The organism is Pseudomonas sp. TWR3-1-1 (genome assembly GCF_049896545.1).
Taxonomy (GTDB): Bacteria; Pseudomonadota; Gammaproteobacteria; order Pseudomonadales; family Pseudomonadaceae; genus Aquipseudomonas; species Aquipseudomonas weihenstephanensis.
Map to the genome: position 1 here is coordinate 171,508 of NZ_JAFCUO010000003.1, position 56,959 is coordinate 228,466.

General features: G+C 56.6%; 51 protein-coding genes, 5 tRNA genes and 1 riboswitch (2 of these 57 running past the window's edge). Of the genes, 16 read left to right on the plus strand and 40 right to left on the minus strand.

Annotation, left to right across the window (positions count from 1 at the left end):
• The 7 genes from ACP7A4_RS09415 to ACP7A4_RS09445 all read right to left on the minus strand — a co-directional run.
• Positions 1–131 carry the 5' end (the start) of a hypothetical protein gene (locus ACP7A4_RS09415; protein WP_426246529.1) on the minus strand. 172 nt of this gene lie to the left of the window's left edge, so only the first 131 of its 303 coding nucleotides appear in the window; its start codon is at positions 129–131; the stop codon falls past the left edge of the window.
• A 68-nt stretch (positions 132–199) separates the two neighbouring features.
• A complete protein-coding gene (locus ACP7A4_RS09420) occupies positions 200–478 on the minus strand; it encodes a hypothetical protein (RefSeq protein ID WP_426246531.1) in 279 nt (92 codons plus the stop codon).
• Positions 459–1,010, minus strand: coding sequence for a hypothetical protein (locus tag ACP7A4_RS09425; protein WP_426246533.1), 552 nt, complete (start codon positions 1,008–1,010; stop codon positions 459–461). Before ACP7A4_RS09425 ends, ACP7A4_RS09420 begins: the two co-directional genes overlap by 20 nt.
• Positions 1,011–1,066: 56 nt before the next feature.
• Positions 1,067–1,288, minus strand: coding sequence for a LuxR C-terminal-related transcriptional regulator (locus tag ACP7A4_RS09430; protein ID WP_082706786.1), 222 nt, complete (start codon positions 1,286–1,288; stop codon positions 1,067–1,069).
• 254 nt (positions 1,289–1,542) lie between these two features.
• Positions 1,543–2,157: a TPM domain-containing protein gene (locus tag ACP7A4_RS09435; RefSeq protein ID WP_426246535.1), complete on the minus strand. Its 615-nt coding sequence runs from the start codon at positions 2,155–2,157 to the stop codon at positions 1,543–1,545.
• 28 nt (positions 2,158–2,185) lie between these two features.
• On the minus strand, positions 2,186–2,929 hold the full coding sequence (locus tag ACP7A4_RS09440) for a TPM domain-containing protein (protein WP_426246537.1): 744 nt from the start codon (positions 2,927–2,929) through the stop codon (positions 2,186–2,188).
• A 107-nt stretch (positions 2,930–3,036) separates the two neighbouring features.
• Positions 3,037–3,645: a LemA family protein gene (locus tag ACP7A4_RS09445; RefSeq protein ID WP_059763184.1), complete on the minus strand. Its 609-nt coding sequence runs from the start codon at positions 3,643–3,645 to the stop codon at positions 3,037–3,039.
• Positions 3,646–3,908: 263 nt separating this feature from the next.
• Here ACP7A4_RS09445 and bglX point away from each other — a divergent pair, with 263 nt between their 5' ends.
• Together bglX and ACP7A4_RS09455 are read left to right on the plus strand one after the other, a co-directional pair.
• Positions 3,909–6,200, plus strand: coding sequence for a beta-glucosidase BglX (gene bglX / locus ACP7A4_RS09450; protein WP_426246539.1), 2,292 nt, complete (start codon positions 3,909–3,911; stop codon positions 6,198–6,200).
• A gap of 693 nt (positions 6,201–6,893) precedes the next feature.
• Complete coding sequence (locus ACP7A4_RS09455) at positions 6,894–9,767, plus strand: ribonucleoside-diphosphate reductase subunit alpha (RefSeq protein WP_059763186.1); 2,874 nt, start codon at positions 6,894–6,896, stop codon at positions 9,765–9,767.
• Between the two features lie 94 nt (positions 9,768–9,861).
• On the opposite strand, the gene ACP7A4_RS09460 is transcribed toward ACP7A4_RS09455, so the two are convergent.
• The 7 genes from ACP7A4_RS09460 to ACP7A4_RS09490 form a co-directional block, all read right to left on the minus strand.
• The gene (locus ACP7A4_RS09460; protein ID WP_426246541.1) at positions 9,862–11,004 is read right to left on the minus strand and encodes a hypothetical protein; all 1,143 of its coding nucleotides are present in this window, start codon (positions 11,002–11,004) and stop codon (positions 9,862–9,864) included.
• Between the two features lie 180 nt (positions 11,005–11,184).
• The gene (gene flgE, locus ACP7A4_RS09465) at positions 11,185–12,513 is read right to left on the minus strand and encodes a flagellar hook protein FlgE (protein ID WP_059763187.1); all 1,329 of its coding nucleotides are present in this window, start codon (positions 12,511–12,513) and stop codon (positions 11,185–11,187) included.
• A 29-nt stretch (positions 12,514–12,542) separates the two neighbouring features.
• A complete protein-coding gene (gene flgD / locus ACP7A4_RS09470; RefSeq protein ID WP_059763188.1) occupies positions 12,543–13,271 on the minus strand; it encodes a flagellar hook assembly protein FlgD in 729 nt (242 codons plus the stop codon).
• 15 nt (positions 13,272–13,286) lie between these two features.
• A complete protein-coding gene (gene flgC, locus ACP7A4_RS09475; protein ID WP_048363519.1) occupies positions 13,287–13,730 on the minus strand; it encodes a flagellar basal body rod protein FlgC in 444 nt (147 codons plus the stop codon).
• Between the two features lie 3 nt (positions 13,731–13,733).
• A complete protein-coding gene (flgB, locus tag ACP7A4_RS09480; RefSeq protein WP_059763189.1) occupies positions 13,734–14,141 on the minus strand; it encodes a flagellar basal body rod protein FlgB in 408 nt (135 codons plus the stop codon).
• A 413-nt stretch (positions 14,142–14,554) separates the two neighbouring features.
• Positions 14,555–15,382 (minus strand): protein-glutamate O-methyltransferase CheR, encoded by an 828-nt coding sequence (gene cheR, locus ACP7A4_RS09485; RefSeq protein ID WP_048363517.1) that lies wholly within the window; start codon positions 15,380–15,382, stop codon positions 14,555–14,557.
• Between the two features lie 46 nt (positions 15,383–15,428).
• On the minus strand, positions 15,429–16,361 hold the full coding sequence (locus tag ACP7A4_RS09490) for a chemotaxis protein CheV (protein ID WP_048363516.1): 933 nt from the start codon (positions 16,359–16,361) through the stop codon (positions 15,429–15,431).
• A gap of 77 nt (positions 16,362–16,438) precedes the next feature.
• Here ACP7A4_RS09490 and flgA point away from each other — a divergent pair, with 77 nt between their 5' ends.
• The 4 genes from flgA to ACP7A4_RS09510 all read left to right on the plus strand — a co-directional run bounded on the left by flgA (position 16,439) and on the right by ACP7A4_RS09510 (position 19,035).
• Entirely contained in the window at positions 16,439–17,209 is a 771-nt protein-coding gene (flgA, locus tag ACP7A4_RS09495) for a flagellar basal body P-ring formation chaperone FlgA (protein WP_048363515.1), read from the plus strand.
• A 151-nt stretch (positions 17,210–17,360) separates the two neighbouring features.
• On the plus strand, positions 17,361–17,684 hold the full coding sequence (flgM, locus tag ACP7A4_RS09500; RefSeq protein ID WP_059763191.1) for a flagellar biosynthesis anti-sigma factor FlgM: 324 nt from the start codon (positions 17,361–17,363) through the stop codon (positions 17,682–17,684).
• Positions 17,685–17,734: 50 nt separating this feature from the next.
• Entirely contained in the window at positions 17,735–18,202 is a 468-nt protein-coding gene (locus tag ACP7A4_RS09505) for a flagella synthesis protein FlgN (protein WP_059763192.1), read from the plus strand.
• Between the two features lie 92 nt (positions 18,203–18,294).
• Entirely contained in the window at positions 18,295–19,035 is a 741-nt protein-coding gene (locus tag ACP7A4_RS09510) for a flagellar brake protein (RefSeq protein WP_203303279.1), read from the plus strand.
• Between the two features lie 47 nt (positions 19,036–19,082).
• Here the strand turns inward: ACP7A4_RS09510 and ACP7A4_RS09515 are convergent, their stop codons facing one another.
• Together ACP7A4_RS09515 and ACP7A4_RS09520 are read right to left on the minus strand one after the other, a co-directional pair.
• Positions 19,083–20,426 (minus strand): MFS transporter, encoded by a 1,344-nt coding sequence (locus ACP7A4_RS09515; protein WP_059763194.1) that lies wholly within the window; start codon positions 20,424–20,426, stop codon positions 19,083–19,085.
• A gap of 103 nt (positions 20,427–20,529) precedes the next feature.
• Positions 20,530–21,771 carry a glutamine synthetase family protein gene (locus tag ACP7A4_RS09520; RefSeq protein ID WP_203303343.1) on the minus strand — a complete coding sequence of 414 codons (1,242 nt, stop codon included), beginning with the start codon at positions 21,769–21,771 and terminating at the stop codon, positions 20,530–20,532.
• A gap of 335 nt (positions 21,772–22,106) precedes the next feature.
• Between ACP7A4_RS09520 and ACP7A4_RS09525 the strand changes: the two genes are divergently transcribed.
• Complete coding sequence (locus ACP7A4_RS09525; RefSeq protein WP_426246547.1) at positions 22,107–23,426, plus strand: histidine-type phosphatase; 1,320 nt, start codon at positions 22,107–22,109, stop codon at positions 23,424–23,426.
• A gap of 133 nt (positions 23,427–23,559) precedes the next feature.
• Positions 23,560–23,811, plus strand: coding sequence for a hypothetical protein (locus ACP7A4_RS09530; protein WP_059763197.1), 252 nt, complete (start codon positions 23,560–23,562; stop codon positions 23,809–23,811).
• Between the two features lie 40 nt (positions 23,812–23,851).
• Here the strand turns inward: ACP7A4_RS09530 and ACP7A4_RS09535 are convergent.
• Positions 23,852–23,928 (minus strand) — tRNA-Arg (locus tag ACP7A4_RS09535).
• Between the two features lie 390 nt (positions 23,929–24,318).
• Between ACP7A4_RS09535 and ACP7A4_RS09540 the strand changes: the two genes are divergently transcribed.
• The gene (locus ACP7A4_RS09540; RefSeq protein WP_059763218.1) at positions 24,319–24,555 is read left to right on the plus strand and encodes a hypothetical protein; all 237 of its coding nucleotides are present in this window, start codon (positions 24,319–24,321) and stop codon (positions 24,553–24,555) included.
• An 18-nt stretch (positions 24,556–24,573) separates the two neighbouring features.
• Entirely contained in the window at positions 24,574–24,753 is a 180-nt protein-coding gene (locus tag ACP7A4_RS09545; protein WP_059763198.1) for a PA3371 family protein, read from the plus strand.
• Here ACP7A4_RS09545 and phnN read toward each other — a convergent pair.
• Positions 24,745–25,323 (minus strand): phosphonate metabolism protein/1,5-bisphosphokinase (PRPP-forming) PhnN, encoded by a 579-nt coding sequence (gene phnN, locus ACP7A4_RS09550; RefSeq protein ID WP_059763199.1) that lies wholly within the window; start codon positions 25,321–25,323, stop codon positions 24,745–24,747. The genes ACP7A4_RS09545 and phnN overlap by 9 nt on opposite strands.
• A 365-nt stretch (positions 25,324–25,688) precedes the next feature.
• Here phnN and ACP7A4_RS09555 point away from each other — a divergent pair, with 365 nt between their 5' ends.
• The gene (locus ACP7A4_RS09555) at positions 25,689–26,015 is read left to right on the plus strand and encodes an Arc family DNA-binding protein (protein WP_047276944.1); all 327 of its coding nucleotides are present in this window, start codon (positions 25,689–25,691) and stop codon (positions 26,013–26,015) included.
• A gap of 124 nt (positions 26,016–26,139) precedes the next feature.
• Here the strand turns inward: ACP7A4_RS09555 and mgtE are convergent, their stop codons facing one another.
• The 9 genes from mgtE to ltaE form a co-directional block, all read right to left on the minus strand.
• Positions 26,140–27,582: a magnesium transporter gene (gene mgtE / locus ACP7A4_RS09560; protein WP_059763200.1), complete on the minus strand. Its 1,443-nt coding sequence runs from the start codon at positions 27,580–27,582 to the stop codon at positions 26,140–26,142.
• Positions 27,583–28,112: 530 nt separating this feature from the next.
• Positions 28,113–28,189: transfer RNA gene (locus ACP7A4_RS09565), tRNA-Arg, on the minus strand.
• Between the two features lie 70 nt (positions 28,190–28,259).
• Positions 28,260–28,336 (minus strand) — tRNA-Arg (locus tag ACP7A4_RS09570).
• A gap of 69 nt (positions 28,337–28,405) precedes the next feature.
• Positions 28,406–28,482 (minus strand) — tRNA-Arg (locus ACP7A4_RS09575).
• Between the two features lie 107 nt (positions 28,483–28,589).
• Positions 28,590–28,680: transfer RNA gene (locus tag ACP7A4_RS09580), tRNA-Ser, on the minus strand.
• 61 nt (positions 28,681–28,741) lie between these two features.
• The gene (gene csrA / locus ACP7A4_RS09585) at positions 28,742–28,930 is read right to left on the minus strand and encodes a carbon storage regulator CsrA (RefSeq protein ID WP_003175645.1); all 189 of its coding nucleotides are present in this window, start codon (positions 28,928–28,930) and stop codon (positions 28,742–28,744) included.
• A gap of 187 nt (positions 28,931–29,117) precedes the next feature.
• On the minus strand, positions 29,118–30,353 hold the full coding sequence (locus ACP7A4_RS09590; protein ID WP_048399856.1) for an aspartate kinase: 1,236 nt from the start codon (positions 30,351–30,353) through the stop codon (positions 29,118–29,120).
• Between the two features lie 83 nt (positions 30,354–30,436).
• Complete coding sequence (gene alaS, locus ACP7A4_RS09595) at positions 30,437–33,055, minus strand: alanine--tRNA ligase (RefSeq protein WP_426246552.1); 2,619 nt, start codon at positions 33,053–33,055, stop codon at positions 30,437–30,439.
• 146 nt (positions 33,056–33,201) lie between these two features.
• Positions 33,202–34,206, minus strand: a complete 1,005-nt coding sequence (gene ltaE, locus ACP7A4_RS09600; protein ID WP_426246554.1) for a low-specificity L-threonine aldolase — start codon at positions 34,204–34,206, stop codon at positions 33,202–33,204.
• Positions 34,207–34,420: 214 nt separating this feature from the next.
• Positions 34,421–34,591, plus strand: a riboswitch (FMN riboswitch).
• 129 nt (positions 34,592–34,720) lie between these two features.
• On the opposite strand from ltaE, the gene ACP7A4_RS09605 reads away from it, so the two are divergent.
• Both ACP7A4_RS09605 and ACP7A4_RS09610 read left to right on the plus strand, forming a co-directional pair.
• Positions 34,721–35,233, plus strand: coding sequence for a 6,7-dimethyl-8-ribityllumazine synthase (locus ACP7A4_RS09605; RefSeq protein ID WP_048363484.1), 513 nt, complete (start codon positions 34,721–34,723; stop codon positions 35,231–35,233).
• A gap of 152 nt (positions 35,234–35,385) precedes the next feature.
• Positions 35,386–36,891: a M91 family zinc metallopeptidase gene (locus ACP7A4_RS09610; protein ID WP_426246556.1), complete on the plus strand. Its 1,506-nt coding sequence runs from the start codon at positions 35,386–35,388 to the stop codon at positions 36,889–36,891.
• Here the strand turns inward: ACP7A4_RS09610 and astE are convergent.
• The 7 genes from astE to ACP7A4_RS09645 all read right to left on the minus strand — a co-directional run bounded on the left by astE (position 36,876) and on the right by ACP7A4_RS09645 (position 44,673).
• On the minus strand, positions 36,876–37,898 hold the full coding sequence (gene astE, locus ACP7A4_RS09615; protein WP_426246558.1) for a succinylglutamate desuccinylase: 1,023 nt from the start codon (positions 37,896–37,898) through the stop codon (positions 36,876–36,878). The genes ACP7A4_RS09610 and astE overlap by 16 nt on opposite strands.
• 13 nt (positions 37,899–37,911) lie before the next feature.
• Positions 37,912–38,199, minus strand: coding sequence for a hypothetical protein (locus tag ACP7A4_RS09620; protein ID WP_059763205.1), 288 nt, complete (start codon positions 38,197–38,199; stop codon positions 37,912–37,914).
• Positions 38,200–38,262: 63 nt separating this feature from the next.
• Positions 38,263–39,609: an N-succinylarginine dihydrolase gene (gene astB / locus ACP7A4_RS09625; protein ID WP_203303273.1), complete on the minus strand. Its 1,347-nt coding sequence runs from the start codon at positions 39,607–39,609 to the stop codon at positions 38,263–38,265.
• 127 nt (positions 39,610–39,736) lie between these two features.
• The gene (astD, locus tag ACP7A4_RS09630) at positions 39,737–41,203 is read right to left on the minus strand and encodes a succinylglutamate-semialdehyde dehydrogenase (protein ID WP_177332378.1); all 1,467 of its coding nucleotides are present in this window, start codon (positions 41,201–41,203) and stop codon (positions 39,737–39,739) included.
• Positions 41,200–42,237: an arginine N-succinyltransferase gene (gene astA, locus ACP7A4_RS09635; protein ID WP_059763208.1), complete on the minus strand. Its 1,038-nt coding sequence runs from the start codon at positions 42,235–42,237 to the stop codon at positions 41,200–41,202. The genes astD and astA overlap by 4 nt, the downstream gene beginning before the upstream one ends.
• Before the next feature lie 54 nt (positions 42,238–42,291).
• The gene (gene aruF / locus ACP7A4_RS09640; RefSeq protein WP_059763209.1) at positions 42,292–43,311 is read right to left on the minus strand and encodes an arginine/ornithine succinyltransferase subunit alpha; all 1,020 of its coding nucleotides are present in this window, start codon (positions 43,309–43,311) and stop codon (positions 42,292–42,294) included.
• 141 nt (positions 43,312–43,452) lie between these two features.
• A complete protein-coding gene (locus ACP7A4_RS09645) occupies positions 43,453–44,673 on the minus strand; it encodes an aspartate aminotransferase family protein (RefSeq protein ID WP_426246561.1) in 1,221 nt (406 codons plus the stop codon).
• Between the two features lie 409 nt (positions 44,674–45,082).
• Between ACP7A4_RS09645 and ACP7A4_RS09650 the strand changes: the two genes are divergently transcribed.
• A complete protein-coding gene (locus ACP7A4_RS09650) occupies positions 45,083–49,246 on the plus strand; it encodes a dermonecrotic toxin domain-containing protein (protein ID WP_426246563.1) in 4,164 nt (1,387 codons plus the stop codon).
• A 3-nt stretch (positions 49,247–49,249) separates the two neighbouring features.
• On the opposite strand, the gene argR is transcribed toward ACP7A4_RS09650, so the two are convergent.
• From argR to acs, 6 genes are all read right to left on the minus strand, one after another.
• Positions 49,250–50,230 carry a transcriptional regulator ArgR gene (argR, locus tag ACP7A4_RS09655; protein WP_203303271.1) on the minus strand — a complete coding sequence of 327 codons (981 nt, stop codon included), beginning with the start codon at positions 50,228–50,230 and terminating at the stop codon, positions 49,250–49,252.
• A gap of 124 nt (positions 50,231–50,354) precedes the next feature.
• Positions 50,355–51,119 (minus strand): ABC transporter ATP-binding protein, encoded by a 765-nt coding sequence (locus ACP7A4_RS09660; protein ID WP_048363475.1) that lies wholly within the window; start codon positions 51,117–51,119, stop codon positions 50,355–50,357.
• A gap of 51 nt (positions 51,120–51,170) precedes the next feature.
• Positions 51,171–51,869, minus strand: coding sequence for an ABC transporter permease (locus ACP7A4_RS09665; protein WP_426246566.1), 699 nt, complete (start codon positions 51,867–51,869; stop codon positions 51,171–51,173).
• Positions 51,866–52,555 carry an ABC transporter permease gene (locus ACP7A4_RS09670; RefSeq protein WP_048363473.1) on the minus strand — a complete coding sequence of 230 codons (690 nt, stop codon included), beginning with the start codon at positions 52,553–52,555 and terminating at the stop codon, positions 51,866–51,868. The genes ACP7A4_RS09665 and ACP7A4_RS09670 overlap by 4 nt, the downstream gene beginning before the upstream one ends.
• A gap of 90 nt (positions 52,556–52,645) precedes the next feature.
• On the minus strand, positions 52,646–53,431 hold the full coding sequence (locus ACP7A4_RS09675; protein ID WP_059763213.1) for an ABC transporter substrate-binding protein: 786 nt from the start codon (positions 53,429–53,431) through the stop codon (positions 52,646–52,648).
• Positions 53,432–54,034: 603 nt separating this feature from the next.
• On the minus strand, positions 54,035–55,990 hold the full coding sequence (gene acs / locus ACP7A4_RS09680; protein ID WP_048363471.1) for an acetate--CoA ligase: 1,956 nt from the start codon (positions 55,988–55,990) through the stop codon (positions 54,035–54,037).
• Positions 55,991–56,409: 419 nt separating this feature from the next.
• On the opposite strand from acs, the gene ACP7A4_RS09685 reads away from it, so the two are divergent.
• Together ACP7A4_RS09685 and ACP7A4_RS09690 are read left to right on the plus strand one after the other, a co-directional pair.
• Positions 56,410–56,673 (plus strand): DUF2790 domain-containing protein, encoded by a 264-nt coding sequence (locus ACP7A4_RS09685; RefSeq protein WP_203303270.1) that lies wholly within the window; start codon positions 56,410–56,412, stop codon positions 56,671–56,673.
• A gap of 135 nt (positions 56,674–56,808) precedes the next feature.
• Positions 56,809–56,959, plus strand: the 5' portion of a protein-coding gene (locus ACP7A4_RS09690) for a heme utilization protein (protein ID WP_203303269.1). The gene runs 68 nt beyond the window's last position; 151 of the gene's 219 nt are visible here — the first part of the coding sequence; it begins with the start codon at positions 56,809–56,811; its stop codon lies off the right edge, out of view.

Consider the following 56,959-nt stretch of genomic DNA (forward strand, 5'->3'; position numbering starts at 1 on the left):
CCTATTCCGTTGCCAAGATCGGGGGCAACCGTTGAAAAAGGCTGCAACTCACCCGTCGCCGATATCCAATTACAGGACAACATCATATTGGCATACGCCAGCCTCAGGGTATTACGATCAACAATCTTCATATCCGGAGCACACCTATAATCGAGGTAGTTATCGGAAGGATTATTGCCAAAGAAATCTCCGGCCGACTTCATAATTCGTTTAATACTAAAAATCGTTCCCACATCCCCGTCCAAAAACCCCAAGCCTGGTTGCCCCTCAATTCATCAAGACTTGACTGGCCAAGCGGGCGCCCTTTGCCGGCTATAAAAACGTGCCAGCAGGGTCTGACAAAGGGTAAAGCCTCATAATTTGGCCAGTTATACCGCCACACCTCTCCTTTGAGCTGAATATTGATTTCACTCTCTTCAGCCTCTGTCAAAAAATCATCAATCACATAAATTGATTCGTCAATCTTCTCTATCCTCACTGCATACCTTCCTCTGGCAATATCGATTAAAAACACCGCACCTAATGATATAAAATACAAAATAACCTACAGCCAAACTTGAGTAAGCAACCATAATATAACTCACAATATTATTATCCCTCGTCCACCGCGCTATCTGCTGACGGCTCATCATCAGTAGAAACTCTTCATCATAGACCGCCCAAACAAATGTATTATCGCTGTCAGCGTCTACAGCCACCCACAATTTTTTATGCTTTCGAACATCCAATAAACCGACCTCATAACTGGGAAATTCAATCCTGTACTTATAATCACTCTCGCCTCGCCCCACATTAAAATACAAATACACTGATGATTTTGACCTACCCAAAGCATGGGTAACATAAGCGCTGCGCAGCACCATGCTTTTAGGCACCGCGGGTACTTCCACCCGTTCATTCCACATCATCACACCAACGCCGAACATCAGTAGACAAAAAAAGACCACCACCACTAAATCCATGGGAGTCGCCACATAACCAGGCGGTATATAAAAAGGTGACTTCTTCATTTCTGCCTCTTGCGCGATTGACTTAAAACTAAACCCTCAATATTGATACAGCAACCCTACATCCGTAGGGGTTTCGTTAATTTTCGGGCGTTGTCACCCAAACGACTAACCACCACCATTAGCGCCATACGATTTCCCACACCATGCTTTGACAACAATGACGACACATGATCCCGAACCGTAAAATCACTAATCAGCAACTGTTGTGCTATCGCCTTATTTGTGCGCCCATCCATAAGCAAATCAAGCACCTCTTTCTCCCTAGATGTAAGCTTCATCCCCTTCCTCCATCTTTTATCAACCTCAGAGCACATCAAAAAAACACCCAGACACAATACAACCTAGCCATCATTCAAAAAAATGACAACACAGTTTTCCACAACAAAGAGAACTATAAATAGCGGGAACTTATATTGCAGACTCGCAAGAACTTACTTACGGAGATACAAGAATAAAACCACAAAGAGAATATTACAAAAGCCTGATACTTCTTAGCGAAGTATCAGAAGTATCAAGACCACAAAGAAAACGATTACAACATCACCAACCGATTCGGCAATTGATTACGCGGTTGGGTTTTGGGGATGTGTTGCGCCAGCAACTCAGCGCTGGCCTCAATGCAGGCAATAAAACCTTCGGCGGTATGACCCAGACCCACCCGACGCGTGAAATCACTGACGATGCTGCCCCAGTCGCTGTTATCCAGATGGCGAGAAATGCCTTCATCCACCAGAATTTCAACGTAACGCTCGGCTTCGCTGACAAAGATCAGCACACCGGTACGGTCTTGGGTGTGATGCAGCTTTTGCTCCAGAAACTGGCGCCGCGCCAGATTGCTGGCCCGCCAATGCCGCACACGGGGCGGGATCAAGCGGGTGGTAATCGCCGGGATGCGAAAGATCAGGCTGAGGAAGACAAAGCTGGCCCATTGCAGCATGAGCAGCGAATAGATCTGAATGCCGCCGATAAAAAAGTGCGCCAATGCGGGCACCAGCAAGGCGATCAAGCTGGCCCAGAGCAGCGGGATATAACTGTAGTCGTCCGCGCGCGGGGCTAACACGGTGACAATTTCGGCGTCTGTGTGTTGCTCGGCGCGGGTGACCGCTTCTTCGACCTGCCGTTGTTGCGCGTGTGTGAGTAAAGCCATGAGTGTTTATGCTCGCCTGAAAATTGAATTACCAGCCGCCCGAGGCACCACCGCCGCCAAAGCTGCCACCGCCGCCACTAAAGCCGCCGCCTCCTGCGCCACCGCCAAAACCGCCCCCGCCAAAACCGCCGGAGCGTGAACTGCCCCCGCCGCCCGAGTTGCAGATGCCGTAGAACTGGCACGCGGCAACCACTATGACAAACAGGACGAATAACAGCAGTACGACAAAGGGATGTTCGGCCAGCAAGTCATTGCCATCGCCCTGCCCGCTGGCGTAGGCCGGTTCGGCCAATGGATCGCCGCCCAACACCTGAAGGATCGCTGCAACACCGTCGCTGATGCCCTGGCTGAAGTGGCCCGCTTTAAAGGCAGGCGTGATGACTTGATTGATGATTACCGACGATTGCGCGTCGGTGAGGCGGTCTTCCAGCCCATAACCGACCTCGATGCGCAATGTGCGGTCGTCACGGGCAACGATCAGCAAGGCACCGTTGTTTTTGTCCTTTTGACCGATGCCCCAGGTGCGCCCCAATTGGTAGCCGAAGTCTTCAATGGGGGTGCCTTGCAAATCAGGCACGGTCACTACCACCACCTGCTCGCCGGTGGCTTTTTCGTGGGCTTCAAGCGATTGCGTCAATTGCTGACGCGTGGCGGGATCGAGCATTTGCCCGTCGTCCACTACCCGTCCGTTGAGTGCGGGAAATGTCAGCGCCTGGGCCGTGGCTATAAATAGCCACAGCAGCAGGCCTGACCCCAGTCTTGATATACGCATCTGCACCACGCTGATTGAAGGGGGGAGACGTACCCGTAGCAGTTGCCGAGGAACGCAGTCTTCGTTGCTCGGCAGCTGCTACGGGGCTCGCGTATTGGCCAGGCGTCTTAAAACTTCACTTCAGGCGCTTTGTCGGCGTCCGGCGTGGTGGCTTCGAAGGTTGGGCGGATCGGCAAGTCGCTGTACATCACGGCATGCCACAGACGGCCCGGGAAGGTGCGGATTTCAGTGTTGTAGCGCTCTACCGCAAGAATAAAGTCGCGACGGGCCACGCTGATGCGGTTTTCCGTGCCTTCAAGTTGCGATTGCAACGAGAGGAAGTTCTGGTTGGACTTGAGGTCCGGGTAACGTTCCGACACCACCATCAAACGGCTCAAGGCACCTGTCAGTTGATTTTGCGCGTCCTGGAACTGCTTGAGTTTTTCCGGGTTGTTCAGGGTGCTGGCGTCTACCTGAATAGACGTGGCCTTGGCCCGCGCCTCAATCACAGCGGTAAGCGTTGCCTGCTCCTGTTTGGCCGCGCCCTTGACGGTTTCGACCAGGTTGGGGATCAAGTCAGAACGACGCTGGTACTGGTTCTGCACTTGTGACCAGGCCGCTTTCACCTGCTCATCCAGGGTGGGTATGGTGTTGATGCCGCACCCGGCCAATACGCTGCTCAGCGCCAGCAGTGCGATGACTTTCCAGCCCAAGGCTCTAACGCTTTGTATTCCCATGCTCGTGACGCTCCGAAATGATTGCATTGCGTTCATAGACACCACCCTCGCGCTAAAAACTCCCACTGCGCCCTGAATATCTCCTGGCAACACTGGATTGCTGGGGACGAATCAGCTAAAAGACTGCGCAAGATGTAGGAATATTCCCCTATAAAGATAGGGCAAATCTCTACCATAAACAGACTAAACACCCCTCCCAGAACAATATCGTTCCCAAGCCACCGGTTTACGTGGTGTGAGTGAACGGCGCGCAGAAGAATTTCATGACCAAAATGTGTTTGCTGGCGATCGCGATTAGCCTGACCAGCCACGCCGTCTGGGCCCAAACGCCTACGGCCCCGCTGCCTCCTAAGGAGGTGTTTGTCGCCGACCTGCTCAAACAAATGACCCTCGACGAAAAGGTCGGGCAGTTGCGTCTCATCAGCATTGCAACCGACATGCCCCGCGAATTGATTCGCAAGGAAATCGCCGCAGGCCGCATCGGCGGCACGTTTAACTCGGTGACGCGTCCCGAAAACCGTCCGATGCAAGACGCCGCCATGCGCAGCCGTTTGAAAATCCCCATGTTCTTTGCCTATGACGTGATTCACGGGCATCGCACCATTTTCCCGATCAGTCTGGCACTGGCCTCCAGCTGGGATATGGACGCCATCGCCCTGAGTGGCCGGATTTCGGCCAAGGAAGCCAGCGCCGATAGCCTCGACCTGACGTTTTCGCCGATGGTCGATATCGCTCGCGATCCTCGCTGGGGTCGGACCTCGGAAGGTTTTGGCGAAGACACCTATCTGGTTTCGCGCATTGCCAAGGTCATGGTGCAGGCCTATCAAGGCGTGTCTCCCGCCCTGCCCGGCAACATCATGGCCAGCGTCAAACACTTCGCGCTTTATGGCGCCGTGGAAGGTGGACGGGACTACAACATCGTCGACATGAGTCCTACCCGCATGTTTCAGGATTACCTACCGCCCTACCACGCGGCTATTGAGGCTGGGGCTGGAAGCGTGATGGTGGCGCTGAACTCGATCAACGGGGTACCGGCCACCTCCAACATGTGGCTTATGCAGGACTTATTGCGTAAGGAATGGGGCTTCAAAGGGGTGGCTGTCAGTGATCATGGCGCGATTCTTGAGCTGATCAAGCACGGGGTGGCCAAAGACGAGCGTGAAGCTGCCACGCTGGCGATCAAAGCGGGTGTCGACATGAGCATGAATGACCTGGTGTATGGCAAAGAACTGCCAGGCTTGGTCAAGTCCGGAAAAGTAGCGCAGAGCGATCTGGATAACGCCGTACGCGAGGTGCTTGGCGCCAAATACGACATGGGACTGTTTAATAACCCCTACCTGCGCATAGGCAAGGCTGAAGACGACCCGGCCGATGTCAACGCTGAAAGCCGCCTGCACCGGGCCGAAGCCCGTGACGTAGCGCGAAAAAGTCAGGTGCTGCTCAAGAATGAGTCCCATACCCTGCCCTTGAACAAACAGGCGCGCATCGCGCTGATCGGGCCGCTGGCCGATTCGAAGATCGACATGCTCGGCAGTTGGTCGGGCGCCGGTGTACCCGCGCAATCAGTGACTGTACGTGAAGGGTTGCGCAATGCCATGGGTAAACAGGCCACGCTGACCTACGCCCGGGGCGCCAATGTGACGGATGATCAGACGGTGGTCGACTACCTCAATCATTCCAACCCCAATATGCTCGATGTGACCAATGACCCGCGCCCGGCGCAAGTCATGCTCGATGAAGCCGTCAAAGCGGCGCAACAGGCCGATATCGTGGTCGCCGTGGTGGGCGAAGCTCGCGGCATGTCCCATGAAGCCGCCAGCCGCACCGACCTCGACTTGCCAGCCCCGCAGCGGGCCTTGATCAGCGCCCTTAAAGCTACTGGCAAGCCGCTGGTACTGGTGCTGATGAATGGCCGGCCGTTGTCCATTGATCAACAGATACAACAGGCCGACGCGGTACTGGAAACCTGGTACACCGGCACTGAAGGCGGCAATGCCATCGCCGACGTGCTGTTTGGCGACTACAACCCGTCGGGCAAACTGCCGATCACATTCCCGCGCTCGGTAGGTCAGATTCCGAGCTACTACAGCCATCTGCGCATTGGTCGCCCCTACACCCCAGGCAAACCTGGCAACTACACCTCGCAGTACTTTGACGAACCCAACACCCCGCTTTACCCGTTCGGTTATGGCCTGAGCTACACCGACTTCAGCCTGTCAGATGTGCGCCTCTCCAGCGAGACCCTCAAGCCGGGTGCAGCCCTGACGGCCAGCGTGACGGTGAAAAACACCGGCCAGCGTGCAGGTGAGACCGTGGTGCAGCTTTATATACAAGACGTGAGTGCGTCGATGAGCCGCCCCGTCAAAGAGCTGAAAAACTTCCACAAGCTGATGCTTAAGCCCGGCGAAGAGAAAGTCGTGCAGTTCAGCATCGACGAAGACGCCCTGAAGTTTTACAACGCACAGTTGAAATACGCCGCCGAACCCGGTGAGTTCAACGTGCAACTAGGGCTTGATTCACAAAACGTCCAGCAAAAGAGCTTCCAATTGCTCTAATTTCGCGTAACAGCCGGGAAGGCTTTGAACGGTCTTCCCGGCACTTCTTGATGCCAATCTGCGCTTGACCTTTTCTATCTTTGCACCCGCCCAAAAATGCGTTCGGACAGCGCTGTTTTTTGTGGTAGGGTTCGCGCCCTCAAAATTCAGACCGCCGATACGATCCCGCAAAAACCAGTGACAAACGGTGTAATGCCGGTGCCATGCGGCCTACATGGATTTTTTGCGTTTCATACACAATTTACACACAGAGTTATCCACAGGAAGTGCATTGCACGAGACCCGCAAAACGCATATCTTGTATCAATTCCGCCAAAAGACCCTACATGTAGGGTTTTAGGGCAAAAACCCAACACAACTCAGTCGAGAATTTCAAGCCCTTTTCTCGCGCCTGTCGGGTTGAACCAAACGCAGTTTTCAAAGCCCAAACCGCTCATGCGGATGGCAACCGTTTTTTGGCTGATGCCGGAATGCGGCCCGGGTGTTGCAGTACCTAACTGTCACCCACCAGGAATAAGGTTTGAGGCGGTACGCGCAAACCCAAAACTTCGGCAAGGAAGCGGCCAAATACACCCCTTTCTGTACGTCCCGAGGTTGGTATGCCCGGTTAATCACCGGTTGTAGTGCTTCAGGACGCAACGGTGGGCACCTTTTTGAGGCGCCCAAATAAACATAGAGAACGTGGAGACACCCATGCAAACCGACACAACTCGCGAGAACTCGCAGGGTTCTGATTCAAATCTGGATCTATCTGCGACCGCGCCAGGCCAATTGCGCGTGATCAAACGTAACGGGACCGTGGTTCCTTACACCGATGACAAGATCACCGTCGCCATCACCAAAGCGTTTCTTGCAGTTGAAGGCGGCAATGCCGCCGCTTCGTCGCGCATCCACGACACCGTTGCCCGCTTGACCGAACAAGTCACTGCGACTTTCAAGCGCCGCATGCCATCGGGTGGCACCATCCACATCGAAGAAATCCAGGACCAGGTTGAACTGGCCCTGATGCGCGCCGGCGAGCAGAAAGTAGCCCGTGACTATGTGATCTACCGCGATGCCCGTTCCAAAGAACGTGCCACGCGCGCACCTGCCGACGACGCTGTTGTGGCTCACCCCTCGATCCGCATCACGCGCGCCGACGGCACCTTTGCACCGCTCGACATGGGCCGCCTGAACACCATCGTTACCGAAGCCTGCGAAGGCCTGGAAGAAGTCGATGGCGACCTGATCCAGCGCGAAACCCTGAAAAACCTGTACGACGGCGTGGCCCTGAGCGACGTCAACACCGCCCTGGTGATGACGGCCCGTACCCTGGTTGAGCGCGAGCCTAACTACTCGTTCGTGACTGCTCGCCTGCTGATGGACACCTTGCGTGCCGAAGGCTTGAGCTTCCTGCAAGTGGCCGAAAGCGCCACTCACCACGAAATGGCTGACCTGTACGCCAAGGCCCTGCCTGCCTACATCGCCAAGGGTATTGAGTTCGACCTGCTGAACCCGATTCTGGCGACCTTCGACCTGGAGAAACTGGGCCAGGCGATCAACCACGAGCGCGATCAGCAGTTCACCTACCTGGGCCTGCAAACCCTGTACGACCGCTACTTCATCCACAAGGATGGCGTGCGTTTCGAACTGCCACAAATCTTCTTCATGCGCGTGGCCATGGGCCTTGCGATCGAAGAGAAGCAAAAAGAAGACCGCGCCATCGAGTTCTACAACTTGCTGTCGTCCTTCGACTACATGTCTTCGACGCCGACACTGTTCAACGCCGGTACTCAGCGTCCACAACTGTCGAGCTGCTACCTGACCACCGTGCCGGATGACCTGTCAGGCATCTACCACGCGATCCACGACAACGCCATGCTGTCCAAATTCGCCGGTGGCCTGGGCAACGACTGGACGCCAGTCCGTGCGCTGGGTTCGTGGATCAAAGGCACCAACGGCAAATCCCAGGGTGTTGTGCCGTTCCTCAAAGTGGTGAACGACACCGCCGTTGCCGTTAACCAGGGTGGCAAGCGTAAAGGCGCCGTGTGCGCTTACCTTGAAACCTGGCACATGGACATCGAAGAGTTCATCGAGCTGCGCAAGAACACCGGTGATGACCGTCGTCGCACCCACGACATGAACACCGCCAACTGGATCCCTGACCTGTTCATGAAGCGCGTCTTCGATGACGGCCCGTGGACCCTGTTCTCGCCCTCCGAAGTACCGGACCTGCACGACCTGACCGGTAAAGCCTTCGAAGAGCGTTACGAGTACTACGAAGCACTGTCTCAGTACCCTGGCAAGATCAAGCTGTTCAAGACCATTCAGGCCAAAGACCTGTGGCGCAAAATGCTGTCCATGCTGTTTGAAACCGGCCACCCGTGGCTGACCTTCAAAGACCCGTGCAACCTGCGCAGCCCGCAGCAGCACGTGGGCGTGGTTCACAGCTCGAACCTGTGCACCGAGATCACCTTGAACACCAACAAGGACGAGATCGCTGTTTGCAACCTGGGTTCGATCAACCTGCCGAACCATATCAAGGACGGCAAGCTGGACACCGCCAAGCTCAAGCGCACCATCGACGTGGCCGTGCGCATGCTCGACAACGTGATCGACATCAACTACTACTCGGTGCCGCAAGCGCGTAACTCGAACTTCAAGCACCGCCCGGTCGGCCTGGGGATCATGGGCTTCCAGGACGCGCTGTACCTGCAACACATTCCGTATGCCTCCCAAGCGGCTGTCGAGTTTGCCGACAAGTCGATGGAAGCCGTCAGCTACTTCGCCATTCAGGCGTCGTGCGACCTGGCTGACGAGCGTGGCGCCTACGAGACGTTCCAGGGTTCGCTGTGGTCCAAAGGCATCCTGCCACTGGATTCGCAACAGATCCTGATCGAGCAGCGCGGTCAGAAGTACATTGACGTTGACCTGAACGAATCCCTGGACTGGGCACCGGTTCGCGCCCGTGTACAGAACGGCATTCGTAACTCCAACATCATGGCCATCGCACCGACCGCCACCATCGCCAACATTACCGGCGTGTCGCAGTCGATCGAACCGACCTATCAAAACCTGTATGTGAAATCGAACCTGTCGGGCGAATTCACCGTGATCAACCCCTACCTGGTTCGCGACCTCAAGGCGCGCGGCCTGTGGGACTCGGTCATGATCAACGACCTGAAGTACTACGACGGTTCGGTGCAGCAAATCGAACGCATCCCGCAAGAGCTTAAAGAGCTGTATGCGACTGCATTTGAAGTGGACACCAAATGGATCGTCGACGCGGCCAGCCGTCGTCAAAAGTGGATCGACCAGGCTCAGTCGCTGAACCTGTACATCGCGGGCGCTTCGGGCAAGAAACTGGACGTGACCTACCGCATGGCTTGGTACCGTGGGCTGAAAACCACCTACTACCTCCGTGCACTGGCCGCGACCAGCACCGAGAAGTCGACGGTCAACACCGGCAAGCTCAACGCTGTATCGAACGGCAACAACAGCGAAGACGTCGCGGCTGCGCCAGCGGGCCCGGCCCCAGTGCCAAAAGCTTGCGCGATTGACGAGCCGGATTGCGAAGCGTGCCAATAAGCTGAACCGTAAGCGCCTCACGGCGCTTACATAAAACCCCCGACAAGCCTCTGGCTTGTCGGGGGTTTTCTTTTACCTCAAAAAATACCGCGAATCAGGCGACCTTAAGCGTGTCACGGCGCAAACTCGCTATATCCAGAGCATAAGCATCGCTATGCGAAGGTGGCCTCCCGCCCCGTGTGCCCCACCGCTCTTCCAGTCCACCAATCACCGCCATTGAATGGCCATCGCGATTGACGAAGCCCAACTGCCCACCCGCCAAATCCGAGGCTGAGGTTCTGCGGGTGTAGTTCTTCAACCCAAGACGCTGTAGCCCCTCATCGCCATGTTCACCGTCATTAAGGCTGGCGGCCGCCCCCTCGAATGTCATATTGCGCTTGCCGTCATTACCCTCAATTTGCGCACGCTTGACGCTGGCGGCATACAGGAAATTCGCATCCGTAATCATCTTCGGATCATCCCCCTTGAAGCGAGCCTCTCTGGCAGCCACCCTCAACTCATCCTTGCTCAATTGCAGCCTGAATCCATCGCGCATGGTCACATCGAAACCATTCGCGGTTTCTTTCACAGCGCTAAAAATATCCGTGGGCTTCTGCCCGGCCGCCATCATGGCTACCTTGATAGCAGAAACCGTGACGCAGTTACCGTCCGGACCTTGGCTGAACCCACTCCAGATATTGGTCGGCTGCTTTCCTGGATCGCTGCGATCCGGCTTGTAGTTGAAGAACTGGGCGCCCGAAGTGGTCGGCTTATTGCTCATCCTGTCGCCCGGACCTATCGGAGACGGGTTAATGCCTGGGCCTGGACCTGGGCTTGGACCTGGGCTTGGACCTGGGCTTGGACCTGGGCTTGGGCCTGGGCTTGGGCTTGGACTTGGACTTGGACTTGGACTTGGGCCTGGCGACGGGACATAGTCATCCCCAAACATGGACTTGGTCAATTTGCGTAGAAACTCCAGAAACTCTGCCGAGGCTTCTGCTTGCTGGCGCAACAGATCAAGGATTTCTTTAAATTTTTCATCCCCGAGCCTTGTTCGAAGCGCCTCCAGTTTCTCCGTCAGCTCTTTAACCTTGTGATCTTTGGGCGTGTTGGTGACCTCAAACAACTCGTCGAGCAACTTTTTCACTGAAGCGGCATTGGCCTCAGGCTCCACCGGGTCTGACTTGACTGCCAGATCTGCCCTCGGGTAATCCGCAGCGTACCCGGCACTCGGCCTGTGTATTCCAGAAACATTCATATCCTGCCCTCCCTAGATTGGTGAGCCATCAGGCTCCAACTCAATCAGTGGCGAGCAGTTACGCGGGGGTTCCTATTCCAACCATGTCAGTTTTTGAACAGTCGCGACGGGACAGCATGTGTATTTAAGACACACAAAAAAACCCCTCTTTTGAGGGGTTTTGTGTGGAGCGCCAGGGCATCAGGTCATCTGAATGATGGTCTGCATGATGGTGCTCTGGGTGGAGATGGTTTTGGCGTTGGCCTGGTAGTTACTCTGCGCTTTGATCAGGTCAACCAGCTCGTTGGTCAGGTTGACGTTGGAGTCTTCCAGCGAGTTGGACTTGATGGCGCCCAGGCTGCCAATTTGCGGTGCATCGTAACCGGCCTGACCCGAGGCGAAGGTTTCTTTCCAGGCTGTACCGCCGATAGGCTGCAAACCTTGCTCGTTGGTGAAGCTGGCGAGCGAGATCTGGCCAATGGCACGGCTCTGGTTGTTGCTGAAGTTGGCAAACATCACGCCCGAACCGTCGATGGTCAGGTTGGTGATCTGGCCAGTGGCATAACCGTCCTGGGTCGGCGGGTTACGCGAGGTATCGGTGTTGTACTGGGTGGTTTTGGCCATGTTGATGGCAATACCGCCATCTTTGGAAGCGGCACCGTTGGACACCCACTTACCGTTAACCTCGGCACCTGGCATCCAGTTACCCACCGTCAGGGTGCTGCTGATGATGTCTGGCTTGGTCGGGTCCGGGTCGGGTGTGGTGACGCTAGTCAGCGCGCCTGCCGAGTCGAAGACCATGGTCGAGGCGACCGGGGCCTCGGCATCTTTACCCGTGACCGGGCTGCCGTCCGGGTTGCGGCCATCGATCAGGGTGTAGGTTTTCCAGGTGTTGGAATCGGTTTTCACCATGTACTGATCCATCGGGTGCGGGTTGCCCTGGGTATCGTAAACAGTGGTGCTGAATTTTTTGCTGTAGGTTTCAAGCTTTGAAGGGTCGAACGGGTTTTTCACCTGGTCGATCACATCGCTGGTCGAGTTCAGGTTGATGGTCGAGTCCACCGAGCCGCTCGCCTTGGGCGCCAGGTTCGAGGTGTCGATACGCAGGTCCGTCAGCACGCCATTGATGATTTTGCCGTTGGCGTCAACGCCGTAACCCTGCAACCGCGCGCTGCCATCAGTGCTGGTGACGAAGCCATCTTTATCGGCCTTGAACGTACCGGCACGGGTGTAGCTCAGCGAGCCGTTTTCGCTCAGCACGAAAAAGCCGCTGCCCTGAATGCCCATGTCCAGCAGGTTGCCGGTGTTGTTGATCGAACCTTGGGCAAAGTTCTGCGAGACGTTGGCCAGGTTCACACCGCTGCCGATGGTCTTGCTGCCGACGCCCAGCTTGCTCGCCGAGTAAATATCCGAGAACTCGGCGCGCGATGCTTTGAAACCGCTGGTGGCAACGTTGGCAATGTTGTTGCCGGTAACGTCGAGTTGTTTGTTGGCCGCATAGAGGCCGCTAAGGCCGATATTAAAAGACATGTTTCACTCCTTGAGGCGTATGGGTCGGCTTAGAGGCCAATGGTCTGGACTTTGGACATGCCAATGCTGCCCAGGCCTGCGAGATTGAGCATGATTTCACCGCCGGTTTTGCTCAGTGTCACGCTGTTGACTGTGGCAGGCAGGTAGGTGGTGAGCGCCGTGGTGGTGGTGTCGGTTTTAGACGATGCGGTGAAGGTGTAATTGCCTTTAGGCATCAGCTCACCGTCATCATTTTTGCCGTCCCAGGTGAAGTCGACATTGCCGGCTTTCTGTGCAGGCATCTGGATGGTTCTGACCAGTTCGCCGTCTGCATCGGTGATGGTGATAGTCGGCTTGGTGTCCGCCTCTTTCACCACGACCGTGCCGTTGAACGGTTTTTCGCTGGCGGTATCGACCAACGCTTCACCGGTTTGCACGATCACCGAACGGCCCACCAGCGACGACGCCTGCAAGGCTTGCGAGGACTGCAAGCCGCCGGTGATGGAGTTCACCGAGTCATTGAGAGTGGTGATGCCTTCCAGGCTGCTGAACTGCGCCAACTGCGCGACGAACGCGGTGTTGTCTTGCGGGTCCAGCGGGTTCTGGTTTTTCAGCTGGGTGACCAGCAATTGCAAGAACGCATCCTTGCCCAGGGCTTTATCATTGCCTGCAACCGCCTTGGACGCCGCCGCCAGACTGGTGTCCGTGGCTTTGGCCTGGGCAGAGTTGGCCAGCACCTGATTGAGGGTTTTGTTGCTGACGGAATCGGTCACACTCATTTGCGTCGTTCCTTATCACTGACCCAGGGTCAGGACCTTCTGCATCATGGTTTTGGCGGTGTTCATCATTTCGGCGTTGGTCTGGAACGAACGACTGGCGGAAATCATGTCAGCCATTTCTTCAACCACGTTGACGTTGGGGTAGTACACATACCCTTTGGCGTCGGCAGAAGGATGGTTCGGCTCGTAGCGGGCGTCGAGGTTGCTTTGGTCTTCGACCACGCCCAGCACTTGTACGCCCTGCCCGGCTGCGTCCTGATTCTGGAACAGCGAACCGCCGTTACCGCTTTGCGCGCCCTGAAACATGGTGGCGAACACTGGGTGACGGGCGCGGTAGGTTTGGTCGATGCTCGACGAAACGGTCTCGGCGTTGGCGATGTTACTGGCGACGGTGTTCAGTCGAGTGGTCTGAGCACTCATGCCGCTACCGGCAATATTGAAAACACTGGCTAGAGACATGGATTACTCTCCGCGCAGGGCTGATACCAGCCCTTTGAATTTGCTGTTGAGCAGCGTGAAGCTGGCCTGGAAGTTGACCGCATTCTCTGCGTAGTTCGATTGTTCGAGCTGAGCATCCACCGTGTTCTGGTCGATAGAGGGCTGCATGGGCGTGCGGTACAACAATGACTCCTCGCCACTGCTCAGGCCCTGAGCTTCGATATGGCGGCTGTTGGTCATGTTCAAGGCAAAGCTGCCGTTCTTGTTTTTGTCACTCTGTGCGGCAAGCACAGAGGCAAAATCCAAGTCCCGAGCCTTGTAGTTCGGGGTATCGGCGTTGGCGATGTTGTTCGCCAGGACTTCGGCGCGCTGTGCGCGAAAGCCAAGGGCTTGCTCATGGATACCGAGCGCTTTATCGAAGCTGATGCTCATGTCGGAAAACCTTTGTGGGCTGACCTGAGAATGTGGTTCAGGTCTTACATGCAGTGGATAGAGCAAACGCCGTGCCAGTTTTCACACCCCCATATTTCAAGGCTTTGCGCGGGAATGAGCTGCGCCAATGCCAGAAAAGCGGCAATGACTGACCGCCGACTGCCGCTTTTCTGCCGCTTTGTTCCTCAATAACCGCTCAAGAGCGCAAATGCAGAACCGCGTAGGCGCTGCCGCAGGCTGCGTCCGGCGGCAAGGTCGCCGTAAAACCCGTCAATCTGGTTCTTCAGACACGCCACGGTGCTCAGGTTTGCAAGCGCTTCGCGCTTGATCGCGGCCTCGTACCTGGGCAGTCCCTACAGCGCAAAAAAAACGGGAGCCTTGCGGGCTCCCGTTGTGATGACGCGCAGACCGACTTACTTGGCCTGATAGATGATGCCCGGACTGCACTGGACCATCTGGTAGTGATCCGGCAAGCCGTTCAATGCCTCGGATGCACCCAGGAACAGATACCCCCCCGGCTTCAACGTGCTGTGAATACGCAGCAAGATGTCTTTTTTGACCTCCGCCGAGAAGTAGATCAGCACGTTGCGGCAGAACACCATGTCGAACTTGCCCAACCCGGCGTAGCTGTCCAGCAGGTTGAAGGAGCGAAACTCGACGCGATTTTTGATCGGCGCCTTGATCACCCAACGCCCCGGCCCTTTCGGATCGAAGTAGCGTTGCAAGCGCTCCTGGGACAAACCACGGCCAATCGCGAGGCTGTCGTACTCGCCCGTTTTGCAGGTGTTAAGCATCAAGCTGGACAGGTCGGTGGCCACAATCTGCACGCCCGCCTTCAATTGCCCAAGGTTGGTGCGCTCGTATTCATCAATGGCCATTGACAGCGAAAACGGCTCTTGCCCCGAAGAGCACGCCGCCGACCAGATACGTAAACGTTGACCCGGATTAGCCTTGGTCAGCTCAGGCAGGACTTTGTTCTTCAGCACTTCAAAGGGGTAGGTATCGCGAAACCACAGGGTTTCGTTGGTGGTCATTGCATCGACCACCTGCTCGCGCAACCCGCTGCGGGGCTGGCTCTGGATGCGCTGAATCAGCTCACCCAACGACTTGATACCTTGCTGTTCCATCAGCTTGTTGAGACGGCTGGAAACAAGGTACTGCTTGTTCTCACCTAGCAAAATGCCACAGGCTTTTTCCAGGAAAACCCGGAACTGCTCAAAATCCAAATTACCCGTAGACAAATGATCCTGCCTCTATCAATCGTGTTAACCGCCAAGGGCCAAGCCCCTAGCTGTGGTCTGCTTCTTTGATCCGGTCAACTACCCGGGATGCCAGGTCATCAGGGCGGAATTTTGCCAAAAAGTCATTGGCGCCGACTTTTTTGACCATCGCCTGATTGAATACCCCGGACAACGAAGTATGCAGAATGATGTGCAACTTTTGCATGCGCGGATCGCTGCGGATTTCTGACGTCAGGGTGTAACCGTCCATTTCCGGCATCTCGATGTCCGAGATCATCATCAGAAACTCTTCTGACGGGTCTTTGCCTTCGTCCACCATGTTCTTCAGGTATTGCAGCGCCTGACGGCCGTCATTGAGCGACACCACTTCAACGCCGACCGTTTGCAGGCAACGTGTCACCTGCTTGCGCGCCACTGAGGAGTCATCCACCGTCAGCACCCGCAACGACACGGCTTTGCTCTGGGTTTCAACGTCAACTACGCCGTGCGAAATGCTTTCGGATGAAGGCGAAACTTCAGACAGGATTTTTTCAACGTCGATGATTTCGACCAACTGGTCATCCAGCCGCGTCACCGCCGTCAGGTAGTGATCACGCCCGGTGCCCTTGGGTGGCGGATGAATCTCCTCCCAGTTCATGTTGACGATGCGCTCAACCGAACGCACCAGGAAACCCTGCGTTTTAGTGTTGTACTCGGTAATGATCACAAACGGGCTGCTTTGATCTTTCAAAGCGCCTGCGCCGGTGGCCATCGCCAAGTCGAGAATCGGAATGGTCGCCCCCCGAATACTCGCCACACCGCAGACCACCGGGTGGGATTTTGGCATCACTGTCAGCTTGGGGCATTGCAGCACCTCGCGGACTTTGAACACGTTAATCCCGTACAGCTGCTGCCCGTCCAGGCGAAACAACAACAGCTCCAGGCGGTTTTGCCCCACCAGTTGAGTGCGCTGGTTAACCGCATCCATCACCCCAGCCATACTCGGTTCCCCTCAAAAACTTTAAGTTGCGACGCACATAGCCCGGTAAACGGCACGGGCTTTGCTATTTATCCGCCATGAATGCAAAAACGACAATTTCTCGCCACTGGCCGATTCCTCAGACGCTGCGCCGCCGCTTTTTAAGCTTCCTTGCGGCCGGGTGCCTGATAAGCGCTGGAGCACAGTCCTACGCTGATGGATTTACATCTCCTACTCAGCTTATCGGCGTGACCCAAGGCTTTCTTGAATTCACCGTCGAAGACTACCTCGCCACGGGTCATATAGAAGGCCGCTACGAGATTCAGGTGAACAACCTGGACCCCCGCCTGCGTCTGGCCCAATGCGACAAGGAATTGACAGCCACCCTTGAAAGCCCGGCCCAACCCATGGGCCGCGTCACCGTGCGCGTACGCTGTGAGGGTAGCTCGCCCTGGACGATCTTCGTACCGGCGCAGGTCAAGTTGTTCCGCGAGGTGGTGACCGTTACCCACCCGCTCAAGCGCGGCATGGTGATCGACTATGACGACGTAGTCCTGCGCGAGCGGGACATCAGCCTGATCAATCAGGGCTACATGACGGCTGTGGAACTGGCCGTTGGCCAGAAACTTCTGCGACCAATGGTCACCGACCAAGTGCTGACATTGACGCATCTGGAGCAGGCCGCCGTGGTACGCAAGGGCGATCAGGTGGTGATCAACGCCCGCAGCGGCACACTGACCGTCAGAATGCCCGGCGAAGCGCTGTCCGACGGCGGCCTCAGTGAGCAGGTTCGGGTCAAGAACCTGAACTCCAAACGGGTGATCAAAGCGCGCATTACCGGGCCAGGGCAAGTCGAGGTAGCTTTGTAGGACAGTTGGCATACGTACCTCAACTTTCCTACACTGTCGCTTGACGCAGATCAGTACTGATTCGCGTCGACCTATGATTAATCGAGCCTAAAGTTTTCTCGGGTATGGCCGAAAACATGGCAAGCGTCCAAATACCCAGAGGTTTTCCAACATGGTCATCGACTTCAGTCGCCTAAACAGCGCCGCGCCTTTAACCGCCAGTACGCGCAGCAACGCCACTCAGGAAGCAGGTAGCGCCACGCAAGCGGCCCCTGTTAACGCCGAGCGCGCTGATGCCAACGCCCCGAGCGGGGAATCTGTGCACCTGAGCCACGAGGCACAACAGTTGCAAAAAATCAGCGATTCGCTGCGTGACCAACCGGTTGTCGACAAAAGCCGTGTGGCTGAGTTGAAACAGGCCATTGCCGATGGTAGCTATACCGTCGACAGCAATCGGGTCGCCAGCAAATTGCTTAACTTGGAAGCCCAGCGCTAGCCTTCGCGGCAAGCGCCAGGCTTTTGGACGCTTAAATTCCAGAGCCAGCCATGCACGACACGACTTTACTGCAACTGATCAACGACGACTTCGGCCCGGCCCAGACGCTGCTCAGCCTGCTGCAAGACGAAACGGTCGCCCTGCAAGGGCGCGATATGCTGGTGCTCGAAAAGATCCTGGCACACAAGCAGTCGCTCATCATTCTGCTCGACCAGCATGGGCGCAAACGCAGCGAACTGCTGGTCAGCCTCGGTTTGACAGCCAACCACAGCGGTCTTGAACAATTGGCCAGCCACTCCGATGTTGGCCCGCAACTGCTGGCCCAAAGCGCTGCACTGAATCAGTTGCTGGCTGAGTGCCAAGCTGCCAATGCCGTCAATGGCCAAGCCATCCAGACGCAACAGCTCATTACTGCCAATCAACAGCGCATCCTGCACGGCGGCGAAGCCCATACTTTGTATGACGCTCGCGGCACCACAGCGCTGGTCAACAAACCGCGCGCATTCAGTCAGGCTTAAGCTCGCAGGCCTGCACTATCCTAAGGACGCAACATACTGGCAAAATGCCGCCTTTTGCGTGTTGTTGTATTTTGTCTGGAGATTGACGAACCGTGTCCACTGCCGAAGATGCTCCGCAGCCTCCAAAGGTTATCAGCACTGCCTTGGAAATTTCCGCCAATTTGCGGAGGCTAAAAGAGAGCCATGACCCCCTGATCATCACCTTTCACGAACGCAGTCAGCGCTTTCAGAGCTATTTGATTGACGTAGATCGCGATACCGCCACCCTCGCCTTTGATGAAATGATCCCGCGCGACGGTGAGCGTTTCCTTGAAGCTGGCGAGCCGTTTCGCGTTGAAGGTTTCCATGATGGCGTACGCATTGCCTGGGAATGCACCACTCAACTGACCATTGACGACAAGGACGGTCACCGCAGTTATCACGGCGCCTTGCCGAACGAAATCGTTTACCACCAGCGCCGTAATGCGTTCCGCGCGGCACTCAAGCTGGCGGACTTGGTCAGCGTAAAAGTCGACGGGGACAAGATTAAACCCGCGATCGAAGGCAAGTTGCTGGATGTGTCCGCCACAGGCTGCAAGCTGAGGTTTGAAGGCGACATCAGTGAACGTCTGCAATTGGGGCAAGTCTACGAGCGCTTTGAGGCCGCCCTGCCCTTTGGCACCATGGCCACCCCTGTGGAGTTGCGCTACCTGCATTTTGAAGAGCGCCTCAACATCACCTTTGCCGGCATGCGTTTTCACAACATGAGCGGCAACGTGCAGCGTCAGGTCGAGCGCTTTGTGTATCAGTTGCAACGTGATGTGCGACGCTTTGATAAAGACGACGATTATTGAGTGATCCCCCCCTCTCCTAAAGAGAGAGGGGTTTAAGCGCACACCGCTCAATCCTTACGCAGATCGGCGCTTTCTTCTTCCGGGAGGGGGCCTGGATGAGGATCTTCAGGCTCAACCACTGGTTCAACACTGTCCTGCATCTGCTCCTGCACCACCTGTTCATCCACCCGCGGGTCAAGCGCTGCCACCAAGGGCGAGCTGGACATGCTGTCGGGCATGGCAACGTGCTGCAACGGCGCATCGTCGACCTGGTGCAAGTTGGTGACCGCATTCGGTCGGATGCGCCACACCAGCACCAGGCCCGTCACACTGAAAAACGCGTAGAGCATCTGACTGCCCAACACCTTCATCAGCACACCGGCCACCAACGGTCCGACGCTGGCGCCAATGCCATAGGTCACCAGCAACATGGCGGTCAATGACACGCGCCGCTCGGCCTCTACGTGGTCATTGGCAAACGCCACCGCCAGCGGATAGATGCAAAACTGCACCAGCGCACTGAGCCAACCCGCCACAAACAATACCTCCAGCGGCACGGTTGGCATGATCGCCAGCGGCAGCGACACCACCGCCAGGATGAACGCAAACACACGGATCAACAGCGGCCGGTCGTAGCGATCCGACAGCCAGCCCAACGGCCACTGCGCCAGCAGCCCGGCAAAAATACAGCAACCCATGTACAAACCGACCAACTCGGTGGACAAGCCCTGCTGCGTGGCATACAGCGGCGCCAGACCATAGAACGAGCCCACCAGCAGCCCGGCCCCCATCACGGCAATCAACGACTGTGGCACGCGCTTGATGAAGAACTTGGGGTCCATCGGCGCGGGGTGCAACGGCGCCGGGTGGATGCGTCGGGTCATGGCCACGGGCACCAGGCACAGGGCAAAGCACAGCGCCACCAGCATGAGCAATTCAAGGCCCAACTGCGGGTGGATGACCAAAATCAATTGCCCGAGCACCAGGCCCAGATACGAGGCAATCATATACAGGCTGAACACCACGCCGCGCTGCTTGGCGTCGGCCTGCTCGTTAAGCCAGCTTTCGATGACCATGTATTGGCACATCATGCCCAAACCCACGATAACCCTGAGCAGCAGCCAGATCGGCAGCCAGTCGGTTAAACCGTGACACAACACCGCCGCGCCAACGATACCGGCGCAGGTGGCGTACGCACGAATGTGCCCCACGCGCGCAATCAGGCGGTGGCCAATCTTGCCGCCCAATACCAGGCCAAAATAGTTGGCCGCCATCAAGCCACCAATCCACAGGCCATCAACATTGTCGGCCGCAAGGCGCAGGGCAAGGTAGGTGCTCAACAAGCCCGAACCGATCAACATCATCAGCGAGGCGAAATACAGCGCTTTAAAAGACTTCCAGATTTGGCGCATCGGCGTTGCGCGACTCCATGCAGTGGCGGTCGGGCTATCTGACGATAGCCGAGCGCAGCAGGTTCAAACGGTCAAGCCGCAAGGCTGTGTGCCGTCTGGACGATTAAGCCTGAGCCGCTAACACACGGCGTTCCCAGGGTGTTATTTCATCAAAGAAGCTGGTCAGCTCCATCGTCTTGGACGCAATGTAACCTTCGATGAACTCCTTGCCGAACAGTTCCCTCGCCAAGTGACTGCGCTTGAGACGCTCAAGGGCGGCATGCAAGGTACATGGCAATGACAATGCCTCAGGCACTTCAAACTCACCCTGAATCGCAGCCGTCGGTTCCAGCTCGTTTTCGATGCCGTGCAAACCGGCCGCCAGGCTTGCAGCAATTGCCAGATACGGGTTGGCATCGGCCCCCGGCAAACGGTTTTCGACGCGTCGCGCCACGGGTGAACTGGCAGGTATGCGCAAGCCCGCCGACCGGTTGTCGAGGGACCAGCACGCGTTGTTCGGCGACGCATACGGGTGGCACAGCCGCTGGTAGGAGTTGACGTTGGGCGCAAACAACGCCGTGAAATCTGCCATGCCCGCCTGCTGCCCGCCGATAAAGTGACGGAAGGTCGCGGTCGGCTGACCCGCCTCATCGCTGAACACGTTACGCCCTGTGCCAAGGTCCACCACGCTTTGATGGATATGCATCGAGCTGCCCGCCGTTTTCGCCAGCGGCTTGGCCATGCACACCACAGTCAGGCCGTGCTTGAGCGCGACCTCCTTCAGCAAGTGCTTAAACAAAAACGTCTGATCGGCCAGCAGCAGCGGGTCGCCGTGCAGCAGGTTGATCTCGAACTGGCTTACGCCCATCTCATGCATGAACGTGTCACGGGGCAAACCCAGCGCCGCCATGCATTCATACACTTCGCTGAAGAAGGGGCGCAGGCCATTGTTGGAACTGATGCTGAACGCCGAAAAACCGTCTTCACGGCGACCGTCCAACCCTACTGGCGGCTGGAACGCCTGGGTCGGGTCGGTATTGGGCGCGAACACAAAGAACTCAAGCTCAGTGGCCACTACCGGAGCCAATCCGCGAGCTGCGTAGCGGGCGATCACCGCCTTGAGCTGACCACGGGTCGACAGGCACGAGCTTTCACCGCTCAGCTCGTCTGCGTCACAAATGGCCAAGGCGCGAGGTTGCTGGCTCCAGGGCAGGCGATGGATGTGCGCCGCGTCCGGCACCAACGCCAGATCGCCGTCATCGCTGCCATAAAAACGTGACTCCGGGTAGCCGCCCATGATGCATTGCAGCAGCACACCGCGGGCCATTTGCAGGCGTCGCCCCTCCAGAAACCCTTCAGCGGTCATCACCTTGCCACGCGGAACGCCGTTCAAATCGGGCGTTACACACTCAATCTCATCAATGCCGGACAGTCGCTGTGCGAGTGAACCCTGGCCATCGGTCGTCATGACGCTTTCCTTGTTGTTGTACACGCCGCGAACGGCAACCCGTACAAAATACGCACCACCTGTTCGGTATTTCAAGCGAGCGCTACACAAATGCTCACAAACACAGCGTGATCCTTACACCGAAGGCAGAAAACACATTCGCCGTAACAATTGCCAACTAGACTCTGTCGCCAAATGTGTCTTGGAAGAACCCGCAGGCTTGCCCCAGCGCTGCGTTGCCATAAGGAATATTGATGAAGCACTCCGCATTTTCTGTGTCCCGACGCGCCATTGGCCTGCTGCTGGCCGGCGCCCTCAGCCCGATGACCTTCGCGCAAACGCCCAGCAGCGATGGTTATGTACTGGACAAAGTGGTGCAGGTCAGCCGCCATGGGGTGCGCCCGCCCACCGAGTCCAATGAGAAGCTGCTGACCAAGGTCACCCAGCGCCAATGGCCGACGTGGCTGGTGCCCTTGGGCAACCTGACCGGCCACGGCTACACCGGCGCCGTGGAGATGGGCCGCTATCGCGGCGCGGTATTGCGCCACGCAGGCTTGATCGCGCAGGGCTGCCCCGATGCCAAACACCTGCTGGTGCACGCCAGCCCGCTGCAACGCACCAAAGCCACGGCCCAGGCATTACTCGACGGCATGTTTCCAGGCTGTGGGTTGCAGCCCACCTACGTGGCGGGCAAACAAGACGCGTTGTTTCAGGCTAACGAGATGATCTTCGCCGCCCTCGACGCCGAAAAAGCCAAGGCACAGATTCTCAAGGCCCTGGGCGGCAGCGTCGAAGCGGCCCAGAAGCGTTACGCGCCCTTCGAAGAAACCCTGCGTGAAGTCGCCTGCCTGCCCGACGTCAATTGCGCGTATGGCCACGAACCGTGGCAGCTGGTGCAAAACGACAAAGGTCGTTTCTCGATCAAAGGCCTGAGCGCAGGCGCCAACATGGGCGAAGTGTTTCGCCTCGAATACAGCCAGGGCCTGCCACTGGAGCAGGTTGCATTCGGCCATGCCCGCACGGCTGCTGAAGTGTCGAGCCTGATGGTGCTTACCAAGGCCAAATACGACTACTTGAACGACATCCCCTACATCGCCAGCCGTGGCGCTTCTGAGCTGATGAACCAGATTTCGCTGGCACTCAAACAAGGCACCCCACTGGCGCCCAAGGACACCACCGGAGCCCCACCAGACGTGCCCTTGATGCTGCTCGTGGCCCACGACACCAATATTTCGTACCTGCGCACCATGCTGGGTTTCAGCTGGAAACTGGGCGATTACATCGACAACAACATCCCGCCCGTCGGCACTTTGCAGTTCGAACGCTACAAAGAAGTCAAAACTGGCGCCTATTTTTTACGCATCGCCTTTGAAGCGCAGTCGATGGACCAGATCCGCGACCTGACCCCACTCAGGGGCACAGCAAAACCGCTGAGCAGCGATTTCAAAAGCGCCAACGACTGCCGCGCCACCCGCGTCGGCCTGTTGTGCCCACTCAAAGACGCGATAGCCACGGTCGATCAAAACATCGACCCGACTGCGCTCACGCCTTATCGCTTTTCACCAATGCCTTAAGCGTCCATCACGAGCGCCATACAACCCCCAAACAAGAAGTGCTTCACACAGTCGCCGTCGAGGTAAAGGGTGAGTTACATTCAAATCTGGATGTAACAAAAACAACAACCTACTCATCGATCCGGAGTAAACCGTGAATAGCTCGCAAAAAAAACGCACCTTCGACCTGATTCTGGACGCAGTGCTCCCCGAGTACCGTGATCGTGTGGGCGAGTACCTCATTGCCTACAAAGACATCCTGCTTGACGATCACGCACACGTAGAAACGCAGCGCGCCACGGCACATCAACTCAAGGGCTATTTGCGGGGTCTGAACACCACGCGCGTGCTCGGCATGGCAGATTTCGAAGAACTGGATCGACGCATCACCCAATTGTGGCCATGAGCCTCAATTGCAATACGCGAGTAAAGGGAGATGCGTGAAATGGTGTCCCAGGCGGGGTTCGAACCTGCAACCTTCCCCTTAGGAGGGGGATGCTCTATCCAATTGAGCTACTGAGACAATTCACGCGCACCACGCAAGGCGTGGCGTGCAGGACGGCGAGCATGGTAACGGCGATGCGGGGTTTTGTCATGTCGTCCGTTGGCTTTTTGGCTGTAAGTACTTACTAGACAAAGCCTCAATGAAGGAGATTGCGCCCATTGTGACGGATGGCCTTGCAACGCCTATCTCAGTCCCCCGGCAGCGCATCAGCAGCAACACGACCCTTCAACGACCTCCAGCATCGTGCATATTGCATGACCTGCAAATCACATCCTTGCAATTTGCAACTCAAGAGCGCTTAAAATCATCAGCAACTGACTGATTTACAAGGGTTTTACAGGTATCCTGCGTTGGCACGAAGGCTGCAATGGCAAGTGTATTAAGTCCATGCCCTCAGAGATGACCGCCATGAACAGCACTTTGATCCTGTTGAATGCACTCGCGCTGGCCATTTTGGTCATTTTCCAGTTCCAACCCGATCAGGCGTCAGCTGAATCGGGCGTGAATCTGGCTGACACCTATAAACCGCTCAAGCCGTTACCACAGCTGGCAGTGATGACTCAGGGCAAGAGCGGCGCATCCCGCCTGACCTCTGACCACGCCGCGCAACAGCAAACGGTTCAAAGCGAGCATTGGGTATTTTGAAGAGAGCTTTTTAGAATCATGTCCAAATTCGCATTCGGCTTTCTAATGCTGGCACTGTCCAGTCTGGCCCTGGATATTTTTATGCCATCCGGTGATCTGGGTGATCTGCCTTTGATTGCTGCCGGAACGTTCTTTATCGCCTGGCTGATTGCCCTGCTGGTCGGCCGCCGAATCAAGTTTGACCCGCTGTTACGCTGAAGCAGAATACGCGAGGGCGTTATCGATCAAGCTCAGCAAGCCCTGCACCCCCACGGACAAGGCTGCTGAGTTGTCCAGCACATGGACTTGTTCGGCGCTCAATGTCGCCAGAGAATCCAGAAACAATTGATTGCGTTTGAGTCGCGCACTGATCTCAGACGGCGTTTCCCTGCCGCGCTTGAGCAAGCGCTGTTGCAACACCTCGCTATCAACCCGCAAGACAATGGCCAGCAAATCCGGATAACGCGCTCGCGCCTGCTGTAAGTAGCCGCGTGAACCATTGACCAGCGCATGCCGCCCGCTATCAAGGCATTCATCAAGCTGCACAGGAATGCCGTACTCAAGGCCATTGGCCTGCCAGTGCAGGGCAAAAGCACGTTGGTGCTTGAGCGACTCGAACGCCTCTGGCGAAACGCCCACCGCATCCTCCCCAACGGATTCAGCCGAACGGGTTATTACACGCCGCATCACGTCACAACCGCGCTCAGCCAAATACGGGCGCGCGGCGTTGATCAGGCTGTCTTTACCCGACCCCGACGGCCCCATCAAATAGATCAATGTGCCTGACATGAATTGATCCTCTCGGTACTGAGCTATTACCACGCAATGTGCTGGGTAGTGCTGTGTGCAGATGCGGGCCTGAATCTGGCTTTCAACGTATGAAAGCCCTGAAAACAGCTTATATGATGTGTTTCAGATGAACGGATGGGCAAAGTGCTATCAAACCCAGTGCTCATTTCTGATAATCGTTGCTGGCAAAAAGCCTGTATCCGGTTCAATATTTGTCACAGAATTGACGCCAGGGAAGTGGCTAACTTGAGGCATGATCCCTGCCTCTTAGCAATTCAGGTTGAACATTTGGCTTTGAGGACGGTCTTAAAAACATCCTGCGGCCAATTCCGAGAACCGCTCCCCTGAACTAACCGGTTAACTATATGCGCCCATTGAAACAGGCAATTTATTCCAGCCGCACGGCTGACAAGTTCGTAGTGCGCCTGCCAGACGGAATGCGCGAACGCATTGCCGAGGTGGCCCGCAATCATCACCGCAGCATGAACTCAGAAATCATTGCCCGCCTGGAACAAAGCCTTATCCAGGAAGGCGCATTGGGCGACGAGCCTGCGCTGCGCCTGGACAGCCCCGAGCTGTCCATGCATGAACGCGAACTGTTGCAACGCTTCCGCCAGCTGTCTCATCGCCAGCAAAACGCTTTGGTTTCATTGATTGCACACGATGTTGAAATGGCATCCGACGCTTCTTGAGTTAAAACCAGCACCCAAAAAAGCCAGCCTTGTGCTGGTTTTTTTGTGGGCGCTCTGCCCGCCTGAAGACGCATCACAAGCAAAAACGGCTTGATCAGACAGTGCCAGATCAAGCCGTTAAGGGTCAGAGCAGGAAGATCGTGGCCAGCCCCAAGAAGATAAAGAACCCGCCACTGTCGGTCATGGCGGTAATCATCACGCTGGCCCCCATCGCCGGGTCGCGACCCAAGCGGGCCAGGGTCATGGGAATCAACACGCCCATCAGGGCAGCCAATAGCAGGTTAAGGGTCATCGCGGCGGTCATGACTACACCCAGCGACCAACTGCCGTACAGCAAATACGCCACTACGCCAATCACCCCACCCCACACCAGGCCGTTGATCAAGCCAACTGCCAGCTCCTTGCGCATCAACCGCGAGGTACTGCCCGTGTTGACCTGGTCCAGCGCCATCGCCCGCACAATCATGGTGATGGTCTGGTTGCCGGAGTTGCCGCCGATACCGGCCACAATTGGCATCAAGGCCGCGAGCGCTACCAGCTTTTCAATCGAGCCTTCAAACAAACCGATTACCCGCGACGCGATAAATGCCGTCACCAAGTTAACGGCCAGCCAGGCCCAACGGTTGCGCAGGGACTTCCAGACTGAAGCAAAAATATCTTCTTCTTCGCGCAGACCCGCCATGTTAAGGACTTCGGTCTCGCTTTCTTCACGGATCAAGTCAACCATTTCATCAATGGTCAGACGGCCGATGAGCTTGCCATTTTTGTCGACCACCGGGGCCGAAATCAGGTCATAACGCTCAAATGCCTGAGCCGCATCGTAAGCGTCTTCATCCGGGTGAAAACTCACCGGATCATTGGCCATGACTTCCGACACTTGTTTTTCAGGGTCGTTGACCAGCAAACGCTTGATCGGCAGCACGCCTTTCAACGCGCCGTCATAATCGACCACGAACAATTTGTCGGTATGGCCCGGCAGCTCTTTGAGGCGGCGCAGATAACGCAGGACGACTTCAAGGCTGACATCCTCACGAATGGTCACCATCTCGAAGTCCATCAAGGCACCGACTTGATCCTCGTTATAGGACAGCGCGGAGCGCACACGCTCACGCTGCTGGCCATCGAGGGTTTCCATCAGCTCATGGACGACGTCTCGCGGCAGCTCGGGGGCCAAGTCAGCGAGTTCATCGGCATCCATCTCCTTGGCCGCTGCCAGGAGCTCGTGATCGTCCATGTCGGCGATCAGGGTTTCACGTACAGAGTCGGAGACTTCGAGCAGGATGTCGCCATCGCGATCGGCCTTGACCAACTGCCAGACCGTCAGACGGTCATCGAGGGGTAACGCTTCAAGGATGTAGGCAACGTCTGCGGAGTGCAGATCCTCAAGCTTGCGCTGGAGTTCTACAAGGTTTTGCCGATGGACCAGGTTCTCGACCCGATCATGGTGATGGCCTTCCTGACGATGTGTCAGGTCTTCGACCACACGCTGGCGATTCAGCAGCTCAATTACTTGAGCGAGGCGGCTTTGCAGGCTTTCTTGTGTTTTTTTTACTTCAACTTCGGTCATAGGCGAACTCCACTCCCAGCAGCAGGGCACGCCGGAAGGATCAATCAGTCAATTCATGATTGGTAAAACGGGATGCTGAGTTACTACTGGGTAAGTCCATGGAGGTATTCCACAAGCCCCGGCGGGGCTGACGGGCGCAATCATACACGGCTTAAAAAATTAATGACGCTAAAAATCTCGGGGATAACAAATGCTTGCGCAGCATCACCGAACTTTGTTCACGCGATGACTCTGCGACGCCAGATGATCGGCCCGGAGCACAGTCTTTGTGTAAAAAATTAACGCGGCGACACGGCCTGTCGTAACGGTTGCCGAGGGTTGAGATTTTTGCGAGGACTGAAATGGTCGCAACCTGCGCCAGGTTCTGCATAACACCTGACATAGACCATTTGCACGCCAGTTAATTCCTGCGTGGCGCAGTGAAGCGGCGACAAGTCTGGCGCATGACAGTAACGCACTGTGTGTCGGCGCAACTTCACTCAAATCACAGACAGCAAAAAGCCCGCTTTAAAGGCGGGCTTCTTGGTGTTTGGTGCACTCGACAGGATTCGAACCTGTGACCGCTCGGTTCGTAGCCGAGTACTCTATCCAGCTGAGCTACGAGTGCAAGGTGTGTTTGTTAAACCAGACCACCCTGGTTGAAGCCAAGTTAACTGCCAAAGCAACTAACTCTTAAATGGTGCACTCGACAGGATTCGAACCTGTGACCGCTCGGTTCGTAGCCGAGTACTCTATCCAGCTGAGCTACGAGTGCAAGTGTGTTTTTTAGACCAGACCACCCTGGTTGAAGCCAAGTTAACTACCGGAGCAACTAACTCTTAAATGGTGCACTCGACAGGATTCGAACCTGTGACCGCTCGGTTCGTAGCCGAGTACTCTATCCAGCTGAGCTACGAGTGCATTTGAAGCTGCGTATTATAGACCGTTGAATCTCTCTGCCAAGTGTTTTTTTCAATAAATTCAACAACTTACTGAAATGGCTAGATTCGAACGTGCTACATGAATAATGGCGGAGAAGGGGGGATTCGAACCCCCGACACCCTTTTGAGATGTACTCCCTTAGCAGGGGAGCGCCTTCGGCCACTCGGCCACCTCTCCGCAACACGGGGCGTATAATAACCAGCCTTTTCCCCGTATGCAACCAAAAACTTAAATAAAATTAAAGACTTGGTTCTTCGTCCTTTTCTTTCTTGATCCGAAGGTAGATTTCCTCCCGGTGCACGGCCACTTCCTTGGGGGCATTAACACCGATTCGCACTTGGTTTCCTTTGACGCCGAGCACGGTCACAGTAATTTCACCATCGCCTATGATCAGGCTTTCTGCGCAACGGCGAGTCAGAATCAGCATACGTTTCTCCTCACGCTATTCATTCAGGGACAACAGTCTGCAAAAAAAAAGGGCTTCGGCCTACTAGCTAAACAGCTATAGCCCGACGCTCCTTAAGTATTGACCAACATGACGAAACAAGAGGTCTTCGTTCACATTCATCAAAAAAACAAAGGGCGCGGTTCAACCGCGCCCTCCGGGTTATGCGTCATTCACCCTGTCGGGCAGGTGCATCCAATTCAAACGCCGTGTGCAGCGAGCGCACAGCCAGCTCCAGGTACTTCTCTTCGATCACCACCGACACTTTGATCTCAGACGTCGAGATCATCAGGATGTTGATGTTCTCTTTGGCCAACGATTCAAACATGCGACTGGCCACACCGGCGTGAGAGCGCATGCCCACCCCCACGATAGACACCTTGGCAATTTTGGTATCGCCGACCACCTCACGTGCGCCGATCTCGCGCGCCGTATTTTCCAGCACCGTTTGGGCTGCACTGTAATCGTTACGGTGCACGGTGAAGGTGAAATCGGTGGTGTTATCGTGCGCCACGTTTTGCACGATCATGTCGACTTCGATATTGGCCGCACTGATCGGCCCCAAAATCTTGAACGCCACGCCCGGGGTGTCTGGCACGCCACGGATGGTCAGCTTGGCTTCGTCGCGATTGAACGCGATACCAGAAATGATCGGCTGTTCCATGGATTCCTCTTCATCAATAGTAATGAGGGTGCCTGGACCCTCCTTGAAGCTGTGCAAGACGCGCAGCGGGACGTTGTACTTGCCGGCGAACTCGACCGCACGGATCTGCAACACCTTGGAACCCAGGCTGGCCATTTCCAGCATTTCTTCGAAGGTGATTTTTTCCAGCCGCTGAGCCTGCGCCACAACCCGAGGATCGGTGGTGTAGACGCCATCGACGTCGGTGTAGATCTGGCACTCATCCGCCTTCAATGCAGCCGCCAGGGCCACACCCGTCGTGTCAGAGCCGCCACGGCCCAACGTCGTAATGTTGCCCTGCTCGTCTACGCCCTGAAAACCTGCAACCACAACCACACGCCCAGCCTTGAGGTCTGTACGGATTTTCTGGTCGTCAATTTTCAGGATGCGGGCTTTAGTGTGCGAACTGTCTGTAAGAATACGCACCTGACTGCCGGTGTAGGACACCGCCGGGACGCCGCGCTTGTTCAGCGCCATCGCCAGCAGGCCAATCGTCACCTGCTCGCCGGTGGAGACAATCACATCCAGTTCACGCGGCAACGGCTGATCGCTGATCTGTTTGGCCAGCTCGATCAGGCGATTGGTTTCGCCGCTCATCGCCGACAACACAATCACCAGGTCATGCCCGGCTTCACGGAACTTCTTAACTTTATCGGCGACCTGTTCGATTCGTTCGACAGTGCCGACCGAGGTGCCTCCGAATTTCTGTACGATCAAAGCCATTTCAAAGCAGCCTCAGCCCCTAAAGGGCGCCCATTTATCATTCAAACCACGCACTGCCACTAGACGACAGCGCGTTCTGGACCTCAGATACCCTGCTCGACAAATGGCACAGTCAGGGCCAGCGCGGCGTCCAGAGCTGCGGCATCCACACCGCCACCTTGCGCCATGTCCGGGCGACCACCGCCCTTCCCGCCCACTGCCGCAGCAGCCTGCTTCATCAAATCACCGGCTTTGAGTTGGCCAGTCAGGTCTTTGGTTACGCCTGCAACCAGTACAACCTTGTCTTCATAAACCCCACCCAGCAGGATCACTGCACGGCCGAGCTTGTTCTTGAGCTGATCTACCAGCGCCAATAGCGCCTTGCCATCTTGACCGTCCAGGCGAGCGGTCAAGACGTTCACGCCTTTGATGTCCACAGCCGACGACGACAGATCGTCACCGGCAGCGCTTGCGGCCTTGGCCTGCAATTGTTCCAGTTGTTTTTCCAACTGACGGTTACGCTCCAGCACAGCCGACAGTTTGTCGACCAGGTTTTCGCGTGAGCCCTTGATCAGGCTTGCCGCTTCCTTGAGCTGCTCTTCAGCGGCGTTCAAGTAAGCCAGTGCAGCAGCGCCCGTCACCGCTTCAATACGACGAATACCCGACGCTACACCGCCTTCGCTGGTGATTTTCATCAGGCCGATGTCGCCGGTGCGCTTGGCGTGAATACCGCCGCACAGTTCCACCGAGAAATCACCGCCCATGCTCAATACGCGCACGTTATCGCCGTACTTCTCGCCAAACAGCGCCATCGCGCCTTTTTGCTTGGCGGTTTCGATATCGGTTTCTTCGGTTTCAACCGGGGTGTTCTTGCGAATCTCAGCGTTGACGATGTCTTCCAGCGCCTTGATTTGCTCAGGCTTGATCGCTTCGAAGTGACTGAAGTCAAAACGCATGCGCTGACTGTCAACCAACGAACCTTTCTGCTGTACGTGTTCGCCCAGCACTTTGCGCAACGCGGCATGCAACAAGTGCGTCGCCGAGTGATTCAGCGCGGTTGCGTGACGTACATCGGCATCCACTTGGGTATCAACGCTCTCACCCACTTTCAGGCTGCCTGTCGCTACCACGCCGTGGTGCAAGAACGCGCCGCCGGTCTTGGTGGTGTCGCGCACATCAAAGCGCGCAGCACCTGCTTGCAGGTAACCGCAGTCGCCCACCTGGCCGCCTGATTCGGCGTAAAAAGGCGTTTGATCAAGAATGACCACACCTTCGTCGCCTTCATTCAGGAACTCGACCGATTTGCCTTCTTTATAAAGCGCAATGATCCTGGCTGAGGCCTGCGTAGCGTTGTAGCCGATAAACTCGGTGGGCACGTCAACTTTGACCAGCGTGTTGTAATCCAGGCCAAACGAGCTGGCCGAACGCGCACGTACGCGCTGAGCTTCCATTTCGCGCTCGAAGCCAGCTTCGTCCACGGTCAGGTTACGCTCACGGGCGATGTCGGCCGTCAGGTCCATCGGGAAGCCGTAAGTGTCGTAGAGTTTGAACACCACGTCACCCGGCACCACGGTGCCCTTGAGCTCAGCCAGGTCCTGTTCGAGGATTTTGAGGCCCTGCTCCAGCGTCTTGGAAAATTGCTCTTCTTCTGCCTTGAGCACGCGTTCAATGTTGGCCTGCTCGCGCACCAGCTCCGGGAAGCCTTCGCCCATTTCAGCCACCAGTGCCGCAACGATCTTGTAAAAGAAGTTGCCGGTTGCGCCCAGCTTGTTGCCGTGGCGGCACGCGCGACGAATGATACGGCGCAGTACATAACCGCGACCTTCGTTGGACGGCAATACGCCATCAGCGATCAAAAAGCTGCACGAGCGGATGTGGTCAGCCACGACCTTGAGCGACGCCTGGCCTTCGTTGGCGCAGCCGATGGCCTCGGCCGCCGCTTTCAACAGGCTCTGGAACAAGTCGATGTCGTAGTTGGAATTAACGTGCTGCATCACCGCACTGATCCGCTCCAGGCCCATGCCGGTGTCGACCGACGGCGCTGGCAACGGATGCAACACGCCATCGGCGGTGCGGTTGAACTGCATGAATACGTTGTTCCAGATTTCGATGTAACGGTCGCCGTCTTCATCCGGCGAGCCCGGCGGGCCACCCCAGATATCCGGGCCGTGATCGTAGAAAATCTCGGTGCACGGGCCGCACGGGCCGGTATCGCCCATGGTCCAGAAGTTGTCCGAAGCGTACGGCGCACCTTTGTTGTCGCCAATGCGGATCATGCGCTCAGCGGGAACGCCGACGTCTTGGGTCCAGATGTCATAGGCTTCATCATCGCTGGCGTAAACAGTTACCCAAAGTTTGTCTTTAGGCAGCTTGAGTACGCCAGTGAGGAAGGTCCAGGCGAAATTGATCGCGTCTTTCTTGAAGTAATCGCCAAAGCTGAAGTTGCCGAGCATTTCAAAGAAGGTGTGGTGACGTGCGGTGTAACCGACGTTTTCCAGGTCGCTGTTCTTGCCGCCGGCACGCACGCACTTCTGGCTGCTGGTTGCACGGGTATAGGCACGTTTTTCCTGACCCAGAAAGCAGTCCTTGAACTGGTTCATCCCCGCGTTAGTGAACAGCAGGGTCGGGTCGTTATTCGGCACCAAGGAGCTGGAAGGGACACGGGTGTGACCTTGCTCCTCGAAGAAGCGAAGGAAGGCTTCACGGATTTCTGCGCTTTTCATAGGTTCTTCCACGGAGGCTGAGGCCAGAGGCAAGTCAATCATGTCGCTCGACAGTGCGACTCGCAAAGGGCCGCATTATATCGGCCCTGCGCCTTGGGTACAGCGTGTTTATACGATAGGCACATGCAATTGGACGGCTTGCGCGCTCATTGGCGGTTAAATTCACCAAAAACCGTGACCACCTGCTCAATCTGACTGCGACTGACATCCATGTGCGTCACCATTCGCAAGCGCGGAGCAGCACTCAACGTGATCCCGCGCTCAGCGGCAAAGGCCTTGAGCGCCTCTGCACGATCACCCAATTGTGCATACACCATGTTGGTCTGCACGGCTTCGACCTCATAACCACACGCGCGCAAGCCTTCAGCCAGATACGCGGCGTTGGCGTGGTCGTCTGCCAGGCGCTGGACCTGATGATCCAGCGCATATAACCCAGCGGCAGCTAACTGACCCGCCTGACGCATGCCGCCGCCGACCATTTTGCGCAAGCGCCGGGCCTTGGCGATCAGGTCCGCCGTGCCGCACAGCACCGACCCCACCGGGGCGCCCAGCCCTTTGGACAAACACACCGAAACCGAGTCGAAGTGGCGGGTAATATCGCCTGCATCCACACCCAGCTTGACCGCCGCGTTATACAACCGCGCGCCATCCAGGTGCAGCGCCAGGCCATTCTCGCGGGTCAAACGACTGGCCGCCGCCACATACGCCAGCGGCAACACCTTGCCCTGCATGGTATTTTCCAGCGCCAGCAAACGCGTGCGGGCGAAATGAAAGTCGTCCGGTTTGATCGCCGCTGCAACCTGAGCCAGGTCCAGCGAACCATCTGCCTGCACTTCCAGCGGTTGCGGCTGGATCGACCCCAGCACGGCAGCCCCGCCGCCTTCATATTTGTAGGTGTGCGCTTGCTGACCCACGATGTATTCATCGCCTCGCCCGCAATGCGCCATCAGCGCCAGCAAATTACTCATCGTACCGCTGGGCACAAACAGCGCCCCGGCAAACCCCAGGCGCTGGGCCATTTCGGCCTCAAGCTTGTTGACCGTCGGATCTTCGCCATACACATCATCGCCCAGCCGCGCGGCAGCCATGGCCTCGCGCATACCAGTGCTGGGTTGGGTCACGGTGTCGCTACGAAGATCGATAACAGTCATTGCAAGCCTCGGCCATGTGAGATGAGCATCAGATGCTAATCGGGGAAATCCCTGTCGAACAGGATTACTGCGGGTTCAGCCGGCATTAATCAAGCGATTGCGTCACAAATAACCGATAAAACCATCTGAATCTTTGATAGCTATTAGCCAAAAGCAGCCATGCATCCTTCAAACAGATGTGATACAAAATGCCCGCCGCCAGAAAGGCTGGTGGCAACGTTCTCAGGGCGGGGTGCAATTCCCCACCGGCGGTAATTGCGCGCAATGCGCATAGCCCGCGAGCGCTTGGCAGGTCCGAAGGCTTCGGCAAACGACTTGGCAAGGTCAGCAGACCCGGTGTGATCCCGGGGCCGACGGTCATAGTCCGGATGAAGAGAGAACGGGATTGGCGCCAAAGGGCCGTCAATCAGACGGGGGGTGTCGATGCGCATGCGCACGCACCGCCTGTCTGAACGCACCCTTAAATCCCATTCGATTCATATGCCCTGTTTTTCACACAAACAGGAGTCAGAACATGCAACCCACCGCAATCGACAGCAAAAGCAAAAACCACCACAACGAGCGCGTCGCGTTTATCCAGGCCGCCTGGCACAAAGAGATTGTCGACCAGAGCCGTAAGGGCTTTTTGGCCGAGATGCTGGTGCAGGGCTACCAGGAAAGTGACATCGATTTCTTTGAAGTCGGCGGCGCATTTGAAATCCCGCTGCACGCCAAGCTGCTGGCCAAAACGGGCCGCTATGCCGGCATCGTCGGCGCGGCCCTGGTAGTGGATGGCGGTATTTATCGCCACGACTTCGTTGCCCAATCGGTGGTCAGCGGCCTGATGCAGGTTCAGCTGGAAACCGAAGTCCCCGTGTTCTCGGTCAGCCTGACCCCGCACCACTTCCACGCCGGTGAAGAGCACCAGAAGTTCTTCTTCGACCACTTCGTACACAAAGGCGAAGAAGCAGCGAAAACCTGCGTTGATACGCTGCATAAAATCCGTGCCATCAAGCGCATGGATTCCCAGCAAAAGCGCGCCGTGTAACCCCTGACCTCTCGACTGGCCTGGCCATCAGATCAGTCGAGAGTCACGCGATAACTATCTAAAGCACAGCTCGGCACTCGAAGCGCTTCAATGGCCTGTAACGGGGGAATCCCCCCCTTGACCCTTGAACATAACGCCTCGGAACTTGAACTATGCGCCCCACACCTCCCCCCGTAACATCTGGCCCTGCGCCTGCCATCCATCAGTTTGACGTTGACGGTGGCGCCAAAGCCCCGCCAGACCGGACCGAAACCGCAGTTTCCAATCCGCTGCCACATATTTCTGAAACCACTGTGCGCAGCATTCTTCATATTGGTGACAACGCGACCATCATCCGCTACGTCACTGAAGGGGTTTTGTATCCCACACCCATTGATCGACTGGTATTCACTGCAACCTCGCCACACGCCTCCATCTTCGTAACCCAAGGCAGCCACGACACACTGACAATTGACCTCAACCACGAGCGTTATAGCGTCAAACCTGCCAGCGACAAACAGATGATCGAAATTCACACCCGCAATGGTCACGACACGGTGTACATCGTCGACACCCTTAAAAACCCGTTCCACATTGAAACCGGTGCAGGCAATGACACCGTTGTCACTAACGCGCAACACGCCACTGTACTGACCGGCGACGGCAATGACATCGTGATGACGGGGGCTGGAGACAGTTATATCAATACCGGAGCCGGCAATGACATTGTGAATGCCAGCAGCGCAGGCACTACGGTTGCTTATACGGGCAAAGGTGCAGACTTTTTTCGTGGCGGGGCTGGCACTAACTTTGTCGATACCGGTGATGGCGATGATGTCGCGGTCGGCGGTCCAGGCCACAACATATTATGTGGCGGTGATGGCGACGATCTACTCACCGCAGGTTCCGGGTCTAACGTTATCTACACGGGCAAGGGGCAAAACATCCTTGACGGGATCAAGGATAACGACAAAATTTTCACCGAAAGCGCCCCCAGTTACATAACGGACGGAACACCCGACGGTCGCGCAACAACTAAAAATTTGCCCGCTCAGGCCAACACGTACGTGATGACAGTCACCTCAACCCCTCTGTCAGAGTCAGGTTTGATTATTCAAGGCAGCGAAGCGTTTATTGAGCGTGTTCAGGATGATTTGAAGTTGCTGCTAGGGTCTGCCAATGGGCAAAAACTGATAACCGAGCTGACCAAAAGTATTCGTAAAAGCCAAAAGCCCATCACCATCGCCGAGCTCAAGCACGTAAACAATGGCCTTTACATACCCAACCTGGGCGACGGCAGGTCTTACATTGAGGTAGGCCAGGCAGGCCTCCCGGACTTTGGCGGTACGGTTTATTACAACCCTTCATTCGCCACGCCACACGCAATCCCCCTCACTGCGCTCTACCATGAACTGTGCCACGCCTATAACTATGTGACGGGAACGCAGTTTTCAGGCGCCAGCCCAGACGGGCACGGCGGGGTCAAACAAGCCCCGCAAATCAATAATATTGAGTTGCAAGCAGTGGGCCTGCCGTGTGGCGTAGAGCCTTTTGACTTCGATAAAGACCCGGCCACGCCGCCCACCACGACCAACCCCAAACCTTACAGCGAAAACGGTATGCGTGAAGAGCTCGGGCTGCCCTTGCGCAAAACCTACATTCGTTACTCAACGGACTGATCGATACCTTTCAAAGTGGCAGGCTCGATAATCATCCCGGCGCGCAACCCATTCTTGACCTTAGGATTGGGAAAGATAATCCGCGCGCCCTTCTCCTCGATCGTCCAACGCGTGTTACCTGCATCTTCGGCCAGCAAATAGCCCTTGCTGAGTTCAGAGAAGTTTTCGACATCGGCCGGCAGGTGCAGGATAAAGGCCTCACTGTGCTTGATCACTTCACGGGCCACGCTGAACAACTGCAAGCCTTCCAGAGAGGCATCTGCCAGTGAGGGTTCGGTGCTTTCAATGATTTGCTTCAAGCACCGTCTGAGACGATCAACGTTCACCCCTGCGTTTTGCCCGAACGGGCGCGCCTTGCCCAACTCAAGGGTGAATGCTTCGGCCCCCAACTGGTCGTAGGTGTAAGCACTGAACACAATCGACGGTTTGTTTTGCAACAACACCGCAGCCATACCTGCTGCGTGCAGCCGCGCCAGCTCCCGACGCGAATGAACGCGACCTTCTTTATACGGATAAAGCGCGAATTGCTCTATTTTCGAGCCGCGAATCGCCGTGTGCAGGTCGTAATGCAGCCGCGTGCGATCCGGCGCATTGAAGAACGCCTGCGCCAGATGCTCCAGCTCACAGGCACGCAAGGCTTCAGGGCCACTGCTGCTTTCATGGCGACCGTTAAACAGTCGATTGAGGTCTTCTTCGACAAAACGCGCCCCGGTACGCATGGCACCCGGATTACCGAACAAGAAAAGAATGCGCGCACGCGGCTTTATTTCTGCGCGTGCAATGCTCTGCAACAGGCGATCAAGCAGCTCGATCGGCGCTGTTTCGTTACCGTGGATGCCCGCCGACAATAACAAGTCCAGGCCATCGTCCTTTCCTTGCGCCGGCGTGACTTCCAGTGCGCCTTCACTCAGCCAGCGCAAGCGCACGCCATCGGCGGTCAGTTGAATTTTCTGCGCCGGTTCACGACCAGCCAGTGTCAGTTCAAGCAGTTTGCCGAGGGCGAGCATAGTGCATCCTTAATCAGTGATTGCAGTCTGGACCGTGTACGTGACCGTCTTCGTCATCGCCCAGGTCAGCCGGTTCCATTTCCAGTTGCAGGCTTACAAGGTTAGTTGCCAAAGGACGCAGCAGCAGGTTGGCGTATTCGGCGTCGCCTTCTTCTACGTCGACACCGATCAACAGTTGGCCACGACCGTCTTGTTGAATCCACAGCTCTTTACCCTGCCACATGACCGCAACGCGGGTGCAGGAGGTTTGCAGTTGCGTGCCGTCGGTGTCTTCAAGGATCAGTTGCAGGGAATCGCTCATAATTTCGTACTCATTGGAAAGTGAAGTGGCAGTGCAGGCAAATTAAAACCCGCCTGCCGGTGTTCAATTGATCTGGAAAGGGTAAACCGCGCCCAGTTTAAGGATTTGTGTCAGTTCATCCAGCGCCGTCCGGCATTCAAGCAACAACTGCGGGTCAGCCAGGTCGCTTTCGCGCAGCGCGTCGCGGTAGTGCGTGTTCACCCACTGGGTGAGCGCGTCATACAACGCAGGCGTCATGATAACCCCCGGATTGACCGCCGCCAGTTCAGTTTCTTTCAGTGCGACGCGCAGACGCAGGCAGGCCGGGCCACCACCGTTCTGCATGCTCTGCTTAAGATCAAACACCTTGATCTCGCGGATCGGACCGCCCGCAGCCGTCAAGCCTTGCAGGTACTGCCAGACACGCGGGTTGGCGCGACACTCTTCTGGCACGATCAGCAGCATCGAGCCGTCAGCACGGCTGAGCAGCTGACTGTTGAACAGGTACGAGCGCACGGCGTCTTCGACCGCCACTTGATCTCGCGGCACACAAATGGACTGGAAATTGCCCCCGCGCGCGCTCAGCTTTGCTTGCAGCTCAGCCAGCATCTGATCGGTGTTCAGGAACGCATCCTGGTGATGGAACAGCAATTCGCCATTACCTACCGCAATCACGTCGTTATGGAATACACCCTGATCAATGACCGCCGGATTTTGCTGCGCAAACACCACACCCGCCTCGCTCAAACCGTGAAGGCGGGCGACCGCTTGCGACGCTTCGAGGGTCTGGCGCGCCGGGTATTTTTGCGGCGCCGGGTAACGGCTGTCGAACGCGCTGCGCCCGAAAACAAAAAACTCAACGCCCGCCTCACCGTAATCTCGGCAAAAGCGCGTGTGGTTAGCCGCGCCTTCGTCACCAAATTGAGCAACCGCTGGCAATGCGCCGTGATGCGCAAAGTGCTGCTGATCCGCAAACATCGCGCTCAGCACACGGCTGGTGGTCGGGTGCTCGATGCTGCGGTGAAATTTGCAATTGAGGTTGGCTGCGGTGAAATGCACACGGCCATCTTGAGTGTCAGCGCTCGGGCTGACGGTGGCAGCATTGGCTACCCACATGCTCGACGCCGAGCAACTGGCGACCAGCAACGGCATCGCCTCTTTGGCAGCCTGTTGAATGACGTGTGCGTCCGAGCCACTGAAACCCAAACGGCGCAAGGCGCTCACGTCCGGGCGCTCTTGGGGTGCCAGTACGCCCTGGACAAACCCCATGTCCATCAGCGCTTTCATTTTTTCCAGACCTTGGAGCGCCGCTTCCTTGGGGTTGGAAGCCTGCTGGCTGTTGCTCTGGGAGGCGACGTTGCCGAACGACAAACCGCCGTAGTTATGGGTCGGCCCCACTAAACCGTCAAAATTGACTTCAAAGGACTTCATCAGCGAGGCTCCGGCAAACGGTTGTTATAGGCATCAATCACACAAGCCCCGTAGGCGCTGGTGCTGGCTGCGATCCTGTTCTGAAGAAATCGCAGCTTTGGCCCGCACATACAGGTTAAAGGTCAGCTTACAGATGCACACCCGGCGTCAATGCCGCGGGCAGTGCCAGGGTTGGCGTTTCCAGCGAGGCCACCGGATAGGCGCAATAATCGGCGGCGTAATACGCACTGGCACGGTGATTACCCGATGCGCCGATGCCGCCAAACGGCGCGCTGCTCGCCGCGCCCGTCAGTTGTTTGTTCCAGTTCACGATGCCTGCGCGGCTTTGCAGCCAGAACTGCTGATAACGCGCTTGGCTGTCCGACAATAAACCCGCTGCCAAACCGAACGCCGTGTTGTTGGCCTCAGTCATGGCCGCGTCAAAGTCAGCGTAGCGAATCACTTGCAGCAACGGCCCGAACAGCTCCTCATCGGAGCGTTCACTGACTTCGGTCACGTCGATAATGCCCGGAGTGAGCAAAGCGGCATTGGCGTCTGGCTGGCTCATTTCCAGCAAGGCCACAGCCCCAGACCCGAGTAACAGTTCTTGAGCATCCATCAATGCGCGGGCCGCGCCCAACGAAATGACCGAGCCCATAAATGGCGCAGGCTGCTGGTCGAACGCTCCGACCTCGATACTCTGGCTGACCTGCACCAGACGGCTCAGCAAGCTGTCGCCCCACGCACCTTCGGGCACCAACAAGCGCCGTGCACAGGTGCAACGCTGGCCGGCCGAGATAAAGGCGGATTGGATGATGGTGTAAACCGCCGCTTCCACATCCGCCACCTGATCGACCACCAGCGGGTTATTACCGCCCATTTCCAGGGCCAGGATTTTATCCGGGCGACCGGCGAACTGTTGATGCAAGGCGTTGCCTGTGCGGCTCGACCCGGTAAAGAACAAGCCATCAATGCCGGTATGCGCGGCCAATGCGATGCCGGTGTCCCGCGCGCCTTGCAGCAAGTTCAACACGCCCGCAGGCAGCCCCGCTTCAATCCAGCACTTGACGGTCAACTCGGCCACTTTAGGCGTCAGCTCACTGGGTTTGAACACCACGCTGTTACCGGCCAGCAAAGCCGGGACGATATGGCCGTTGGGCAGGTGACCCGGAAAATTATACGGACCAAACACCGCCACCACACCGTGAGGTTTGTGGCGCAACACAGCGGTGGCATCGCCCAGCGGGCCGCTCTTTTCTCCAGTGCGTTCGCGGTAGCTTTGCACCGAAATAGCCACTTTATTGATCATGCTGGTGACTTCAGTCGCCGATTCCCACAGCGGCTTACCGGTCTCTTCGCCGATGCAGTGGGCCAGTTCGTCAGCGTGGGTTTTGAGGCTGGCAGCAAACGCCTCCAGCACACTCAAGCGCTCTTCAAATGAACGGGTGGCCCATGCCGGGAATGCCTCACGCGCAGCCTTCACCGCGCCATCCACCTGTTCAGCATTCGCGCCATTGCCTGTCCACAGCACCTGTTGGGTGACCGGGTTAAGCGATTCAAAGGCTTCGCCCAGGCCGTTTTGCCAGGCGCCTGCGATGTACAACGTGCTCATTATTTCGACTCCCGTGGGGCCACTGACTGGGCAGACAAGGTGACGGCGCGCACTTGATCGCCCGCACTCAATTGCAACCGCTTGGCGGTCTGTGGATCAACCACCAGGGTGCCCGCCGCCAGACGCGCAGGTGCCGCCGTGATGCGGCAGTCCTCGCGCTTGCGGTTGTGAATCAGGTAAGGCGTGGCGTCGTCGCCCGGAGTGCCGATGGCCAGCACCAGCGCTTCGCTCTCGCGCACTGCACGGATCTTGCTGGTTTCACATTCCACAGCCGGGCCGGCGTCGAAAATGTCGACGTAGCCCTGATAGCTGAAGCCTTCGCTTTTGAGCATGTTCAGCGCAGGCTCTGTGTGGGTGTGCACCTTGCCGATCACCGCACGCGCTTCTTCAGACAGGAAACAGGTGTAAACCGGAAACTTGGGCATCAACTCGGCAATAAAGGCTTTATTGCCCACACCGGTCAGGTAGTCGGCCTGGCTGAACTCCATCTTGAAGAAGTGCCGCCCCAGGCTTTCCCAGAACGGCGAGCGTCCCGCTTCGTCAGACATGCCACGCATTTCAGCAATGATTTTGTTCCCGAACAGCTCAGGGAATTCTGCGATGAACAGCATCCGCGCCTTGGCCAGCATCCGGCCATTGAGGCCAGTACGATAGTCGGCGCCCAGGAACAACGAGCACAACTCTGAATTGCCTGTCAGGTCGTTCGCCAAAAACAGGGTCGGGATTTCGCGATAAATATTCAGCTCTTGCGAAGCGCTGACGGTCAAACCGACCCGGAAGTTGTACCACGGCTCGCGCAAGCCCACGGCGCCAGCAATGGCAGAAATACCGACGACTTTACCGTCGTCGTTTTCCAGTACAAACAGATAGTCGGCATCGCCGCGCTCCGCTTCGCCCCGGAAGGTTTTCTCAGCCCAGGTCACACGGTGCAGCAAGCGTTCTTCGTTGGCCGGCAAGGTGGTCAGGCCGGTGCCGGTGCTGCGGGCCAGTTCAATCAGGGCCGGTAAATCGCTGTTGCGTACAGGACGAACGATCATGCTATCTCCTCAAACGGGTTCGCTGACGAACCTCGCGACACTCGCTCAAAGGCGTTAAACCGCAACCACTCGCACGCTGGCACCTTCGCCCACGCCCAGTGCTTCGGCCGCTTGCAGGTCCAGCGTGACCGGTTTGCCCGGTGCCCAATCAAGCTCTAGCAACACCGCCCGGTAATCCTGAAGCTGGGCGTTGGCGACCAGGTACTGACGACCGCCGCCTTTGCTCAGCTCACCGATTTTGACCGGTACTACCCGGCTTTGAGCGATTGAGCGGATGCCCGATACCCGCGCATGCAGGGTCGGCCCGCCGTCGAAAATGTCGATGTAATGATCGGTTTCAAAGCCTTCGCGCATCAGGATGTCGAAGGTGATCTGCGCACGCGGATGCACTTGCCCCATGGCTTCTTGAGCCGTATCGGGCAGCAGCGGTACATAAATCGGGTAATGCGGCATCAGTTCGGCGAGGAAGGTACGGCTTTTAAGCCCGCACAGACGTTCGGCGGCGGTGTAATTCAGGTCAAAGAAGTTACGCCCGATCGCATCCCAAAACGGCGAGTCGCCATTTTCATCGCTGTAACCGACGATTTCAGTCACCACCGAATCGGCAAACCGTTCCGGGTGGCTGGCCACAAACAGCAGTCGCCCACGGGAGTTGAGTTCGGACCATGCCGAGCCCACCAACTGCGGAACCACATAGAAACTGGTGAGCAGGCTGTTACCGGTAAGGTCATGGCACTGCGACAAGACGTGAATCTTGTTGTGAATCTTCAGCTCACGCGAGGCGTGGACAAAGGTCTCGTTGCGAAAACTGTAAAACGGTTCTGAATACCCGGCCGACGCGACAATCGCCGAGCAACCCACCAGTGCGCCGGTGGCCGTATCTTCCAAAACAAAGAAGTAGCTTTCTTCGCCATTGAAGCTGACTTCTGCCGCGAACGAGGCTTCGGAGGCTGCGATCTTGTCGCGCAAGCGCTCGATATCGTCCGGCAATGAAGTGACACCAATCGGGCTGTCCGCAGCCAGACGCTGTACCTCGCCCAGATCAGCCATTTGCGCAGGGCGCATCACCAGCATGGTGTCACTCCTTAATCCAAAAAATAAAAGGGGGGGGAATTCGCGCATCACCGGTAGATGCGAGTGTGCTCGCATTCAAGCGGCGCCCTCAGACACACGCGTGTCTGAGGGCGCACTGCTACGAGTAATGCAGGGGCAAGTTCAGGCTTGTGTCAGGGCTTTTACAGCGCGCTCAAAACGATTCAAGCCTTCTTCGATATCAGCCTCTTCGACCACCAGGCTTGGCGCGAAACGCACCACGTCGGGGCCGGCTTGCAAAACCATCAGGTTTTCTTTTTCAGCGGCGTTGAAAATATCCTTGGCCTTGCCCTTCCAGGCATCGCTCAACACGCAGCCAAGCAAAAGCCCTAAACCACGCACTTGCGTAAACAGGCCATATTGCTGGCCAATGTGCTCAAGACGGGTTTTGAACAGCTCGTGTTTGGCTTTTACCCCACTCAACACTTCAGGCGTATTGATCACATCGATCACCGCGTTGCCGACAGCACACGCCAGCGGGTTGCCGCCGTATGTGGTGCCGTGGGTGCCGACGACCAGATGCTTGGCCAACGCTTCGGTGGTGAGCATCGCGGCAATCGGGAAACCACCGCCCAGGCTCTTGGCACTGGTGAGGATGTCAGGCGTCACGCCGTAATGCATGTAGGCAAACAGCTCACCGGTGCGGCCCATACCGGTTTGCACTTCGTCAAAGACCAACAGCGCGTTGTGCTGGTCACACAGCTCGCGAGCGCCTTGCAGGTAAGCCTGCTCAGCGGGCAGCACGCCGCCTTCGCCCTGAATCGGCTCCAGCACAACAGCGCAGGTCTTGTCCGAAATCGCCGCTTTGAGGGCGGCCAGATCGTTGAACGGTACGTGGGTAATACCGGTGATTTTTGGACCGAAGCCGTCGGAGTACTTCGACTGCCCGCCAACGTTGACCGTGAACAGGGTGCGACCGTGAAAACTGTTGAGCGCGGCAATGATTTCGTACTTTTCGGCTCCGAAGCGGTCATGCGCCACACGACGGGCCAACTTGAAGGCCGCCTCGTTGGCTTCAGCACCCGAGTTGCAGAAAAACACACGCTCGGCAAAAGTCGAGTCCACCAGTTTTTTAGCCAGGCGCAGCGCCGGCTCGTTGGTGAACACGTTGGACACATGCCAGAGGTTGTTCGCCTGCTCAGTCAACGCACCGACCAAGGCCGGATGTGCATGGCCCAGCACGTTGACGGCAATGCCGCCGGCGAAATCAATCAGCTCGCGACCCGACTGGTCCCACACTCGGGAACCGGCTCCGCGCACGGGGATGAATGCCGCAGGTGCGTAGTTGGGAACCATGACCTGATCGAAATCGGCGCGTTGTACCGGGGCTTGCTCAACGGACATCGGAGTCTCCTGAAGAGGAACGCCTGCCTAAACTGGCAAGCGATGAGGGATTGTAAGGACACACGGGAGCCAAGCCTTGCCGCCAAGCGACAACTTCTTATAGCGCTCAACCATGATTTTCCAAGGCTTGCGGCAATGCGACATATTGCGTCACAAAGGCGCAGTTTAAACGCTTGGTCATATTTACGGCAGCGTATTACCCGATTGATTGCAAAACCCGTATGCCCAAAGCGATAGCGCAGCGCGGTGACCACGAGCGCCTAACCCCCCTCATACGAACCACACGCCGGGGATGATTTTTTCAAATAAATAAAACTACATAGATATATGAACACCCCTGTTTTTTAAGCTTATTTGGCGCCCGAACGCCTCATACACTTAAACAACAATCATTCATGCAGACCCCTTCATGTCCCTGCCCACTGCTCTGCCTCTGACACGCACCCCGCCCCTTGAACCGTGTGTTGACTCAACGGCCCCTGCGTTTCATTACGAAGTGATCAAACAATTGCTGCCTGACTGGGCGCTGCATTCACCCGCTCACAAGCGACGTCTTTTAAAAGACGTCATGCCGCGCGCCCCTCGAAACACTCATGCCATCGCGCCCCCTCAGCGAACAGCCCTGAATCGCGCGCACATCGCCCACTGGAAGGCACACAGTGACGTGGAGCAATCTCTGGAGACGCTGCTGGACATCTATGGCTTTGCAGAGCCGATACTCAAACAAGCCTTGCACAGCCAATACAACGTCGACCTGGCACTCGACCTGAAAGAGACGTTCATCAACCTGTACATCCCGATAAAACTGCCGCTGTTAAACCTGGACTCAGGGGCTTACAAAACCTGGAAAGTCTCAATCCTTGACGCTGCCCTGCACAACTTCGAACAGTTTGAAACCGAGGTCAGTGCCCACGCTGCCGATTCCGGTTTTATTATCAAACCCACCACCGCCGGGTATTACAAAACCCTGGACACACTCACGGCGCAACTGCCCGTGCCGGGTTTCATCGAACTGTGCCGCCAACTGGATTTAGGCGGCCAGTACAAAACTCATCTTGAACAGCAACTGGGCATCCACAATAAAAACCGGGAGCTCACCCTTAAAACCAAGGTCAGGCACCAGCAAAGAACCGCATTCGAGGCCGCCATGCACTACGCACTGGCGCAAGGTGACATAAGCCAAAGCATGTTCGAATCGCTCTCCAGCCCCGGTCAGGCCGCTGCGTGGACGAGCACATTGCCTCCCGCCCTGTCCATGTACAGCCTGACACTGCTAGGGGCAGAGTTAACCGGGGTACTGGTGTTTGCCCACCCGGCATTAAAGCCTTCGCATAACACTGAAGTCGTCATTTACCTGCCAGATGATCCACAACACCCACTTAAACGGTATGCCTCGATGCCTGAGTGCCTGGCAGCGCTGGCGCAAAATTTACGCGATGAACACTATCAGCACTACTTCAGCCGGTTCATTGGCCACGCTCAACTGGGCCTCTTTTTCAGCACACTCAAGCGCTCGTTGTGGCGCACCCTGAGTGACCCGGCACGCGTTCCGCAGGGCCGGCCAGAAGACTATCCGCCCGAAGTTCGCATCGTACCGATCGAGCACCCGGTACTGGCCTTTACCCTCCTGGAAATCACCCAAGACTACACAGAACACCTCTACCAAAAAAAACGTCAGAAAATACTGGCTGACGCCCCCTTAATTGCCGTGCCCACCGACACCGAAGACCAAAAAACCCGGCACGAGCGCAAAGCGCGGCTAAAAGCCATTGCCGAGACTGTGCTGACCGCCATCGAGTTCGTGGCCGCGCCGTTTATCCCTGTATTGGGGGAGCTGATGCTGGTGCAAATGGCCTGGCAAATCGCTGATGACACCTATGAGGGGATTCGGGATTGGTCGCAGGGCAAAACCCTGGAAGCCTGGGACCATTTATTCAGCGTGCTGGAAACCGTGGTGCAGACGGCTACTTTAGCCGCTGGCGGCAAAGTCATCGGCGAGGCCCTGACTATCAAGCCCTCCCCCTTTGTTGACAGCCTGAAACGGGTGAACCTGTCGAACGGTGAAGCCCGACTTTGGGAGCCGGACCTGAGCCCTTATGAACACACCGCACCCCTGCCCATTCACGTACAACCGGACGAGGCCGGGATCTATGTGCACGACAGCGCCCTGCATCTGCGCCTGGAAGGCAAAACCTACCAGATCGAGCCGGTATCACGTCCACCCGGCTACCGAATCAAACACCCTGCACCGCACAGAGCCTATTCACCCCGCTTACATCACAACGGCTCGGGGGCCTGGATCGCAGAAACAGAATCCCCGCTTCAATGGAGCAACGAGCAACTGTTCAAACGCCTTAGCCCTCGTAACAGTGAGTTTTCCGAGATTGAAGCTTCGCGGATTCTTGCGATAACCCAAACCGATCCAGCCGTGCTTCGTCATGTGATCAGCAACGCGCTTCCTACACCCGCACTGTTGGCCGACACACTACAGCGCTTCAGAATTGATGCGGACATCGAGCGCTCCATTGCCCGAATGCAAAGCGGCGATCCCGCCCTGTATCGCTTGGTCGACCCGCAAACTCAACTGCAACTCCTGACCCAGCCGGAACTATGGCCACCCTCCCGCGTGATATCAATTGTCGACGAGCAAGGCCAGGTGCTAACCCAATACCCCTCAGCCGCAACCCCGGGATCACGCATCACCGTGCCCGAATCAAACATGCGTGACGGCGAGTTAGTGACCTGCGTGCTCCAGCAACTGGAAGACAGCGAAACCAGGCGACTGATTGGCACAAGCCCAGCCTCTGCTGACCCTCTGCCCAAGATGCACGAAAGGAGCGCTCGGCTTTATCGGCGCCTGGCAGACCTTGCCCGCATAAAACGCACCGAACTGTTTGACTCGCGCTACCAGTCCCTTGAGCTTCGAGGCAGTGCCGAGGTCACGCTGTTGCAAACAGCACTTCCAGGCCTGCCAAACCATGCCGCCAAAGAGTTGATCTGGCATGCCAGCGGCGATGAAATACTGCAATTGCTCAATGAAAAAACCATTGCGCCACGCCTTCTGGAGGAGGCCCGCTGGCAATTAATGGAAAGCCGGATCAACCGCGCTTACGAAGGCATGTTCCTGGACGCAATCCACACCCCGGACAGTGAATGGCTGACACTCAAAACCCTAGAAGCCATGCCTGGCTGGTCCCATGAGGTGCGGCTGGAAATTCGCGAAAACCATTTTTCCGGCCCCCTTCTCAACAGTCTCGGCGACGAAACCGCGGCTATTCGTAAGGTTTTGATCAAATCCGAAAACCGCTACAGCGCGCGTGATGCGCTTAACCGTGAACTGCACGGCCCGGACGATCTCTACAGCGCCCTGCTCCACGCGTTACCTGACCATGAGCGCCAAGCCCTTGGGTTCCTGCACCCAGGCCAGGGCTCAGCCCTTAAAGAGCGCGTTCGGGCCCAACCTTTGTTGCCACGCTTGAACGTTAGCGCCCATTTCGACCACCCGGTGATTGCCATGGACTTCAAATCCCCGATGGCGCTGGTGCATGGTCGCGCCAGCTATCCGTTGTTGGGTGCCGATGCGCCCCACACCTCCCACTCACGCCTGGAGACGCAGGTGCATGAGCTTTACCCAACCTTGAACGCACGAGAAAGAGCCCGCGTGATGGCCTCGCTGCCCGACACCGGGAGCAAGGCCAGAGCCAGGCTTGGCGAACTGGAGAGGGAACTCATGACGCTGCGCGATGATCTGGAAACCTGGACCCTGAACGCTCCCGCTGTCAATCAACGAACAGGCGACATCCTCTCCCCCAGCTCATTGGTGGCCAGAGTTCAGGACAGACGCGCATTCAGCCAAGAGCTTAGAAGGGCCTGGCAACGGCAAACCGCATTCGACAACCATTACGCAGACCCTGCCCGGGATGGATTCGAACTGATATTTACCCGGTTGATTCTTGAAGACATGCCGACTATCAATGCGGACTTCAGCCACATTACGTACCTGTCTTTGAATGGCATGGGCCCTGTCACCGGTATCAATGAGTTTCTGCAAAAATTCCCTCGATTACGCGCACTGGAACTGAGGGGCTTTGAACTAGACCTCTTACCTGACGCGGTGTTTTCAATGCAAAACCTGACAGAGTTACGCCTGGAAAACTGTGCAATCACCCTGACCCAAGACAGCGCCGCGGGCCTGGCCGCACTTGAGCACCTGGAATACATTGACCTGGACCACAATCCGCTCAACATAACCCCCAACTTCGGCAATATGCCGAACTTGAACACCCTTCATTTATGCAACACAGGCCTGCGCGAGTTCCCCGTCTCCCTCCTGGCGCTCTCAGAGTTAGAGGTCGTCGATTTAAGCGAAAACCTGATTACCGAGCTGCCCAGTGAGCTTTTCGAGTCCGCGGCATTTATCACCGAGGCGCTTGATCTGGAGGACAACCCTCTGTCACAGGCAGCCCTGAGCCGTGTACGCGAATACTTCAGTCAAACTGGATTTGACATGAATATCGCACTTGAAGACGCCGACGGTATCGCTGCGGTTATCCTTGCGGAACCAGACGAATAAGCTTCAGCCGCGCTCTGCGGGCGCCGAGGACAATTCAAAAGGGCTGCTGCTGCGACGCTGGTTACGGTCTTCACGAGGTGTGGCACCGAAGAAATTACGATAGGCGCTGGAGAAGTGCGGCCCTGACGAAAAACCACACGACAAGCCGATCTGAATGATCGACTTGCTGGTTTGCATCAGCATTTGCCGGGCCTTGTTGAGGCGTAGTTCAAGGTAGTACTGGCTGGGTACGCGATTGAGGTACTGCTTGAATATCCGCTCCAACTGGCGACGGGACACGCACACATGCTGGGCGATTTCGTCGGTGGTCAGCGGTTCTTCAATGTTGGCTTCCATCAGCAACACAGCCTGGGTCAACTTGGGATGACTCGAACCCAGGCGGTTTTGCAGCGGAATGCGCTGACGTTCACCGCCTTCACGGATGCGCTCCACCACCAACTCTTCAGAGACCGCACCCGCCAACTCAGCACCATGATCCCGGGCAAGCACTGCCAGCAATAAGTCGAGCACCGACAAACCGCCGCAGGCGCTGAGGCGATCACGATCCCAATCGAACAAATGGCTGGTGGCAATGACTTTGGGGAAACGCTCCGCGAAATCATCCTGCCAACGCCAATGCACTGCTGCACGATAACCATCCAGCAGGCCCAATTGTGCCAACGGGTACACCCCGGCTGACAAACCACCAATCACGCAACCCGCTCGCACCACCTGCTTCAGGGCGCTGCCCAGTGCAGAGGCCACGACCAGCGGTGGCTCATCGGCCAGCAAAAACAATTTTTGACAGCCTTCAAGCTTGCCCGCCCACGGCTCACCCGGCAGTTGCCAGGCGCCTTCTGCTGGCGCCTCGGCCTGCAAGAACACCAACTCATAAACGACTTCAGGGTGCACGCGCTGAGCAACACGCAACGCTTCCTCGGCCAGCGCCAGGGTCAGCGCTTTGGTGCTGGGCCAAATAAGGAAACCAATTCGATGGGCGGTCATAGCGTGCTATCCGGAACAAAACGAGAGAGAGAAACCAATTGCGCCAGATACTCAGCCTAGGCCAGCTGCGCAGGGTGCGGAGCATGACCTATTTTGGTGCACAACGGCAGTCTTGAAATCGCAGTTACTTCAGGCTACCTGACAAGAATTGCTGCAACCGCTCGCATTTCGGATTGACCAGCACTTCGCGCGGGTCACCGCTTTCTTCCACGATGCCTTTATGCAAAAACACCAGTTGGTTGGACACTTCACGGGCAAAGCCCATTTCGTGAGTCACCACCACCATGGTCCGACCTTCAAGAGCCAGGTCTTGCATCACTTTAAGGACATCGCCAACCAGCTCAGGATCGAGGGCCGAGGTAGGTTCATCAAACAGCATGACCTCCGGCTCCATCGCCAACGCCCGGGCAATCGCCACACGCTGCTGCTCGCCGCCAGACATGTGGCCCGGGTAAGCATCCTTGCGGTGCGACACACCCACCTGATTCAAGTAATGCTCGGCTTTTTCCCGCGCATCGGCCTTGGACATACCCAGCACATGCACGGGGGCTTCCATGATGTTTTCCAGCGCGGTCATGTGCGACCACAGGTTGAAATGCTGGAACACCATCGACAGGCGCGAACGCATGCGCTGCAACTGCTTGGGATCTGCGGCCTTGAGCGCGCCATCTTTGTTGGCGATCAATTTCAGCTCTTCGCCATTGAGCAGGATTTTGCCTGCATGCGGTTGTTCAAGCAGGTTGATGCAGCGCAAAAAGGTACTTTTACCAGAGCCACTGGAACCGATGATGCTGATTACGTCGCCTGCTTTAGCGGCCAAAGAAACGCCTTTGAGCACTTCGTGACTGCCATAGCGTTTATGCAGGTCTTGGACTTCAAGTTTGTACATGCTGTCGGTTCTCACGAAAACAGGGGATCAGTCGTTGAGCACACCGCTCAATCATGCCTTGCGCGGGGCCATATAGCCCAGCCAGCGGCGTTCAGCCAATTTAAACAGGCGCACCAAAATGAAGGTCAGGCACAGGTAGAAAACACCGGCCGTGATGTAAGCCTCAAACGGCAAGTAATACTGGGCGTTCACGGTACGTGCTGCGCCCGTGATGTCGATCAGGGTCACGATGGATGCCAGACTGGTGGTCTGCAACATCATGATCACTTCATTGCTGTACTGCGGCAGCGCACGGCGCATGGCCGAGGGCAGCAGAATGCGGCGGTACATCTTGGCGCGTGACATGCCCATCGCTTTGGCAGCTTCAATTTCGCCATGGGGCGTGGCCTTGAGGCTACCGGCAATGATTTCGGCAGTGTAGGCGCTGGTGTTGATGGCAAACGCCAGACAGGCGCAGAAGGTCGCACTGGACAGCAGCGGCCACAGGAAGCTCTCGCGCACCGCCTCGAATTGAGCCAGGCCGTAGTAGATCAAAAACAGTTGGACCAGCATCGGCGTGCCACGGATCACGTAAGTGAACATCCACGCCGGGAAGTTGACCAGCGCCGATTTTGAAACCCGCATCAGCCCCAACGGCACCGCTGCCAGCAGACCGAAAAACAGCGAAATACCCAGCAGTTTCAAGGTTTCGAGCAGGCCATCGAGGTACAGCGGCATGCTGTCCCAAATCACGTTGTAGTCGAAGATCATAGATCAGCCGCCCTTACGCCTACCGAGTAGCGCTTCTCAAGTTGTCGCAACGCCAACAGCGAAACACTGGTCAACACCAGGTACATCGCGGCCACCGCCAGGAAGAAGGTGAAAGGCTCGCGGGTGGCATCTGCCGCCTGCTTGGCCTTGAACATCATGTCTTGCAGGCCGACCACCGAAATCAGGGCCGTGGCTTTGGTCAAGACCAGCCAGTTATTGGTAAAGCCTGGAATCGCCAAGCGAATCATCTGCGGCACCAACACCCGAAAAAACACCTGAAAGCTGCTCATGCCATACGCCATGCCAGCTTCGGCCTGCCCCTTGGGAATGGCCATAAAGGCACCCCGAAAGGTCTCGGACAGGTACGCACCAAAGATGAAGCCCAAGGTGCCGATACCAGCCGCCAACGGGTTCAAATCAATGTAATCGTCGTAGCCCAACATGGGCGCGACGCGGTTCAGCAAATCCTGGCCGCCGTAGAAAATCAGCAGAATCAGCACCAGATCGGGAATTCCGCGAATGACCGTGGAGTACAAATCGCCCAGCCAGGCCAACCAGCGCACCGGCGACAGGCGCAAAGAAACACCAATCAGACCTAGAACAATGGCCAGGGCCATGGACGACAAGGCGAGCTGAAGCGTCAGCCAAGCGCCATCGAGGATGACAGCCCCGTAGCCTTTCAACATGATTCAGGTCCTCAAAATTTGAATGAAAAAATGGCGCAAACTTCAGAAATTCTGTTGCTTGCGCCATTCAGGACAGAGTGCTGCGATGACTTACTTGGCGTCTGCGCCGTAAATATCGAAGTCGAAGTATTTGTCCTGGATTTGCTTGTATTTGCCGTTGGCACGAATCGCCGCAATCGCTGCGTTGATCTGATCCAGATGTTCCTTGTCGCCTTTACGCACGGCGATACCGATGCCGTCACCAAAGTATTTGGCGTCAGTGAACTGCGGACCTACAAACGCGTAGCCCTTGCCCGCAGGGGTTTTCAGGAAGCCGTCTTGCAACAGCGTCGCGTCCGCCACGGTGCCATCAAGGCGACCGGCTTCTACGTCGAGGTAGATTTCGTTCTGCGAGCCGTAAGGAACAATGGTGGCCCCTTTAGGCGCCAGCACTTCCTTGGCAAAACGGTCGTGAATCGAACCGCGCTGCACGCCAATTTTCTTGCCCTTGAGTTCATCAAGGCTGTCGCTGACAACGGCGCCTTCCTTCATCACCAGACGCGCTGGAGTCAGGTAATAACGGGTGGTGAAATCGACAGATTTTTTGCGGTCGTCAGTGATGGACATCGAGGACAGGATGGCGTCGATCTTGCGCACTTTAAGCGCCGGGATCAGGCCATCGAATTCCTGCTCAACCCACGTGCACTTGACCTGCATCTGCTCGCACAGTGCGTTACCGATGTCGTAGTCAAAACCAACGATGCTGCCATCCGGTGCCTTGGAGGCGAACGGAGGGTAAGCCGCTTCGATACCAATTTTCAGAGGTTTTTGATCAGCGAAAGCCTGCATGGACAGCACAGACAGCGCCAGGGCGCCAAGAAGCACGAGTTTCTTCATCTTAGGACTCCATCGGTAAAGGGCAATAAATGCAGAATGAGCGTAAGCCCAATATGCGGAGGTTAAACCGGGAATGCGGCGCCACGTGCTACTGGCGTTGCACTGGGGTCAGCACAACAACGACGAGCGAGTGATCGGCATTCTAACGACAGGCTTCACGCCGTTATTTCTTCAATGCGACAACAAATTACAGATGCACTGAGAAATGCGACCCGAGGCATTGACAGCCCTTCAAATTAATGCAAGAGCAATTGATATAGAACCTATATGAGTTGCAAATAGCGGGCCTATTATTCGCAAAGCCTTCTATTCCGGCAAGTGTAGCGTTTCATCTTATTTTTCAGCCCCCATAACAAGGCTCTAAAACAGTGCTGTACGTGGCGCAAGGCCCCGTTTTCGCGCACCCGGTTACACATGCGGTAACACCTCACCTGCGCCCCTCAAACGCCAGCCAGGCAGCGCGCGCGCAAAACCGGTGGCCGTTGACGAGTCATATGAGGCGCCCCCACAACACATCAGCGCGCCTGAGGATTGTGCTTGGCCGATCAATAAAAACCCCCGCCAGGCAATGCCGGGCGGGGGTTTGCTCAAGCAAACGGCGCCTTACGCGACCTTCATGCCTTTATGGGTATCAATCAAATGCTGCACGACACCTGGATCTGCCAACGTCGAGATATCGCCCAGCCCGTCATATTCCCCCGTCGCAATCTTGCGCAAGATCCGACGCATGATTTTACCCGAGCGGGTTTTGGGCAGGCCGGGTGCCCACTGAATGACATCGGGCGAGGCGATGGGGCCGATTTCCTTACGCACCCAGTTTTTCAACTCCAGGCGCAACGCCTCACTCGGTTCTTCGCCGCCATTCAACGTGACGTAGACATAAATGCCCTGCCCTTTGATGTCGTGCGGCACGCCTACAACCGCCGCTTCTGCAACTTTAGGGTGGGCGACCATGGCGCTTTCAATCTCGGCCGTGCCCATCCGGTGCCCCGAGACGTTAAGCACGTCATCGACCCGCCCGGTGATCCAGTAGTAACCGTCTTCGTCGCGGCGCGCACCGTCACCGGTGAAGTACATGCCACGGAAGGTCTTGAAGTAGGTATCGACAAAGCGGTCGTGATCGCCATACAACGTGCGCGCCTGACCCGGCCACGAATCAAGAATGACCAGGTTTCCTTCGGCGGCCCCTTCGATCAGGTTGCCCAGGTTATCCACCAGCGCGGGCACTACACCAAAAAATGGACGCGCTGCCGAACCCGGCTTGAGGGCGTGAGCACCCGGCAGCGGGCTCATCATGCAAGCGCCGGTTTCGGTCTGCCACCAGGTATCGACAATCGGGCAACGCTCCTTGCCCACCGTCTTGTAGTACCAGCTCCAGGCTTCCGGGTTAATCGGCTCACCCACCGAACCCAACAGGCGCAAGCTGGAACCGTCTGCATCTTTAACCGCCGCCTGCCCCTCGGCCATCATGGCGCGAATGGCGGTTGGCGCGGTGTAGAGGATGTTGACCTTGTGCTTGTCGATGATTTTCGACACACGGGTGATGTCCGGGTAATTGGGCACGCCCTCGAACAACACCGTGGTCGCGCCGTTCGCCAGCGGTCCATAAACGATGTAGGTGTGGCCCGTGACCCAGCCCACGTCCGCCGTGCACCAGTAGACTTCACCCGGGCGGTAATCAAAGACACGTTCGTGGGTCAGCGCGGCATAGAGCAGGTAGCCACCCGTGGTGTGCTGCACGCCTTTGGGCTTACCCGTGGAGCCGGAGGTATAAAGGATGAACAAGGCTTCTTCGGCGCCCATTTCTTTGGGCGCGCAGTGCGTCGAGGCTACCGCCATCAGGTCGTGGTACCAAATGTCACGATGCTTGTACCAGGCAATGTCACCTCCGGTGCGTTTGAAGACGATGATTTTCTGAACGCTTGAGGTATCCGGGTTGGTCAGCGCGACATCGACATTGGCCTTGAGCGCCGTGCGCTTGCCGCCACGTACGCCTTCGTCGGCCGTGATCACCACTTTGGATTTGCAGTCGATGATGCGCCCGGCCAGCGCCTCCGGCGAGAAGCCACCGAACACCACGGAGTGAATCGCGCCGATGCGGGTACACGCCAGCATGGCGACTACCGCCTCGGGAACCATCGGCATATAGATGGTGACGACGTCACCCCGGTGCACGTCTTGACCGCGCAAAGCGTTGGCCAGCTTGCACACTTCTTCGTGCAGTTCGCGGTAAGTAATGTTGCGCTGCTCAGAAGGGTCGTCACCTTCCCAGATGATCGCGACCTGGTCACCGCGCTCGGCAAGATGGCGATCCAGACAGTTGTAGGACACGTTAAGGGTGCCGTCGGCAAACCATTTGATGTCGACGTGGTGGTCGTCGAAGGAGGTTTGCTTGACGGTGGTAAAAGGCTTGATCCAGTCGAGACGCTGAGCTTGCTCGCGCCAGAAACCATCGGGGTTGACGACGGATTGCTGGTACATCGCCTTGTAGGTCGCCTCGTCTGTCAGCGTCGTGGCTGCGACATCGGGGCGTACGGGATACAGGGAAGCAGCACTCATGTTTCACACCTCAATTATTTTTGTAGTTGTTGTTTTATGACCCTGTTTTAGCCGGGCTACCGTACGACTTCCATTCGACGTTGGTAGTAAGAAACGCGTAGAAAAAACACAGCTTTTGTATTGAAGGCTCAAGCACAGTGCTTACAGGGCTTGGCAACCCAGGACGACACGCTCAAAAACACCTGACACGGCTTGTTTTCTACGATTGTTGCAAAATCTGTCAACAGTCTTTATCAAAAGTCCCCCTATATGCCCGTCCGGCGCAGGCATAAAATTCACCTCGCCAACCAAGGCACTGCGATTAACGCAAGTGACAGCCCCCACGAAGGCAAGTTTAGTCGCACTTAACTGATGAAGTTTCACACGTGGCCTCATAAGGGCTACGTGACCCCACTCGACCGAAAACAGGTAAAACTGAAATGAAAGCGTTGTTAGTTCTGGCCCTCAGCAGTGTGTGTTTAACCGCCATGGCGGATGAAGTCAGCACCCCTGTTTCCAGCCAGTCACCGCCCGTTGAACACTATTCTTATTCTTCCGAGCTGGACATTGCCAAAGTTATCTCCATGAGCGAAGTGCCCAGCGTGTGCGAAGTTGTACCGGCACAAATGGTTTATGAAGACTCCCACGGCATGCAACACACCCTCGAATACCGCGTGATGGGTAATGGTTGCTCCAACGGCTAACGTGCCGTTGTTAAATGCTTAAAGTGCCCTCTTTTATGGCGTGTATATCCCGACTTGAACTTATAACTTTCGATGCACAGTCGTGTGTATTGAACTGTTCACGCCCCGCGAATAACACCTTCAGGACAGACGTTAATGAAACGCTCACTGATATTGGCTTTTAGTCTATCGGTATTGGCCAGCGCAGCTTTTGCGGCCGACGGTTACGACCGCACGCACGCGGCCACTTTTGCCGAAGACGGCTACGACAACACTCGCTCAGCCTCTTTTGCCGAAGACGGTTATG

What these genes read in the sequence shown, in the direction of transcription:
- ACP7A4_RS09425 (WP_426246533.1), bottom strand. Translation starts at nt 1,010, where the DNA reads ATGAAGAAGTCACCTTTTTATATACCGCCTGGTTATGTGGCGACTCCC.
- ACP7A4_RS09430 (WP_082706786.1), bottom strand. Translation starts at nt 1,288, where the DNA reads ATGAAGCTTACATCTAGGGAGAAAGAGGTGCTTGATTTGCTTATGGAT.
- ACP7A4_RS09435 (WP_426246535.1), bottom strand. Translation starts at nt 2,157, where the DNA reads ATGGCTTTACTCACACACGCGCAACAACGGCAGGTCGAAGAAGCGGTC.
- ACP7A4_RS09440 (WP_426246537.1), bottom strand. Translation starts at nt 2,929, where the DNA reads ATGCGTATATCAAGACTGGGGTCAGGCCTGCTGCTGTGGCTATTTATA.
- ACP7A4_RS09445 (WP_059763184.1), bottom strand. Translation starts at nt 3,645, where the DNA reads ATGGGAATACAAAGCGTTAGAGCCTTGGGCTGGAAAGTCATCGCACTG.
- bglX (WP_426246539.1), top strand. Translation starts at nt 3,909, where the DNA reads ATGACCAAAATGTGTTTGCTGGCGATCGCGATTAGCCTGACCAGCCAC.
- ACP7A4_RS09455 (WP_059763186.1), top strand. Translation starts at nt 6,894, where the DNA reads ATGCAAACCGACACAACTCGCGAGAACTCGCAGGGTTCTGATTCAAAT.
- ACP7A4_RS09460 (WP_426246541.1), bottom strand. Translation starts at nt 11,004, where the DNA reads ATGAATGTTTCTGGAATACACAGGCCGAGTGCCGGGTACGCTGCGGAT.
- flgE (WP_059763187.1), bottom strand. Translation starts at nt 12,513, where the DNA reads ATGTCTTTTAATATCGGCCTTAGCGGCCTCTATGCGGCCAACAAACAA.
- flgD (WP_059763188.1), bottom strand. Translation starts at nt 13,271, where the DNA reads ATGAGTGTGACCGATTCCGTCAGCAACAAAACCCTCAATCAGGTGCTG.
- flgC (WP_048363519.1), bottom strand. Translation starts at nt 13,730, where the DNA reads ATGTCTCTAGCCAGTGTTTTCAATATTGCCGGTAGCGGCATGAGTGCT.
- flgB (WP_059763189.1), bottom strand. Translation starts at nt 14,141, where the DNA reads ATGAGCATCAGCTTCGATAAAGCGCTCGGTATCCATGAGCAAGCCCTT.
- ACP7A4_RS09490 (WP_048363516.1), bottom strand. Translation starts at nt 16,361, where the DNA reads ATGGCTGGGGTGATGGATGCGGTTAACCAGCGCACTCAACTGGTGGGG.
- flgA (WP_048363515.1), top strand. Translation starts at nt 16,439, where the DNA reads ATGAATGCAAAAACGACAATTTCTCGCCACTGGCCGATTCCTCAGACG.
- flgM (WP_059763191.1), top strand. Translation starts at nt 17,361, where the DNA reads ATGGTCATCGACTTCAGTCGCCTAAACAGCGCCGCGCCTTTAACCGCC.
- ACP7A4_RS09505 (WP_059763192.1), top strand. Translation starts at nt 17,735, where the DNA reads ATGCACGACACGACTTTACTGCAACTGATCAACGACGACTTCGGCCCG.
- ACP7A4_RS09515 (WP_059763194.1), bottom strand. Translation starts at nt 20,426, where the DNA reads ATGCGCCAAATCTGGAAGTCTTTTAAAGCGCTGTATTTCGCCTCGCTG.
- ACP7A4_RS09520 (WP_203303343.1), bottom strand. Translation starts at nt 21,771, where the DNA reads ATGACCGCTGAAGGGTTTCTGGAGGGGCGACGCCTGCAAATGGCCCGC.
- ACP7A4_RS09525 (WP_426246547.1), top strand. Translation starts at nt 22,107, where the DNA reads ATGAAGCACTCCGCATTTTCTGTGTCCCGACGCGCCATTGGCCTGCTG.
- ACP7A4_RS09540 (WP_059763218.1), top strand. Translation starts at nt 24,319, where the DNA reads ATGAACAGCACTTTGATCCTGTTGAATGCACTCGCGCTGGCCATTTTG.
- ACP7A4_RS09545 (WP_059763198.1), top strand. Translation starts at nt 24,574, where the DNA reads ATGTCCAAATTCGCATTCGGCTTTCTAATGCTGGCACTGTCCAGTCTG.
- phnN (WP_059763199.1), bottom strand. Translation starts at nt 25,323, where the DNA reads ATGTCAGGCACATTGATCTATTTGATGGGGCCGTCGGGGTCGGGTAAA.
- ACP7A4_RS09555 (WP_047276944.1), top strand. Translation starts at nt 25,689, where the DNA reads ATGCGCCCATTGAAACAGGCAATTTATTCCAGCCGCACGGCTGACAAG.
- mgtE (WP_059763200.1), bottom strand. Translation starts at nt 27,582, where the DNA reads ATGACCGAAGTTGAAGTAAAAAAAACACAAGAAAGCCTGCAAAGCCGC.
- csrA (WP_003175645.1), bottom strand. Translation starts at nt 28,930, where the DNA reads ATGCTGATTCTGACTCGCCGTTGCGCAGAAAGCCTGATCATAGGCGAT.
- ACP7A4_RS09590 (WP_048399856.1), bottom strand. Translation starts at nt 30,353, where the DNA reads ATGGCTTTGATCGTACAGAAATTCGGAGGCACCTCGGTCGGCACTGTC.
- alaS (WP_426246552.1), bottom strand. Translation starts at nt 33,055, where the DNA reads ATGAAAAGCGCAGAAATCCGTGAAGCCTTCCTTCGCTTCTTCGAGGAG.
- ltaE (WP_426246554.1), bottom strand. Translation starts at nt 34,206, where the DNA reads ATGACTGTTATCGATCTTCGTAGCGACACCGTGACCCAACCCAGCACT.
- ACP7A4_RS09605 (WP_048363484.1), top strand. Translation starts at nt 34,721, where the DNA reads ATGCAACCCACCGCAATCGACAGCAAAAGCAAAAACCACCACAACGAG.
- ACP7A4_RS09610 (WP_426246556.1), top strand. Translation starts at nt 35,386, where the DNA reads ATGCGCCCCACACCTCCCCCCGTAACATCTGGCCCTGCGCCTGCCATC.
- astE (WP_426246558.1), bottom strand. Translation starts at nt 37,898, where the DNA reads ATGCTCGCCCTCGGCAAACTGCTTGAACTGACACTGGCTGGTCGTGAA.
- ACP7A4_RS09620 (WP_059763205.1), bottom strand. Translation starts at nt 38,199, where the DNA reads ATGAGCGATTCCCTGCAACTGATCCTTGAAGACACCGACGGCACGCAA.
- astB (WP_203303273.1), bottom strand. Translation starts at nt 39,609, where the DNA reads ATGAAGTCCTTTGAAGTCAATTTTGACGGTTTAGTGGGGCCGACCCAT.
- astA (WP_059763208.1), bottom strand. Translation starts at nt 42,237, where the DNA reads ATGATCGTTCGTCCTGTACGCAACAGCGATTTACCGGCCCTGATTGAA.
- aruF (WP_059763209.1), bottom strand. Translation starts at nt 43,311, where the DNA reads ATGCTGGTGATGCGCCCTGCGCAAATGGCTGATCTGGGCGAGGTACAG.
- ACP7A4_RS09645 (WP_426246561.1), bottom strand. Translation starts at nt 44,673, where the DNA reads ATGTCCGTTGAGCAAGCCCCGGTACAACGCGCCGATTTCGATCAGGTC.
- ACP7A4_RS09650 (WP_426246563.1), top strand. Translation starts at nt 45,083, where the DNA reads ATGTCCCTGCCCACTGCTCTGCCTCTGACACGCACCCCGCCCCTTGAA.
- argR (WP_203303271.1), bottom strand. Translation starts at nt 50,230, where the DNA reads ATGACCGCCCATCGAATTGGTTTCCTTATTTGGCCCAGCACCAAAGCG.
- ACP7A4_RS09660 (WP_048363475.1), bottom strand. Translation starts at nt 51,119, where the DNA reads ATGTACAAACTTGAAGTCCAAGACCTGCATAAACGCTATGGCAGTCAC.
- ACP7A4_RS09665 (WP_426246566.1), bottom strand. Translation starts at nt 51,869, where the DNA reads ATGATCTTCGACTACAACGTGATTTGGGACAGCATGCCGCTGTACCTC.
- ACP7A4_RS09670 (WP_048363473.1), bottom strand. Translation starts at nt 52,555, where the DNA reads ATGTTGAAAGGCTACGGGGCTGTCATCCTCGATGGCGCTTGGCTGACG.
- ACP7A4_RS09675 (WP_059763213.1), bottom strand. Translation starts at nt 53,431, where the DNA reads ATGAAGAAACTCGTGCTTCTTGGCGCCCTGGCGCTGTCTGTGCTGTCC.
- acs (WP_048363471.1), bottom strand. Translation starts at nt 55,990, where the DNA reads ATGAGTGCTGCTTCCCTGTATCCCGTACGCCCCGATGTCGCAGCCACG.
- ACP7A4_RS09685 (WP_203303270.1), top strand. Translation starts at nt 56,410, where the DNA reads ATGAAAGCGTTGTTAGTTCTGGCCCTCAGCAGTGTGTGTTTAACCGCC.